The 56,318-nt window shown below is 72.9% G+C and carries 52 protein-coding genes; 31 read left to right on the forward strand and 21 right to left on the reverse strand.

Annotated features, from left to right (window positions below):
- From E1284_RS05610 to E1284_RS05620, 3 genes are all read right to left on the reverse strand, one after another.
- Nucleotides 1-737: CHAP domain-containing protein (locus E1284_RS05610; RefSeq protein WP_131937789.1), on the reverse strand; the 737-nt coding region annotated here is incomplete at its 3' end.
- A 155-nt stretch (nucleotides 738-892) separates the two neighbouring features.
- Nucleotides 893-1,696 (reverse strand): universal stress protein, encoded by an 804-nt coding sequence (locus E1284_RS05615; protein ID WP_131937791.1) that lies wholly within the window; start codon nucleotides 1,694-1,696, stop codon nucleotides 893-895.
- Between the two features lie 76 nt (nucleotides 1,697-1,772).
- Entirely contained in the window at nucleotides 1,773-2,534 is a 762-nt protein-coding gene (locus E1284_RS05620) for a maleylpyruvate isomerase family mycothiol-dependent enzyme (protein ID WP_207923583.1), read from the reverse strand.
- Between the two features lie 75 nt (nucleotides 2,535-2,609).
- Here E1284_RS05620 and E1284_RS05625 point away from each other — a divergent pair, with 75 nt between their 5' ends.
- The 7 genes from E1284_RS05625 to E1284_RS05655 all read left to right on the forward strand — a co-directional run bounded on the left by E1284_RS05625 (nucleotide 2,610) and on the right by E1284_RS05655 (nucleotide 9,492).
- Nucleotides 2,610-3,542 carry a MerR family transcriptional regulator gene (locus E1284_RS05625; RefSeq protein WP_131937793.1) on the forward strand — a complete coding sequence of 311 codons (933 nt, stop codon included), beginning with the start codon at nucleotides 2,610-2,612 and terminating at the stop codon, nucleotides 3,540-3,542.
- A 74-nt stretch (nucleotides 3,543-3,616) separates the two neighbouring features.
- Nucleotides 3,617-4,711 (forward strand): LLM class flavin-dependent oxidoreductase, encoded by a 1,095-nt coding sequence (locus E1284_RS05630; protein ID WP_131937795.1) that lies wholly within the window; start codon nucleotides 3,617-3,619, stop codon nucleotides 4,709-4,711.
- Nucleotides 4,708-5,301: an FMN reductase gene (locus tag E1284_RS05635; protein ID WP_131937797.1), complete on the forward strand. Its 594-nt coding sequence runs from the start codon at nucleotides 4,708-4,710 to the stop codon at nucleotides 5,299-5,301. The genes E1284_RS05630 and E1284_RS05635 overlap by 4 nt, the downstream gene beginning before the upstream one ends.
- 50 nt (nucleotides 5,302-5,351) lie before the next feature.
- A complete protein-coding gene (locus tag E1284_RS05640) occupies nucleotides 5,352-5,699 on the forward strand; it encodes an ArsR/SmtB family transcription factor (RefSeq protein ID WP_131937799.1) in 348 nt (115 codons plus the stop codon).
- Nucleotides 5,696-6,331, forward strand: coding sequence for an SRPBCC family protein (locus E1284_RS05645; RefSeq protein WP_131937801.1), 636 nt, complete (start codon nucleotides 5,696-5,698; stop codon nucleotides 6,329-6,331). The genes E1284_RS05640 and E1284_RS05645 overlap by 4 nt, the downstream gene beginning before the upstream one ends.
- A gap of 10 nt (nucleotides 6,332-6,341) precedes the next feature.
- Nucleotides 6,342-8,318: a HEAT repeat domain-containing protein gene (locus E1284_RS05650; RefSeq protein ID WP_131937803.1), complete on the forward strand. Its 1,977-nt coding sequence runs from the start codon at nucleotides 6,342-6,344 to the stop codon at nucleotides 8,316-8,318.
- 52 nt (nucleotides 8,319-8,370) lie between these two features.
- The gene (locus E1284_RS05655; RefSeq protein WP_131937805.1) at nucleotides 8,371-9,492 is read left to right on the forward strand and encodes a beta-propeller domain-containing protein; all 1,122 of its coding nucleotides are present in this window, start codon (nucleotides 8,371-8,373) and stop codon (nucleotides 9,490-9,492) included.
- 59 nt (nucleotides 9,493-9,551) lie between these two features.
- Here the strand turns inward: E1284_RS05655 and E1284_RS05660 are convergent, their stop codons facing one another.
- A complete protein-coding gene (locus E1284_RS05660; RefSeq protein ID WP_131937807.1) occupies nucleotides 9,552-9,953 on the reverse strand; it encodes a pyridoxamine 5'-phosphate oxidase family protein in 402 nt (133 codons plus the stop codon).
- Between the two features lie 176 nt (nucleotides 9,954-10,129).
- On the opposite strand from E1284_RS05660, the gene E1284_RS05665 reads away from it, so the two are divergent.
- The 7 genes from E1284_RS05665 (at nucleotide 10,130) to E1284_RS05695 (ending at nucleotide 18,005) form a co-directional block, all read left to right on the forward strand.
- Nucleotides 10,130-11,842: an MFS transporter gene (locus tag E1284_RS05665; protein ID WP_243714273.1), complete on the forward strand. Its 1,713-nt coding sequence runs from the start codon at nucleotides 10,130-10,132 to the stop codon at nucleotides 11,840-11,842.
- A gap of 116 nt (nucleotides 11,843-11,958) precedes the next feature.
- On the forward strand, nucleotides 11,959-12,963 hold the full coding sequence (locus tag E1284_RS05670) for a LacI family DNA-binding transcriptional regulator (protein ID WP_131937808.1): 1,005 nt from the start codon (nucleotides 11,959-11,961) through the stop codon (nucleotides 12,961-12,963).
- 50 nt (nucleotides 12,964-13,013) lie between these two features.
- Nucleotides 13,014-14,234 carry an extracellular solute-binding protein gene (locus E1284_RS05675; RefSeq protein WP_131937810.1) on the forward strand — a complete coding sequence of 407 codons (1,221 nt, stop codon included), beginning with the start codon at nucleotides 13,014-13,016 and terminating at the stop codon, nucleotides 14,232-14,234.
- Entirely contained in the window at nucleotides 14,231-15,379 is a 1,149-nt protein-coding gene (locus E1284_RS05680) for an ABC transporter ATP-binding protein (RefSeq protein WP_131937812.1), read from the forward strand. Before E1284_RS05675 ends, E1284_RS05680 begins: the two co-directional genes overlap by 4 nt.
- Nucleotides 15,369-16,295, forward strand: coding sequence for an ABC transporter permease (locus E1284_RS05685; RefSeq protein WP_131937814.1), 927 nt, complete (start codon nucleotides 15,369-15,371; stop codon nucleotides 16,293-16,295). The genes E1284_RS05680 and E1284_RS05685 overlap by 11 nt, the downstream gene beginning before the upstream one ends.
- Nucleotides 16,292-17,164, forward strand: coding sequence for an ABC transporter permease (locus tag E1284_RS05690; RefSeq protein ID WP_131937816.1), 873 nt, complete (start codon nucleotides 16,292-16,294; stop codon nucleotides 17,162-17,164). Before E1284_RS05685 ends, E1284_RS05690 begins: the two co-directional genes overlap by 4 nt.
- A gap of 85 nt (nucleotides 17,165-17,249) precedes the next feature.
- A complete protein-coding gene (locus E1284_RS05695; protein ID WP_131937818.1) occupies nucleotides 17,250-18,005 on the forward strand; it encodes an SDR family NAD(P)-dependent oxidoreductase in 756 nt (251 codons plus the stop codon).
- On the opposite strand, the gene E1284_RS05700 is transcribed toward E1284_RS05695, so the two are convergent.
- Nucleotides 18,002-18,997 carry a hypothetical protein gene (locus E1284_RS05700; protein WP_131937820.1) on the reverse strand — a complete coding sequence of 332 codons (996 nt, stop codon included), beginning with the start codon at nucleotides 18,995-18,997 and terminating at the stop codon, nucleotides 18,002-18,004. The genes E1284_RS05695 and E1284_RS05700 overlap by 4 nt on opposite strands.
- A 152-nt stretch (nucleotides 18,998-19,149) precedes the next feature.
- Nucleotides 19,150-20,271 carry a DUF2637 domain-containing protein gene (locus E1284_RS05705; RefSeq protein ID WP_165965134.1) on the reverse strand — a complete coding sequence of 374 codons (1,122 nt, stop codon included), beginning with the start codon at nucleotides 20,269-20,271 and terminating at the stop codon, nucleotides 19,150-19,152.
- A gap of 277 nt (nucleotides 20,272-20,548) precedes the next feature.
- Here E1284_RS05705 and E1284_RS05710 point away from each other — a divergent pair, with 277 nt between their 5' ends.
- The 5 genes from E1284_RS05710 (at nucleotide 20,549) to E1284_RS05730 (ending at nucleotide 24,365) form a co-directional block, all read left to right on the forward strand.
- On the forward strand, nucleotides 20,549-20,746 hold the full coding sequence (locus E1284_RS05710) for a hypothetical protein (protein ID WP_131937824.1): 198 nt from the start codon (nucleotides 20,549-20,551) through the stop codon (nucleotides 20,744-20,746).
- Nucleotides 20,743-22,071: an erythromycin esterase family protein gene (locus E1284_RS05715; protein ID WP_131937826.1), complete on the forward strand. Its 1,329-nt coding sequence runs from the start codon at nucleotides 20,743-20,745 to the stop codon at nucleotides 22,069-22,071. The genes E1284_RS05710 and E1284_RS05715 overlap by 4 nt, the downstream gene beginning before the upstream one ends.
- Nucleotides 22,072-22,109: 38 nt before the next feature.
- Nucleotides 22,110-22,898, forward strand: a complete 789-nt coding sequence (locus tag E1284_RS05720) for a DUF427 domain-containing protein (RefSeq protein ID WP_131937828.1) — start codon at nucleotides 22,110-22,112, stop codon at nucleotides 22,896-22,898.
- Nucleotides 22,899-23,062: 164 nt separating this feature from the next.
- Nucleotides 23,063-23,767, forward strand: coding sequence for a Crp/Fnr family transcriptional regulator (locus tag E1284_RS05725; protein WP_243714274.1), 705 nt, complete (start codon nucleotides 23,063-23,065; stop codon nucleotides 23,765-23,767).
- A 25-nt stretch (nucleotides 23,768-23,792) separates the two neighbouring features.
- Nucleotides 23,793-24,365, forward strand: coding sequence for a TetR/AcrR family transcriptional regulator (locus E1284_RS05730; protein WP_243714275.1), 573 nt, complete (start codon nucleotides 23,793-23,795; stop codon nucleotides 24,363-24,365).
- An 18-nt stretch (nucleotides 24,366-24,383) separates the two neighbouring features.
- On the opposite strand, the gene qcrB is transcribed toward E1284_RS05730, so the two are convergent.
- The 5 genes from qcrB to E1284_RS05755 form a co-directional block, all read right to left on the reverse strand.
- Nucleotides 24,384-26,066 (reverse strand): cytochrome bc1 complex cytochrome b subunit, encoded by a 1,683-nt coding sequence (gene qcrB / locus E1284_RS05735; protein WP_424923468.1) that lies wholly within the window; start codon nucleotides 26,064-26,066, stop codon nucleotides 24,384-24,386.
- Between the two features lie 111 nt (nucleotides 26,067-26,177).
- Complete coding sequence (locus E1284_RS05740; protein ID WP_131937832.1) at nucleotides 26,178-26,819, reverse strand: hypothetical protein; 642 nt, start codon at nucleotides 26,817-26,819, stop codon at nucleotides 26,178-26,180.
- A gap of 436 nt (nucleotides 26,820-27,255) precedes the next feature.
- The gene (locus tag E1284_RS05745; protein WP_131937834.1) at nucleotides 27,256-29,115 is read right to left on the reverse strand and encodes a carbohydrate-binding module family 20 domain-containing protein; all 1,860 of its coding nucleotides are present in this window, start codon (nucleotides 29,113-29,115) and stop codon (nucleotides 27,256-27,258) included.
- 150 nt (nucleotides 29,116-29,265) lie between these two features.
- Nucleotides 29,266-30,312 (reverse strand): NrfD/PsrC family molybdoenzyme membrane anchor subunit, encoded by a 1,047-nt coding sequence (gene nrfD / locus E1284_RS05750; protein ID WP_131937836.1) that lies wholly within the window; start codon nucleotides 30,310-30,312, stop codon nucleotides 29,266-29,268.
- Nucleotides 30,309-31,151 carry a 4Fe-4S dicluster domain-containing protein gene (locus E1284_RS05755; RefSeq protein ID WP_243714276.1) on the reverse strand — a complete coding sequence of 281 codons (843 nt, stop codon included), beginning with the start codon at nucleotides 31,149-31,151 and terminating at the stop codon, nucleotides 30,309-30,311. The genes nrfD and E1284_RS05755 overlap by 4 nt, the downstream gene beginning before the upstream one ends.
- Before the next feature lie 227 nt (nucleotides 31,152-31,378).
- Between E1284_RS05755 and E1284_RS05760 the strand changes: the two genes are divergently transcribed.
- Entirely contained in the window at nucleotides 31,379-31,777 is a 399-nt protein-coding gene (locus E1284_RS05760; RefSeq protein ID WP_131937840.1) for a PaaI family thioesterase, read from the forward strand.
- Here the strand turns inward: E1284_RS05760 and E1284_RS05765 are convergent.
- The gene (locus E1284_RS05765) at nucleotides 31,774-32,634 is read right to left on the reverse strand and encodes a PaaX family transcriptional regulator (RefSeq protein ID WP_131937842.1); all 861 of its coding nucleotides are present in this window, start codon (nucleotides 32,632-32,634) and stop codon (nucleotides 31,774-31,776) included. The two genes, E1284_RS05760 and E1284_RS05765, sit on opposite strands and share 4 nt — an antisense overlap.
- A gap of 204 nt (nucleotides 32,635-32,838) precedes the next feature.
- Between E1284_RS05765 and E1284_RS05770 the strand changes: the two genes are divergently transcribed.
- The 3 genes from E1284_RS05770 to boxB all read left to right on the forward strand — a co-directional run bounded on the left by E1284_RS05770 (nucleotide 32,839) and on the right by boxB (nucleotide 37,670).
- Nucleotides 32,839-34,482 (forward strand): benzoate-CoA ligase family protein, encoded by a 1,644-nt coding sequence (locus E1284_RS05770; RefSeq protein ID WP_131937844.1) that lies wholly within the window; start codon nucleotides 32,839-32,841, stop codon nucleotides 34,480-34,482.
- Between the two features lie 116 nt (nucleotides 34,483-34,598).
- Complete coding sequence (gene boxC / locus E1284_RS05775; RefSeq protein ID WP_131937846.1) at nucleotides 34,599-36,251, forward strand: 2,3-epoxybenzoyl-CoA dihydrolase; 1,653 nt, start codon at nucleotides 34,599-34,601, stop codon at nucleotides 36,249-36,251.
- 3 nt (nucleotides 36,252-36,254) lie between these two features.
- The gene (gene boxB, locus E1284_RS05780; protein WP_131937848.1) at nucleotides 36,255-37,670 is read left to right on the forward strand and encodes a benzoyl-CoA 2,3-epoxidase subunit BoxB; all 1,416 of its coding nucleotides are present in this window, start codon (nucleotides 36,255-36,257) and stop codon (nucleotides 37,668-37,670) included.
- 33 nt (nucleotides 37,671-37,703) lie between these two features.
- On the opposite strand, the gene E1284_RS05785 is transcribed toward boxB, so the two are convergent.
- Nucleotides 37,704-38,846 (reverse strand): acyl-CoA dehydrogenase family protein, encoded by a 1,143-nt coding sequence (locus E1284_RS05785; RefSeq protein ID WP_131937850.1) that lies wholly within the window; start codon nucleotides 38,844-38,846, stop codon nucleotides 37,704-37,706.
- A gap of 72 nt (nucleotides 38,847-38,918) precedes the next feature.
- Between E1284_RS05785 and E1284_RS05790 the strand changes: the two genes are divergently transcribed.
- Nucleotides 38,919-39,494, forward strand: coding sequence for a TetR/AcrR family transcriptional regulator (locus E1284_RS05790; protein WP_131937852.1), 576 nt, complete (start codon nucleotides 38,919-38,921; stop codon nucleotides 39,492-39,494).
- A 9-nt stretch (nucleotides 39,495-39,503) separates the two neighbouring features.
- Here the strand turns inward: E1284_RS05790 and E1284_RS05795 are convergent, their stop codons facing one another.
- From E1284_RS05795 to E1284_RS05810, 4 genes are read right to left on the reverse strand one after another with little or no spacing between them, the layout of a single operon-like run.
- On the reverse strand, nucleotides 39,504-40,079 hold the full coding sequence (locus E1284_RS05795) for a GTP-binding protein (protein WP_243714277.1): 576 nt from the start codon (nucleotides 40,077-40,079) through the stop codon (nucleotides 39,504-39,506).
- Between the two features lie 7 nt (nucleotides 40,080-40,086).
- Nucleotides 40,087-40,464, reverse strand: coding sequence for a DUF742 domain-containing protein (locus E1284_RS05800; RefSeq protein WP_131937856.1), 378 nt, complete (start codon nucleotides 40,462-40,464; stop codon nucleotides 40,087-40,089).
- A gap of 6 nt (nucleotides 40,465-40,470) precedes the next feature.
- Complete coding sequence (locus tag E1284_RS05805; protein ID WP_131937858.1) at nucleotides 40,471-40,911, reverse strand: roadblock/LC7 domain-containing protein; 441 nt, start codon at nucleotides 40,909-40,911, stop codon at nucleotides 40,471-40,473.
- A complete protein-coding gene (locus E1284_RS05810) occupies nucleotides 40,908-43,421 on the reverse strand; it encodes a sensor histidine kinase (RefSeq protein ID WP_131937860.1) in 2,514 nt (837 codons plus the stop codon). The genes E1284_RS05805 and E1284_RS05810 overlap by 4 nt, the downstream gene beginning before the upstream one ends.
- Before the next feature lie 432 nt (nucleotides 43,422-43,853).
- Between E1284_RS05810 and E1284_RS05815 the strand changes: the two genes are divergently transcribed.
- Nucleotides 43,854-45,371, forward strand: coding sequence for a M20/M25/M40 family metallo-hydrolase (locus E1284_RS05815; protein ID WP_131937862.1), 1,518 nt, complete (start codon nucleotides 43,854-43,856; stop codon nucleotides 45,369-45,371).
- 67 nt (nucleotides 45,372-45,438) lie between these two features.
- Here the strand turns inward: E1284_RS05815 and E1284_RS05820 are convergent, their stop codons facing one another.
- A complete protein-coding gene (locus E1284_RS05820; RefSeq protein ID WP_131937864.1) occupies nucleotides 45,439-46,266 on the reverse strand; it encodes an LLM class F420-dependent oxidoreductase in 828 nt (275 codons plus the stop codon).
- A 62-nt stretch (nucleotides 46,267-46,328) separates the two neighbouring features.
- Here E1284_RS05820 and polA point away from each other — a divergent pair, with 62 nt between their 5' ends.
- Nucleotides 46,329-48,962, forward strand: a complete 2,634-nt coding sequence (gene polA, locus E1284_RS05825; protein WP_207923584.1) for a DNA polymerase I — start codon at nucleotides 46,329-46,331, stop codon at nucleotides 48,960-48,962.
- On the opposite strand, the gene E1284_RS05830 is transcribed toward polA, so the two are convergent.
- Nucleotides 48,959-50,029 (reverse strand): maleylacetate reductase, encoded by a 1,071-nt coding sequence (locus tag E1284_RS05830; protein ID WP_131937868.1) that lies wholly within the window; start codon nucleotides 50,027-50,029, stop codon nucleotides 48,959-48,961. The two genes, polA and E1284_RS05830, sit on opposite strands and share 4 nt — an antisense overlap.
- 62 nt (nucleotides 50,030-50,091) lie before the next feature.
- On the opposite strand from E1284_RS05830, the gene E1284_RS05835 reads away from it, so the two are divergent.
- From E1284_RS05835 to E1284_RS05855, 5 genes are all read left to right on the forward strand, one after another.
- Complete coding sequence (locus E1284_RS05835) at nucleotides 50,092-50,589, forward strand: inorganic diphosphatase (RefSeq protein WP_131937870.1); 498 nt, start codon at nucleotides 50,092-50,094, stop codon at nucleotides 50,587-50,589.
- Nucleotides 50,590-50,704: 115 nt separating this feature from the next.
- Complete coding sequence (locus E1284_RS05840) at nucleotides 50,705-51,520, forward strand: SAM-dependent methyltransferase (protein WP_131937872.1); 816 nt, start codon at nucleotides 50,705-50,707, stop codon at nucleotides 51,518-51,520.
- 56 nt (nucleotides 51,521-51,576) lie between these two features.
- On the forward strand, nucleotides 51,577-52,125 hold the full coding sequence (locus tag E1284_RS05845; RefSeq protein ID WP_131937874.1) for a carboxymuconolactone decarboxylase family protein: 549 nt from the start codon (nucleotides 51,577-51,579) through the stop codon (nucleotides 52,123-52,125).
- Between the two features lie 42 nt (nucleotides 52,126-52,167).
- Nucleotides 52,168-52,680 (forward strand): hypothetical protein, encoded by a 513-nt coding sequence (locus E1284_RS05850; RefSeq protein WP_131937876.1) that lies wholly within the window; start codon nucleotides 52,168-52,170, stop codon nucleotides 52,678-52,680.
- 4 nt (nucleotides 52,681-52,684) lie between these two features.
- Nucleotides 52,685-53,218 (forward strand): hypothetical protein, encoded by a 534-nt coding sequence (locus E1284_RS05855; protein ID WP_131937878.1) that lies wholly within the window; start codon nucleotides 52,685-52,687, stop codon nucleotides 53,216-53,218.
- A gap of 4 nt (nucleotides 53,219-53,222) precedes the next feature.
- Here the strand turns inward: E1284_RS05855 and E1284_RS05860 are convergent, their stop codons facing one another.
- Both E1284_RS05860 and E1284_RS41215 read right to left on the reverse strand, forming a co-directional pair.
- Nucleotides 53,223-54,893, reverse strand: a complete 1,671-nt coding sequence (locus E1284_RS05860; RefSeq protein ID WP_131937880.1) for an ArnT family glycosyltransferase — start codon at nucleotides 54,891-54,893, stop codon at nucleotides 53,223-53,225.
- Nucleotides 54,893-56,318: alkaline phosphatase family protein (locus tag E1284_RS41215; RefSeq protein ID WP_165965135.1), on the reverse strand; the 1,426-nt coding region annotated here is incomplete at its 5' end. The genes E1284_RS41215 and E1284_RS05860, both read right to left, overlap by 1 nt.

Consider the following 56,318-nt stretch of genomic DNA (forward strand, 5'->3'; position numbering starts at 1 on the left):
GGGGTGGACGGGCGGTGGTGCTTGCCGCGCTTGCGGACGCGGATGGGCGGCGAGGTGGGGGCCTTCGCGGCGGCGGCGCGGCCGGCGGCGAGGGCGACGGTGCCGCAGAGGATGAAGGCGAGGATGCCGCCGAGGACGACGTCCTGGGCGGGGAGCTGCTCGGCGGCGCCGTTGTGCTCGGCCTCGTGGGTGTGCGTGGCCGTGGCGGGACCGCCGACCTTGTCGACGGTGGTGGCGGGGGCGGCGTGCTTGGGGGTGTACTTGGCCTCGACCTTGACCTTGGACGGGTACCCGTAGCCCACGACGGTGCCGGTGTCGCGGGTCTTGCGCATGAGCTTGTAGCCGTCGGCGTTGCCCTCAATGGTGTGGAGGGTGTGCCCGTCGACCTTCTCGACGATGCCGACGTGGTCGATCTGGTCCATGTCGCCGGACCCGTTCCAGTCGTAGAAGACGATGGCTCCGGGTTCGGGGTCGTGGCCCCAGGCGTCGTGCTTCTTGAACCACTTGGCGTGCTCGACGGTGGAGGCGAACTGCCCGGCCTGATCGGTCACGTCCGCCTTGTTGGCGGCCCACGCGAGGAACATGTCGCACCAGGGCGCGGTGGAGAAGTACTCGTCGTGGTCACCGTCGACGTTCTTGCGGTACCACTCGCCGAACTTGGTGTAGCCGTCGCCCTTCTCGGTGTAGCCGAGTTCCGTCTTGGCGATGTCGAGCAGCTTGCTGCCGATCGGGTCCATCTCGCTCCCTGCGCCTCGCTCGTCCGGGCAGGGGTGCGCCCGACCGGGGGAGGAACGTGCCCCGTTCCAATGGTCACGTTCCGATCTCGACGGAATGTAGTCCAGGTAAACCGCAGGCGGCAAGCGGTTCCGAGTAAACGGTCAAAACGGACTACTCAGTAGTAGCCACGCGGGAGGACGGTGACCGGACACGGCGCCGCCCGCAGCACCTTGAGGGCCACCTCGCCCAGGAACACGCGGTGGGCGGCGGCGTCCTCGCTGGACGCGCAGACGAGGAGCTCGCCCTCGGGCCAGTCCACGTCGTCCAGGGCGTCGGCGACGTCGTCGCCCTCGGCGAGCTCCGCGGAGACCTCCTCGGGGAGCAGGTCGGCGGAGTCCAGGGCGAGCCGGATGGCGAGCGCGAGGTCGTCGCGGAGGGGGTCGCCGGCCACGTCCCCGACGGCCAGCGTGACCAGCCGCAGCGGGACCTCCAGCCGCTCGGCGGCCTGGGCGGCGCGGATGACGGCCTCGTCGCACTGGGGCCGCCGGACGTACATGACCGTGATCCGGCCCAGCTCGTCCGGCGGGGCGTACTCGGACGGGGCGAGCATCACGGCCTCGGTCGCCGAGTGCAGCAGGTGGTCGGCGGCGGCGCCGACGCCGATGCGGCCGCGGGCGCCGCCCTCGGGGGAGCCGACGACGATCAGGTCGGCGCCGATCCGGCTGGCGAGCACGGTGAGCCCGCGTCCGACGCTGCGCCCCTCCTGGACGAGCAGGTCGGCGGGCTGCTCGTCCAGCAGGTCGGCGAGCTGGTCCAGCGCGGCGCGCGCCTCGCCGGCGGCGGCCGGCAGGTCCGGCGGGTGGACGGTCGCCACGCTCAGCCGCCCGCCGGTCAGCGCGACGATGGAGCGCGCGAGGTCGAGCGCCTCGCGGCCGCCGGCGTCGGGGACGTATCCGGCGAGGACGTGTTCACCGATCATGTCTCCGAGCATTCCCCCGCGGGGGCCCCTCAGACCAGATGGACTTCGAGGTGGTCTTCCCCGCGGCCGTGACCGGCTAGACCGCCGTGCGGGCGAGCCAGTGATCCAGCAGGGACGCGTCGCCCGTCACCTTCACGCCGGGCGCGTCGGCCGGGGCGAGCCGCCGGGCGAAGACCAGCAGCAGGTCCCGGACGGGCCCGTCGACGGTCATGTCCGCGTCCCGGACCCCGTGCTCCCAGACCGGCCCCTCGGGCGTGCGGGTGATCAGCCAGCCTTCCAGGGACGCCTCGGCCGGACGCAGGCACAGCGTCTCGCCGTTCCCGCGCAGTTCGGCCAGCTCGGGCTTGTACGCCGCCGCCGTCACCGCCGTGAGCAGGCCGAGGAACTCGGTGATCGCGTCACCGGCGAGGTCGGGCGCCACCGCGAACGGCGTCCCGGTGGCGAGCGCCGCGTCGGCGTGGTGGACGGCGGTCTCGTTCGCCATCCGGCGCACCCACATTGCGGTCGGCCACGTCCCGAGGAGCGGGTGCTCGACCGACCCGTCCGGGTTCGCCTCGAACGCCTCGATCAGCTCGTCCGCGCCGTCGAGCAGCCAGCCGGACCAGTCGGCGGGGGAGTCCGGCGGCGTGCGGGGCAGCTCGTCCAGCACGTCGGTGCCGCCCGTCCGCACCAGATGGGTCGCCCACCGGTGCGCCTGGCCGACGTGCCCGACCAGCTCCCGCAGCGTCCAGTCCGGGCACGTCGGCACCCGCGTCAGCGCGTCGGCCCCCGAGGCGGCGTCGGCGAGCCCGCGGGCGTGCTCGCGCAGGCCCTCCTGCGTCCGTCCGGCGTCCAGCACGATCGTCTCCTTCTTCTCGGTCCGCTGTCGTGCCCGTAAGGTAGGAGCTCCAGTCGGCTGGAGGTTCAACCGGGTGTGACGGACGACACTTCCCTTGTGGACACCTCGCTCGGGATCGGCGACCTGGCCGCGCTGACCGGCGTGTCCGTGCGCACGATCCGCTTCTACTGCGACGAGGGCGTCCTCGAGCCGGGGCGCAGTGCCGGCGGCCACCGGCGGTTCGACCGCTCGGCCGTTGACCGGCTCGTCCTCGTCCGGCGGCTGCGCGCCCTCGGGCTCGGCCTGCCCGCCATCGCGGCCGTCCTCACCGGGGAGCGCTCGCTGGCCGAGGCCGTCGCCGCCGAACGCCGTGCCGCCGACGCCGAGCTGGCCGCCCTCGCCTGGCGCCGCGCCTCGCTCCGCGCGGTCGAGGACGCGGACCCGGCCGACCGCGCCGCCCGCCTCGACCTGCTCGCCGCCGTGCAGGACGGCCCGGCCGCGCGGGACGTCATGCTGGAGTTCTGGCGCCGCCGCGTCCTCGTCCCGCTGCCGGACGGGGCGATGCGGGCGTTCCTGGAGATGAGCGTCCCCGAGCCGCCGGCCGATCCGACGCCGGAGCAGGTCGTCGCCTACGCCGGGATGGTCGCGGTGGCGGCCGACCGGCCGCTCCTGCGCGAGCTGCGCGCCCTCGGCCGGGTGAACGCCGACCGGGTGCGGGACGAGCCGACGCTGATCGCCGGGCTCGGCGAGGCCGGGGCGCTGGCCGCGCCGCTGGTGATCGCGGGCCGGGAGCCGGGCCCCGGACCGGCCCTCGACCGCTTCGTCGCGGCCCACGCGGAGGGCCGGGACGAACGCGACACCCCGCGCTTCCGGCGCGCCCTGCTGCCGGCGGTCGCCATGGAGCAGGACCCGCGCCTCCGCCGCTACTGGACGCTGTTCGGCCAGGTCACCGGTGAGCCCGCGCCCGCCGGGACGCTCAACACCTGGCTGGTCGACGCGCTCGAACGGGATGTCCGGGACGCCGCCTGACACGTCAGGAATACGCTCTCGCCCCCCGCGGTTCCCGTAAGATGATTGAACGTTCTACTATTTCGGAGGCCGCCATGCAGTTCGGGATCTTCTCGGTCGGCGACGTCACTCCCGACCCCACCGACGGCCGCGTCCCCACCGAGGCCGAGCGGATCAAGGCGATGGTGACGATCGCGCTCAAGGCCGAGGAGGCCGGGCTGGACGTCTTCGCCACCGGCGAGCACCACAACCCGCCGTTCGTGCCGTCCTCGCCGACCACGATGCTCGGCTACATCGCGGCCCGCACCGAGCGGCTCATCCTGTCCACCGCGACCACGCTGATCACCACCAACGACCCGGTGAAGATCGCCGAGGACTTCGCGATGCTCCAGCACCTGGCCGACGGCCGGGTGGACCTGATGATGGGGCGCGGCAACACCGGGCCCGTCTACCCGTGGTTCGGCAAGGACATCCGCGACGGCATCCCGCTCGCCATCGAGAACTACCACCTCCTGCACCGGCTCTGGCGCGAGGACGTCGTCGACTGGGAGGGCAGGTTCCGCACCCCGCTGCAGTCGTTCACCTCGACGCCGCGCCCGCTGGACGGCGTCCCGCCGTTCGTGTGGCACGGCTCGATCCGCAGCCCGGAGATCGCCGAGCAGGCCGCCTACTACGGCGACGGCTTCTTCGCCAACCACATCTTCTGGCCCAAGGAGCACTTCCAGCGCCTCATCGCCCTGTACCGGCAGCGTTTCGAGCACTACGGGCACGGCTCCGCCGACCAGGCGATCGTCGGGCTCGGCGGGCAGGTGTTCATGCGCAAGAACTCCCAGGACGCCGTCCGCGAGTTCCGCCCGTACTTCGACAACGCCCCCGTCTACGGGCACGGGCCGTCGCTGGAGGAGTTCACCGCCGAGACGCCGCTCACGGTCGGCAGCCCGCAGCAGGTCATCGAGAAGACCCTCTCGTTCCGCGACCACTTCGGCGACTACCAGCGCCAGCTGTTCCTGATGGACCACGCGGGGCTGCCGCTGAAGACCGTCCTGGAGCAGATCGACATGCTCGGCGAGGAGGTCGTCCCGGTGCTGCGCAAGGAGTTCGAGGCGCTGCGTCCGGCGCACGTCCCGGCGACCGCGCCGACCCACGCGTCCCGCATCGCGAGCCTTGCGAACACGGGGGAGGTCCGATGAGCACGCTCGCCGTCATCTCCGCCGGTCTCGGGCAGCCGTCGTCCACCCGGCTGCTCGCCGACCGGCTGGCCGCGGCCGCCTCGGAGGCCCTCCGCTCGGACGTCGCCGTCGAGACGATCGAACTGCGCGACCACGCGCACGCGATGGTCGACGCGACGCTGACCGGCTTCCCGTCCGGGCCGTTCCGCGCCGCCGTCGAGACCGTGACGAACGCCGACGGCCTCATCGCCGTGACGCCCATCTTCAACGCCTCCTACAACGGCCTGTTCAAGACGTTCTTCGACGTCCTCGACCGCGACTCGCTGGAGGGCAGGCCCGTCCTGCTCGGCGCGACCGGCGGCACCGCCCGCCACTCGCTGGCGATCGACTACGCGCTGCGCCCCCTGTTCGCCTACCTGCGCACGACGGTCGCCCCGACCGCCGTGTACGCCGCGTCCGAGGACTGGGGGAGCGGTGAGAGCGCCCTGCCCGACCGCATCGCCCGGGCGGGGGCCGAACTCGCCGCGCTCATGGAGGCCCGCCCCGCGACGGCGAAGGACGACCCGTACGAGGACCCCGTCCCCTTCGAGCAGCTCCTCGCCGGCCGCTGAAACGCTACTTAAGACTTGGCTTATATAAGTCGAGCCTGTAGCTTGGGGTCGTGCACGCGTTCGATGTTCTGGGCGACCCGGTGCGGCGCCGGATTCTGGAGCTGCTCGCCGAGGGCGAGCGGTCGTCCGGCGAGGTCACGGCGGTCGTCCGGGAGGAGTTCGGAATCTCCCAGCCCGCGGTATCACAGCATCTGAAGGTGCTGCGCGACAGCGGGTTCGCGGTGGTGCGGGCGGAGGGGACGCGGCGGCTCTACGCCGTCGACTCCACGCCCCTGCGAGAGGTCGACGCCTGGCTCGACCGCTTCCGCCGGTTCTGGACGCCGCATCTCGACGCCCTGGCGACCGAGATCGCCCGGGGCAAGCGGGCACGCCGCCACGACCCAGGGAGCGCGAAATGATCGAAGTCACGGGGCAGATCAACGCGGTACGCCGCAAGGTCGGCGAGCGGGTGCTGGAGGCCGGCACCGCGCGGACGTCGACGATCAGCCAGGTCTACGACACCGGCGTCGAGGACCTGTGGGACGCCGTCACCAACCCCGAGCGGGTTCCCCGCTGGTTCCTGCCGGTCTCCGGTGACCTCCGGCTCGGCGGCCGCTACCAGCTCGAGGGCAACGCCGGCGGGACGATCGAGACCTGCGACCCGCCCAAGGGCTACTCCGCGACCTGGGAGTACGGCGGGCAGACGTCCTGGATCGAGGTCCGGCTGACCCCCGAGCCGGACGGCCGGGCGCGCCTCGAACTGGAGCACATCGCCCACGTCGACGACGCCATGTGGGACCAGTTCGGCCCCGGCGCCGTCGGCATCGGCTGGGACATGGGCCTGCTCGGCCTCGCCCTGCACATTGCGACGGGCGAGAGCGCCCCGGAGCAGGTCGGCCCCGACTGGTCCACGACCGACGAGGGCAAGGAGTTCAGCCGGCAGAGCGGCGAGGCCTGGTTCGCCGCCCACGTCGCCGCCGGCGCCGACGAGGCCGCGGCCCGCGCCTCCGCGGACCGCACCATCGCCGCCTACACCGGAGAGATGGAATGATCTCCGAATTGTGACGCTGCTCGATGGCCTGGACGAGATCGACTGGACGGCGCTCGGGCACGCCTACGGCGAGGCGGGAGATGTACCCGGCCTCCTGCGCGGCATCGCTCAGGGCCTCGACCCGGAGAACGCGCTCGACGACCTGGAAGGCAAGATCTACCACCAGGGCGGGATGGTCTTCTCGGCCGCCCGCGCCGCACTTCCGTACCTGGTCGCGCTGGCGGGCGACCCCGCCGTGCCGGTACGTCCCGGCCTGCTGGAGCTGATCGGCCTGCTCGTCGGCGAGGCGAACACCGTGTCCCGGTCCTGGGTGGACGACGGCTGGCCGGACGCCTGGGCCGCGGCCCTGCCCCGGGTCCTGTCGCTGCTGGACGATCCGGACGTCGCGGTGCGGCGGGTGCTGGCGAGCACGCTGTCCGACGCACGCGCCGACGCCGACGCCGTCGTCCCCGCGCTGCGGTCGCGATGGGACGCCGAGGACGACGGCGCGGTACGGCTCGGGATCATCATCGCGACCGGTGAACTCGCCGGAGGCTGCACCGCCGGCGTCCTGCCCGAGGCGCTTGTCTGGCTGCGCGACCTCCGCCGCCACGATGACGCCCAGATCAGGATGGCCGCCGAGCTGGCGCTCGCGAAGGCCGTCCGCACGCAGCGCCCCGAACTCGGGACGCTCGTCGCGGCCGTGCGCGGCGACATCAGCGTCTGGCGGGACACGCCATGGGTCGGGGACATGCCCGCCGACCTGCGGGAGTTCTACGGCGGCCGGGCCGCTCGCCTGCTCGGCTGGCTCGGCCGCCGCCTGGAGGACGACACCGCCGCGCGCACCGAACTGGCCGCCGCGTTCCTCGGCAGCGGGGACGGCGACCGGCGGATCGGAGCCGTGCAGATCGCCGCGGACGTCCTGAGCGCGGCGCGCTCGCCCGTCGTGCGGCTCTTGCCGGGCCTCGTCCAGGGCTCGACCGACGGGTCGTCCGCCGTGCGCGCCTACGCGACCCACCTCCTCGCCGCGCTCGACGAGGGAGACGCCGACCTGCTCGCCGCCCGTCTGGACGACCATGCACCCCTGTCCCGGCACAGTGACGGCCGGATCGCCGACCTCGCCGCCTGGGGCCTGGCCCGCCGGAACGACCCCCGCTGCCTTCCGCGCCTTCTCGACCGCCTCGCCGGGGACCTGCGGTTCGGGGGTGACGGGTACGGGCCGTCCGGCCCTTTCACGACCATGCCGCCGACCATGCGCACCCTGCTGGGACCGCTGAGCGGGCACGCCGGTGCCCTGCTGCCCGCGATCCGCGCCCGCCTCGACGAACCGGACATCGCGCGCGGCCTGGTCGAGGCACTCGCGGAGTGGGGCCCGGCCGCATCAGCCGCCGTTCCGGAACTCGCCGCGCTCATCGGGACGGACGCGACGATCGAGGCCGCCCGCGCGCTCGCCGCCATCGGCCCCGCCGCAGCCGACGCGGCACCCGCCCTGGCCGGGGCGCCCGACTCGGGCAGCGCGTGGGTCGCGCGACAGGCGGACGTGGTCCTCCCGTGGGCGTTGTGGAAGGTGACCGGAGACCCGGCCCGTCTGCTGGCCGCCCTGGACGAGGCATTCGACGGGCGCTCCCGTGAGCCGTTGCGCCGTGCCGCCGATCTCGGACCGCTCGCCGCCGCCCACGCCGGCCGGCTGCGGGCGCTCCTCGACGTCCGGGACGACTGGACGAGGGTCGAGGCGGCGCATGCGTACCACCGCGTCACCGGGGACGCGGAGACCGCGTCGTCGGTCCTGGACCGGGAGTTGTACGCGGTGGCCGCGGGCGAGTACCTGCCGGTGCGGTGGACGGCCGTGCGCCACCTCGCGGAGATGAGGCCGGCCTTCCCGGGCGTGCGGCGGGCCGCGCAGGAGATCCTCTCGTCCGACCGGCGCCACCACTACGGCACCGGCTGGCGTGCTTTCACCGAGGACCGCGAACTGCGCGACCTGGCGTCCCAGATCTTGAGCGCATAGCGGATCCGGCGTCCGGCCACGCGGCGGCACCCGCGACCGGCATGATCGTCGAATGGCGGATGAACCGGACGAGTCACAAGACCGCGAACCCCTGTCCTGGCGGATGGGACGCTGGGCGGGCCCGGTCGCGATGGCCGTATCGGTCGCGGCGTCCATCACCGCGGTGCAGTTGCTGGTCGACGACCCCGTCCCGTCCGCGCCACACCATCAAGACGACCGGCCTCCACGTTTCGTCCTCACAGTGGGACGCATGGTGGGGCCGTCCGCGGACAATAGACCCGCGCCGTGGTTCGAGGTACGCGCTGTCGAACCCGAGGGACGGACACACCAGGTGGAGTCAGTCCCCCGGCCAACCCCGGACACCCCTGAGGCCCAGGCGATTCTGGCAGGCCCCGGTGGAACCTTCATCCTCACCGCCTCCCGGAAAAGCCCATGCGAGTCACGGTTCTACCGGTTCGGGCTCACCAGCGACGGCCACGTGGCGAACATGCGGCCGCTGCGATCGGGAACCGTTCCCGCCTTCGTCGCCGGTTTGGCCTTCAGCCCGGACGGCGATCGACTCGCCTACACAACGGCTCCCTGCCCAAGCGACGCCCGACCGACCGCGGTGCCGGGCGCCTCCGTGACCGTCCTGGACATCGACTCGGGCCACCGCCGCACCTGGACAACGGGTATCCCCTCCGTCATCGGCGAGATCGTCTGGGCCCAAGACAACCGCACGCTCGGCTATACCCTCAGCGAAATCTCCGACGTACCGCCAGGGCGAACGCATGTGCCCACCGGACGCGCGGTCCAGCAGGTCACCCTGCATGCGCTCGACACCGAAGCACGAGGCACCGGCCTCCGAGCGGGCCGCGTCCTGTTCCGCCGGCAAGCGGGCTCCGGAGACGTCACCAGCGCAGTGATGAACCCGGACGGCCGCACCGGCTACGGCATGATGAAGAAGAGAAACCCCCCGAGCACCGTCATCTTCTCCTTTACGGAGGGGGAACGGATGCGCGTCACCAACACCATCCCGCAAAAGCCGAACACCATTACGGCCATCGCCTTCACCCGTGGTGAGGACCCTCGATACGCCTGCCTGAACGGCCTCGACGCCTTCGGCAGAGTGATCGAAGGCGGATTCACAGAAGCCCCGCTCAGCCCCGGCTGCGAAATCGCCTACGCCTACTGACTTTCACCCGTCCGGCCGCCGATGGACGCATAAGAGCGCGGGGACGCCCGGCCTGGTGATCAGAGGGTGCCCATGGCGCGGGTGGCGGTGATCTCGATGACCACGCGGGCCGGGTTGGGGCGCGGGGGCTTGTAGCGGGCCGTGTAGCGGTGTTCGGCGTCGGCCACGGAGGCCGCGTCCGTCCTCAGGACGGCCCGGCCCTCGATGGTGGCCCAGCGGCGGCCGTCCACCTGGGTCACGGCGACCGGAAGGCCCGCCTCGCCGGCCTCGCGGACGTGGCGGGCCTTCGCCGAGCCGGACGAGGTGATCACGCGGACCGTGCCCGCGTCCAGGGTGGCCCCCACCGGGACGGCGTGCGGTGTGCCGTCCGGGCGGACGGTGACCAAGGTGCAGATGCGGCGTTCGCGGAAGAACGCGATGAGGCGCTCGTCGTCCAGGGCCAGCCGGTGTTTGCCGTTCACCGCTCGGATCCTAGACGGCCGCCGGTTCCGCGCCGGCGGCGGTGCCGGTCCGGCCGTGCGGGGGAGGGCGCACACGCCCGGAGGTGACGGATGCGAACCCTTTTTCGGGGTGGCGTCGAACGCCGGGTTTATGCTTAGTTAGCGTAGGAAACTATCCGACGGGGGGTGAGGTCGGCGTGCCGTCCAGGCATTATCCGTGGGTCGCGCTGAGCAACACGACGCTCGGCATGCTGCTGGCCACGGTCAACTCCTCGATCGTGATCATTTCGCTGCCGGCGATCTTCCGGGGCATCCAGCTGAATCCGCTGGAACCGGGCAATGTCAGCTACCTGCTGTGGATCCTGATGGGCTACATGCTCGTCTCCGCGGTGCTGGTGGTCACGCTCGGCCGGCTCGGGGACATGTTCGGGCGCGTCCGGATGTACAACGCCGGGTTCGCGGTGTTCACAGTCGGGACGCTCTTACTGGCGCTCGATCCGTTCCACGAGAGCGCCGGGGCGCTCTGGCTCATCGGCTGGCGGGTGTTCCAGGGGATCGGCGGCGCCATGCTGATGGCGAACTCCGCCGCGATCCTCACCGACGCGTTCCCGGCGCACCGGCGCGGCATGGCGATGGGCGTCAACCAGGTCGCGGGCATCGCCGGGACGTTCATCGGGCTCGTCGCGGGCGGGCTGCTCAGCGAGATCAACTGGCGGCTGGTGTTCTTCGCGTCCGCGCCGATCGGCATCGCCGGGACGGTCTGGGCCTACCGCAGCCTCATCGAGACCGCCAGGCGGGCGGTCGCCGCGAAGATCGACTGGCTGGGCAACGCGACGTTCGCGATCGGGCTGACCGCGCTGCTCGCCGCGATCACCTACGGCATCCAGCCCTACGGCGGGCACGACATGGGCTGGACGAACCCGTGGGTGCTCGGCGGCATCATCGGCGGCCTCGCGGTGCTCGTCCTGTTCTGCTGGATCGAGACCAGGGTGGAGCAGCCGATGTTCCACCTCTCGCTGTTCCGCATCCGGGCGTTCACCGCCGGGAACGCGGCCGGGCTGCTCGCCGCGATCTCCCGCGGCGGCATGCAGTTCATGCTGATCATCTGGCTGCAGGGCATCTGGCTGCCGCTGCACGGCTACGACTACGCGGACACGCCGCTGTGGGCCGGCATCTACCTGCTGCCGCTCACCGCCGGGTTCCTGGTCGCGGGGCCGCTGTCGGGGCACCTGTCCGACCGGCACGGCGCCCGCGCGTTCGCCTCCGGCGGACTGGTGCTGTCGGCGCTGGCGTTCGGCGGGCTGCTGGTGATCCCGACCGACTTCGGCTACCCGACGTTCGCGCTGCTGATCTTCCTGAACGGGGTCGGGTCCGGGCTGTTCGCCGCGCCCAACACCACCGCGATCATGAACTCGGTCCTGGCGGACAAGCGCGGCGTCGCGTCCGGCATGCGCGCCACGTTCGCCAACGCCGGGATGGTGCTGTCGATCGGCGTGTTCTTCTCGCTGATGATCGCGGGGCTGTCCAACACGCTGCCGAGGACGCTCACCCAGGGGTTGACGCAGCACGGCGTCCCGGCGGGGCCGGCCGCGCAGGTCGGCGAGCTGCCGCCGGTCGGCACGCTGTTCGCCGCGTTCCTCGGCTACAACCCGATCCAGAACCTGCTCGCACCGTTCCATGTGCTCGGGAGCCTCGCGCCGGACGACGTGACGACCCTCACCGGGCGCTCGTACTTCCCGCACCTGATCTCCGAGCCGTTCCACCACGGGCTCGTCATCGTGTTCAGCCTGGCCATCGCGATGTCGCTGGTCGCGGCGCTGGTCTCGCTGATGCGCGGACGCCGCTACGTGCACGACGACGACGTCCGCGGCGAGCCCGCGCTGCAGCGGGCCGGACGGGACGCCGCCTAGACCCCCGGGAGGGGAGCCCCCGGCCGCAACGCCCCAGATCACGGGGACGTTGCGGTCGGGGGCTTTTTCGCGCCCGCTGTTGACACTGTTCCGCAAACGTTTTCATAATCGTCGCCATGAGCGCAGACGGCACCCGGGCCTCGATCCGGGCGGTGGCGAGCCTGGCGGGGGTGTCCCCCTCGACGGTCTCGCGCGCGCTGAACTCCCCGGAGCTCGTGAACGCCGAGACCCGGCGGCGCGTGCTCGAATGCGCCGAGCGGCTCGGCTACCAGCCGAACCGCGCGGCGCAGTCGCTGGTCCTCGGGCGGACCCGCAACGTCGGGCTGATCGTCCCCGACATCGCCAACCCGTTCTTCGCCCCCTTCATCAAGGGCGTCGAGGCCTACTTCCGGGACACCGAGTTCGCGGTGTTCCTGGCCGACACCGACGAGGACACGGCGACGGAGGTCAGGCTGGCCGAGGCCATGGTCGAGCGGGTGGACGGGCTCATCCTGTGCGCCCCCCGCATGTCGGGGACGCGGCTGAGCGCCGTCGCCGCCAAGACCAGCGTGGTCCTCGCCTACCGGACCAGCCGGGCGGCCCCGTCGGTCCTGCTGGACTTCCAGCCCGGCCTGGACCAGGCGGTCGCGCACGTCCACGCGCTCGGCCACCGCAGGTGCGCGTACCTGTCCGGCCCGGCCAACTCGTGGTCGAACCGGCAGCGCCGCAAGTTCCTCGGCGCGGCCTGCGCCGAGCGCGGCATCGAACTGGTGGACCTCGGCCCGTACGAGCCGCGGTTCACCGGCGGGTACCGGGCCGCCGACGAGGTGGTCGCGGCGGGCGTCACCGCGGCGTTCGCCTACAACGACCTCGTCGGGCTCGGCGTGCTGTCGCGGCTCACCGAGCGCGGCGTGAACGTGCCCGGCGACCTCAGCATCGTCGGCTTCGACGACATCCCGATGGCGTCGATGACCAATCCGCCCCTGACCACGGTGGCGATGCCCGTGAACGCGCTGTCCCGGGCGGCCGCCGCCACCATGCACACGAGGCTCGACCCCGGGGTGCCCAAGGCGCCCCCTCTTCCCCCGGCCGCCGAGCTGGCGACCCGACTCCTCATCCGAGGCACCACCGGGCCCGTGTGAGCCCGGCCTTACCACGCGGGACCGCGCGTCCCGCCGGGAGGACCCACCCCATGAGAACTCCTCGATCAGCCCTCCTCACCCTCGCGACCGCCGCCGGACTGCTGCTGACCGCCTGCGGCGCGCCCAGCTCGGACGGCGGCGGCGCGTCCGAGCCGTCCGCCGCGGACGTCAAGCTGCCGTCCAAGCCGGTCACCCTCAACGTCATCGACGTCGCCGGGAACCTGCAGCTGACGCAGCAGATCTTCGAGAACTACAAGAAGGAGCACCCCAAGCTCGTCAGCAAGATCACCTACACGAAGGCCACCTCGCCCGAGCTGGCGGGCAAGGTCAAGGCCCAGCAGGACGCCGGGCAGCTCGACATCGACCTCGTGCTCACCGGCACCGACGGCCTGTCCGCCGGCCTGGAGCAGAACCTCTGGGTGGACCTCGTCGGCAAGTACTCCGACAAGCTGCCCGACCTGAAGACGCAGTACCTGGAGCCCGCGTCCAAGATGCAGGACCTCGCGCAGGGCAAGGGCGTCGTCGTGACGTACTACCCGTCCGGGCCGCTGCTGGAGTACAACCCGAAGAAGGTCTCGAACCCGCCGAAGACGGCCGAGGAGCTGCTCGCCTGGGCGAAGGCCCACCCGAACAAGCTGGAGTACGCGCGCCCGTCCAACTCCGGGCCCGGACGCACGTGGCTCATGGGCCTGCCCTACATCCTCAAGGACTCCGACCCCAAGGACCCGACGAACGGCTGGTCCAAGACCTGGCAGTACCTCAAGGACCTCGACAAGTACATCGAGTACTACCCGACCGGCACCACGCAGACGATGCAGGAGCTGGGTGAGGGCACGCGCGACATCATCCTCAGCACCACCGGCTGGGACATCAACCCCCGCGTCCTCGGCCAGGTGCCGAAGGACGTCAAGGTCCAGGCGCTCGAAGGCTTCACCTGGGTCACGGACGCGCACTACATGGTCGTCCCCAAGGGCGTCTCCGGTGAGAAGCTCGCCGTGCTGCTCGACATGATGAAGTACGCGCTCCAGCCCAAGCAGCAGGCCATCACCTACGACAAGGGCTACTTCTACCCCGGACCCGCCGTGAAGGGCGTGACCCTCGACATGGCGCCGGCCGAGAGCCGGCAGGCCATCAAGGAGTACGGCCGCGCCGAGTACGACAAGCTCATCGCCGACAACCCCAAGGCTCCGCCGCTGGACGCCAAGGCCCTCGTCACCGCGTTCGACCGCTGGGACCGCGAGATCGGCGGCCAGAAGGTCAAGAAGTCATGACCGTGGAGACCGCGGTGGAGAAGGAGGCGCGGGCCGGGTTCGCGGAGCTGCGGCTGGACGGCGTGACGCGGCGGTTCGGGAAGGCCACCGCGCTCAGCGGATTCGACCTGCGGATCCGGGGCGGCGAGTTCATCGCGCTGCTCGGGCCGTCCGGCTGCGGCAAGTCGACCGCGCTGAACTGCCTGGCAGGGCTGCTGCCGCTCTCGGACGGCGCCATCTGGCTGGACGAGGAGCGCATCGACACCCTGCCGCCGGAGAAGCGCGGGTTCGGGATGGTGTTCCAGAACTACGCGCTGTTCCCGCACCTGTCGGTCCGCAAGAACGTCGCGTTCGGGCTGTCGGTCCGCCGGACGGCCAAGAGCGAGATCGCCGCCCGGGTGGACGAGGCGCTGCGCACGGTCGAGCTGACCGAGCACGCCGGCAAGCTGCCCGGACAGCTGTCGGGCGGCCAGCAGCAGCGCGTCGCGATCGCCCGCGCGATCGTGCTGCGGCCGAAGCTCGTCCTGATGGACGAGCCGCTGTCGAACCTGGACGCCAAGCTGCGGGTGCAGATGCGCACGGAGATCCGCCGCATCCACCAGACGCTCGGCCTGACGACCGTGTACGTCACGCACGACCAGGAGGAGGCGCTCGCGCTCGCCGACCGCGTGGTGGTGCTGCGGTCCGGGCAGGTCGAGCAGATCGGGACGCCCGAGGAGGTCTACACCTACCCGGCCAGCACCTACATCGCCGGGTTCATGGGGTACCGCAACCTGCTGGAGCTGCCCGTCCTGTCGGTCGACGACGGCACGGTGACGCTCGGGGAGAAGGACGGCCTCACGCTCACCGGGGTCGGGCAGGACCCGATCGGCGGTGGCCGGGCGGTCGCCGCCGTCCGCCCCGAGGACTTCCGGGTCGCCGGGGACGCCGGCGCGCGGAACCGCGTGACCGTCCGCGTGGAGGTGTCGGAGTTCCACGGGCGGGAGGTCGCCGCCGAGGGGATCACCGACGACGGCCGCGTCGTCCACTTCAAGTCCCCGGAGCGGATCGCGCCGGGGGAGCGGGTGACGCTGACCGTCCAGCCCGAGCGCGTGCTCGTGTTCGGCGAGAGCGTGCGGGCCGCCGCCGAGGCGGCGGGCGAGACGGGGGCACCGGATGGCGGTTGAGGCTCCCCCGCGCCCGCAGGCCCCGGCGACCGCGCGCGGCGGCCTGCGGCACCGGCTCGCCGAACGCGGCGTCGACCGGGTGCTGCTCCTGCTGCTGCCGGCCGTGCTCATCATCGGGCTGCTGTTCCTCTACCCGATGATGTACGGGGTGGGCCTGTCGCTGCAGCCGAAGAACGGCGGCGGGCCGTTCGGCAACTACGCCGACTTCTTCAAGGACTCCTACCAGCGCAGCACCGTCTGGAAGACGCTGAAGCTCGCGCTGCCGGCGGCGCTGATCAACGTCGGGGCGTCGGTGCCGATCGCGTACAAGCTGCGCGGCCGGTTCCGGGGCCGGCGGGTGCTGACGGCGCTGCTGGTCCTGCCGGTGACGCTCGGCACGGTCCTGGTCGCCGACGGCCTGCTGCGCTACCTCGGCCCGAAGGGCTGGTTCAACCGGGTCCTGATCGACCTGAACCTGGTGGACGAGCCCGTCCGGCTGATCTACAACTACTGGGGCGTGCTGTTCTCGCTGCTCATCACCGGGTTCCCGTTCGCGTTCCTGCTGGTGCTGTCCTACATGTCGGGGATCGACCCGACGCTGGAGCGGGCCGCGGCCACGCTCGGCGCCGGACCCTGGCAGCGGATGCGGCGCATCGTGCTGCCGCTGCTGGCGCCCGGCCTCGCCACCACGTTCGTGCTCGCGTTCGTGCTGGCGTTCTCGGTGTTCCCGTCCGCGAACCTCGTCGGCGAACCGGCCGGGGAGACGCGGGTGATGGCGATCGCGGCGTACCAGGCGGCGTTCGAGAAGTACGACTACTCGATGGCCTCGACCATCGCCGTGCTGATGGGCGTGTTCGAACTGCTCGTCATCTCGGTGACGCTGCTGCTGCGCGGCCGCCTCTACACCGGGCCCGCGATGGGAGGTAAGGGATCATGACCACCGCCGTCTCGCGCCCGGCCGGGCTGCCGCGGCGCGGCCTGCCGAAGGGCCGGCCGAGCGCCTGGCTCGTCTGGGCCTGCGTCGCGTTCTTCCTGGTCAACCTGTTCGCGCTGATCCTGTCCGTGGTCGTCAACTCGTTCGGGACGAAATGGTTCGCGGGCTGGCTGCCGCAGGGCTTCACCACGACCTGGTACTCCGACGCCTGGTCGGAGTTCGCGCTCGGCGAGGTCCTCACGGTCACGCTGGAGATCACCCTCATCGTCGTCGCGATGGCCCTGCTGATCGGCGTCCCGGCCGGGTACGCGCTGGCGCGGCGCGACTTCCCCGGCAAGCGCGTCGTGATGTTCCTGCTGCTGCTCCCGGTGCTGCTGCCGCCGATCACCTACGGGATCCCGCTCGCGACCGTCCTGTACAAGGTGCACCTGGCGGGGACGATGACGGGCGTCGTCGCGGCGAACCTCGTCCCGGCGCTGCCGTTCGTCATCCTCGTGATGACGCCGTTCGTGGAGCAGATCGACGCCAACGTGGAGTCGGCGGCGCGGATGTGCGGCGCCCGCACCCGCCAGGTGTTCACGCGGGTGCTGGTGCCGCTGCTGCTGCCCGGCATCCTCGCCGCCGGAATCCTGGTGCTGGTCCGCACCGTCGCCATGTTCGAGCTGACGTTCCTGGTGGCGGACGCCGACAGCCAGACCCTGATCGTCGCGCTGTACAGCGCGGCGTTCACCCCGGGCATCCGCGCGGCCCAGGCCATCGACGCGATGGCCGTGATCTACATGGCGCTGTCGGCGGTGCTGCTGATCGTCGCGCTGATGTTCGTCAACCCGACACAGATCGTCGCCCAGGTGAGGGAGGCTCCCGCCGAATGAGACCAGTGAACGCAGGCCGAGTGTTCGTGAGCACGTCTTTCGTGTGCGCGTCTTACGCGGGCACGTCGTTCGTGAGCACGGTCAAATGAGCGCCGTCACGTTCGACTGCACGGGGGAGCGGGTGCTGGTGACCGGCGCCGCGGGGCTGATCGGCCGCGCGCTGGTGCACCGCTTCGCGGACGCGGGCGCCGACGTGCTCGCCGTGGACGTCGACGCCGACGGGCTCAAGGTCTTCGACGCCGCCCCGCGGGTCGCCACGATGGCCGGCGACCTGGCCCTGGAGGAGGTGGCCGACGCCGTCTTCGCCCGGATCGCGCAGGACGGCGGCCTCGACGTCCTCGTCAACAACGCCGCGATGACGGAGGTCCGCACCCCGCTCATCGACATCGGCGCCGGTCTCTGGGACGCGGTCATCGCCGCCAACCTGCGCTCGGCGTACCTGCTGTCGGTGCGCGCGGCCCGCCTGTGGCGGGACGCCGGCCGGGGCGGCGTGATCGTCAGCCTGTCGTCGCCGGGCGGCTCCCGCGCCCACGAGGACCAGAGCGCCTACGACGTCACCAAGGCGGGCATCGAGGCGCTCAGCCGGGCGATCGCCGTGGAGCTCGGCGGGCTCGGCATCCGCGCGAACTGCATCGCGCCGGCCAGCGTCGTCGGGGAGGTCCGGCCCGCCACCGACATCCCGGCGGGACGCACCACCGCGCCGGAGGAGGTCGCCGACGCGGCGCTGTACCTGGCGTCCCCGGCGGCGGCGCAGCTCAACGGGCATGTCCTGCACCTGGACGGCGGCCTGCACGCCCGCCTGCGCACCGACCCGGCGCAGGAGCAGCAGCGCGAGCCCTAGCCCGAGGACGGGACGGGGCACGGACTCGCCGACGCCGGCGGTCTCTCGGATACCGCCGGCGTCGGTGCGCGCCCCGGGCTCCGCGCGGGCAGCCCGGGGCCGGCGCGGCGCGTGTTGTGCGCCTTCATGACGGCCTGGAGGTCCGGGAGGCCGCTTCCGCCGTCGGCGTCGGACAGTGCCGGGCACGCCCACGCGTCCTGCCGGCCCCATGAGTAGCTGATGTCGAACGCGGGGCGCGGGACGAGCCGGTCCCACCGCCGCAGCATGGACCGGAGCTGCCCCTCGCCCGGCAGCCGCCAGTTGCGCTCCCCGTCGTTGCAGGACTGCCCGAACGTCTGGAACACCGGGACGATCATGCGGCGGGGGAACCCGGCGCGGGCGGCCTGCCCGACCATGGTGTCGATCGCGCCGAGGTCGCACGTCGTGTCGTCCGTCCGGCACGGGTACGGGTCGAGGCCGATGAGGTCCAGGTGCGTCTCGGACGGCTCGAGCGGCCGCATCGGCCAGTCGGTCAGCGACGCGAACGCCTTCTGGCCGGGCGCGTACCGGTGGACGACGTCGGCGCGCTGCCGGATCTTCCCGGCGATGTCGGGGCATTCGTCCGGGTTCGGCTCGTCCGACAGGTACCACCCGTAGACCCGGTCGTTCCCCGCGAACCGCTTCACCGTGGCGGTGAACGCGGACGTGCTCTCCTGCTGGAAGCCGCCGCAGGTGGTGTTGCCGACCCACAGCAGGGCCCGGCCGCCCGCGGGCAGCGACGCGATGTCGCCGGCGTCCGGGTCGACGTCGAACAGGTTGTAGCCGAGTGCGGCCGCCTTCGCCCGGTCGCCGGCCGGCATGTTCAGCGCGAGGTGGAGCGTTCCGCTCGCGAGGGTGGCCGCGGCGGGACGGGCGGAGGCGTCCCCCGGCGAGGGGGCGATCAGGTATCCGGTGACGGCTCCGCCGAGCGCGGCGGCCGCCGCCACGGCGGCGAGATGCGTCCTCGTCTTCATCGGCACTCCCGGCGTCGCTGGTGCGCCCAGCGTCGCACGGACGCAGCGTGATCACACCGATACGGCGCAGAACGGCACGGGATCGCCGGTGGACGACGCGGAACGGCCGCCCGCAATGGATGCGGGCGGCCGGTCCGGAAACGAGCGGGGGGTCAGACGCGCCAGGACTGGACGAGCGCGTCCAGCGTGGCCTGGTCGTAGGTGATCCCCTGCGCGGTCAGCTCCCGGGCGACCAGGTCGCCGTCGCCGTGGTGCTTGGCGAGCAGCCGGTACACCGCGTACGGGAACCAGTGGTTGTCGCTGATCCGCTGGATCTCGGCCTCGTCGCAGACGTAGCCTTCGGCCCTGACCTCGGCGAGTGTCCCGGCGACGTCGCCGTGCCGCCGTTCGAGGATGTCGATGACGAGGCTGCGCAGGTTCTCCGGGGACGGCGCGGTCACGGGCGCACCGGTCGTCGCGCCGTAGGTGCCGTGCCCGTTCATGCTCCCGGCCGCGGCGGCGGCGCTGACGACGGCCAGTTCCGGCTGGGGCTCGGGCGCCGGAGCCGGGGCCGGCGCCTCGGCGGTCGGCGCGGGCGCCGGGGCCGCGGCGGCCTCGACGGGCGCGCTCGGCGCGGTCTTGGGCGCGGTGTCGGTCTTGGTGCCGGCCTCGGCCGCCGGCTGCGCCGCGGACGTCCCGGACTCGAGCGCCTTGCCGGAGTGGCCGGGAACCTGGATCTGCGGGAACGGCCCGGTGTTCCGGAACGGCATCAGCGTGATCTGGTTCAGCGTGACCGGCCCGGCGATGGCGCGCGTCTGCGGCTCCGGCTGCTTCTCCTCCTCGTCCGTCTGCTGCGACACGTACCGGTGCAGGGTCCGCAGCAGGACGAACAGGCCGAGCATCGACACGATCGGCGGGACGGCGGCCGTCGCCTGGTAGGAGAACGTCTTGTTGCCGACGTGGCCGACGTTGAAGATGAGGCTGGCCGTCCAGCCGGCGAGGGCGATGGTGAGCGGCAGGCAGAAGTCGAGCCAGCTCATGATGGCGCGGCGCTTTATCACGAAGGCGTCGATGGCCAGCAGGAAGAGCCCCAGCTCCCCGACGATGATGAACAGGTCGACCAGCAGGGGGAACGATTCGGCCTTCCAGCCCCGCAGGCCGTGTTCCAGGGCCCAGTGGTAGAGACCGGCGTAGGATTGGGCGAAGCCGCCGGCGGTGGCGGTCAGGACCGCGGCCGCCATGAAGGCGATGGCCCCCCACCGTGTGATGACCTGTGCCCGGTTGGCAGCGCTCATGCGGCGTGTGCTCCCAGATTTCATTACTCGACCAAGAGTGATCGGTGGGAGACTATCCATTTCTTTGGCGTTTCGTGGCCGATTCGCGTTACGTCTCGGTCGCATTCCCGCAGGGTCTCGGGCGAACGCGACATACGGGCGACCCCGCCGGGAGTCGAGCAGCGCGCGGCGGAGGCGGCCGCCGCCGACGCGATCGCGCCGGGAAAGGCCGGATTCGTCTGCATCGATCCCCGGATCGGGGGAACGCGGGGAGGACGACGAGAAGGGGGACGTCGTCATGCCACGACCGGGAAGCCACAAGTACGACGCCGAGCGCCGCAGGCTCCGCAAGCAGCTGGAGGACCAGGGGGCCGCCAGCGACCAGGAGGCCGGCGAGCGCGCCAACGCGATGCTGCAGCTGGACGAGGACCACCGCCCCCGGCGCGCCACCGAGCGGGGCGCCGGGCCGAAGGGGGAGCGGAGGGGATCGCCATGAGCCCCGCGGTGAGCCATGAGGGGCCCGAATCCGATGACGTGCAGGGGGCGGCGCTGCCGCTGGAGTACGAGGAGGACCTCGATCCGCTCCTGGACCGGATCGGGGACGCCCGCTGCGTGCTGATCGGCGAGGCCACCCACGGGACGCACGAGTACTACGCCTGGCGGGCCGCGCTGACCCGGCGGCTGATCGCCGAGCGCGGCTTCGCGTTCGTCGCGGTCGAGGGCGACTACCCGGACTGCCGGCGGGTCGGCCGCTCGGTGACCCTCGCCCCGGGCGCGCCCGCGGACCCGCGGGACGTCCTGGACGCCTACGAGCGCTGGCCGACGTGGATGTGGGCCAACGAGGAGACCGTGAAGTTCTGCCGGTGGCTGCGCGGCCGCAACGCGGGCCTGCCGCCCGACGAGCGCGCCGGCTTCTACGGCCTGGACGTCTACAGCCTCTGGGAGTCGCTCCGCGCGGTCGTCGACCACTTGGCGGACCACCGTCCGGAGTACCTGGAGACGGCCCTGGAGGCGTACCGCTGCTTCGAGCCGCACGGCGAGGACCCGCAGGCCTACGGGTGGAACACCGCGCTGGTCCCGGACGGCTGCGCCGACGAGGTCCTCGCGCTGCTCACCCGGCTGCGCCGGACCGTCCCGGACGCCGGCACCGGCGACCCGGCGGACGTGTTCGACGCCCGGCAGAACGCCGAGGTGGCGGCGAACGCCGAGCGGTACTACCGCGCCATGATCGGCGGCGGGCCGGAGTCGTGGAACGTGCGGGACGTCCACATGGCCGACACCCTCGACCGGCTCACGGAGTTCCACGAGGCCGAGGGCGGCGAGGGCAAGTCCGTGGTCTGGGCGCACAACACCCACATCGGGGACGCGCGGGCGACCGACATGGCCGCCGCGGGCATGGTCAACCTCGGCCAGCTGGCCCGGGAGCGGCGGGGCCGCGACCAGGTCGTGGCGATCGGGTTCGCGGGCGGGCCCGGCGAGGTCGTGGTGGCGCCGCGCTGGGGCGGCCCGATGGAGGTCATGCAGGTCCCGCCGCCGGCCGCCGGGTCGCTGGAGGAGGTGCTGGCGGAGTCGGAGCTGCACCGCGGGATGTTCATCGTGCCGCCCGAGGCGGACAAGCCGTCCTTCCTCACCCGGACGCTCGGGCACCGCGCGATCGGCGTCGTGTACGACCCGGACCGCGACCGGCGCCAGTACGTGCCGACGCGGCTCGCCGAGCGCTACGACGCGCTCTGCTGGTTCCGGATCACGACGGCGCTCGAGCCGCTCCACCTGGAGGCGGCCCGCCGTGGTGAACTGGAGACGATGCCGTCCGGGGTGTGACGGCACGCGCGTGCCGCCCCGAATGTGAGGAGTCGTCCATGTCCCTGACCAAGCCGCCGGGGCCGCTCGCCGGCACGCCCGGCGACCAGGTCAACTTCACCATCGACGGGCCGAAGCACCGGCTCTTCATGCACCGGTTCCCCCGCCGGGTGCACGCCTGGTTCGCCGGGGAGATCGTCCTGGACACCGAGCGCGGGCAGTTCCTGCATGAGACGGGGCTGCTGCCCGTCCTGTACGTCCCGGAGGAGGACGTGCGGACCGACCTGCTGGAGCGCACCGACCACACGACGTACTGCCCGTTCAAGGGCGACGCCGCGTACTGGACGATCCGGGCCGGCGGCCGCAGCGCGGAGAACGCGGTGTGGGGGTACCCGGAGCCGAAGCCCGAGGCGGCCTGGCTGCGCGGCCTCATGGCGTTCTACTGGGCCCCGATGGACGCCTGGTACGACGAGGACGAGGAGGTCCACGGCCATCTGCGCGACCCCTTCCACCGCGTCGACGTGCGCCGCGCCCGCCGGCACGTGCGGGTGCTGCGGGACGGCGAGATCGTCGCGGAGACCGAGCACCCGATCGTGCTGTCGGAGACCGGCCTGCCGAACCGGTACTACATCCCGGCCGAGGACGTCCGCCGCGAACTGCTGACGCGGAGCCGCAAGCACACCGTCTGCCCGTACAAGGGCGAGGCGTCGTACTGGTCGCTGGAGGGCGCCGAGGACGCCGCCTGGTCCTACGAGGAGCCGCTGGAGGACGCCACCAGGATCGCCGGCCATCTGAGCTTCGACCACGAGGCTCTGACGATCGAGTCGCAGCCGCCGCCCGGCGCCTGATGGAGGCCGCGGTCGCCGGCCGGATCGCCCGCGCCCCGGTGGCCGTCGTGACGTGACCTCCGTGTTCTCGCGGTGCACAAGGGGGCGTCCTCCGGTTTACAGTTCGGATGACCGTGGGCAGTAACCGTGGGCGGGAACCATGGCGGGGCGAAGGAGACGGGCTGGTGGCAGCGTACGCGGCGTCCTCCCCGCGGCCGGGGTTCTGGGCCGCGCTCGACCCCGCGCAGCGGGCCGCGCTGCGCGACGCCGCGCGCCCCCGGCAGTTCCCGGTGAAGGCGCCCCTGGTCTACCAGGGCGACGAGTCCGACCACGTGATCATCATCGAGCGCGGCTGGGCGAAGGTCACCTCGTCCACCGCGGACGGCCACGACGTGGTGCTGGCCGTCCGCGGCCCCGGCGACCTGATCGCCGAGAGCGCGGCGCTCGGCGGGCGGCCGCGCGCCGCGACCGTCACCGCGCTGTCGCCGATCCGCGCGCTGGTGGTGCCCGCCGCCCGCTTCACCGGGTTCCTGGAGGGGCACCCGGACGTGTGGATGCTCGTCACCGGGACCTTCGTCGAGCGCATGGACGAATCCGGCCGCCGGCTCACCGCGCACGTCACCAGCCGGGGCCCGCAGCGCCTCGCCGGGCTGCTGGCGCAGCTCGCGGAGCTGTCGGCCCAGCACGCCCCGCCCGCGCCGGACGGCTCGATCGAGATCGGCCCGCCGCTGTCCCAGGAGGAGCTCGGCAGCTGGATGGACGCGTCCCGGGAGACCGTCGCGCGCGCCCTGAACGGCCTGCGCCGCGCGGGCCTGATCCGCACCGGCTGGCGCAAGATCATCGTCGTGGACCTGCCCCGCCTCCGCGAGTTCGCCAAGGAGAGCGGCTGACGGGACCGGGCCGTAGGATTCCCCGGTGAGCACTCCGGGGACGGGCCGGGACGGCTACCACCACGGCGACCTGCGGCGGGCGGTCATGCGGGCGGCCGTCGACGCGATCGCCGAGTCGGGCCCGGCCGGGTGGAGCCTGCGCGAGCTGGCGCGCTGCGCCGGGGTGTCGCACGCCGCGCCCGCCCACCACTTCGGCGACAAGACGGGCCTGCTGACGGCCGTCGCCGCGGAGGGGTACGCGCTGTTCGCGGACGCCCTCGAAGCCGCCGGCGACGACCTGCACGCGGTCGGCCTCGCCTACGTCCGCTTCGCCGTGGAGCACCGGGCGCACTTCGAGGTCATGTTCAGCCCCGGCCTCTACCGGGCCGACGACCCCGGCCTGGCCGCCGCCCGCGCCCGCGCGGGCGCCGTCCTCGCCGCGGGCGTCCGGCAGGCGTCGCCGGACGGCCCGGACGGCGACCGGACGGGCCGCCTCGCCGCCTGGTCGATCGTGCACGGCTTCGCCCACCTGTGGCTGAGCGGCGCGCTGCCGGCCGATCTGGGCGACGACCCGGTGGCCGCCGCCGCCCCTGTGATCGAGCACCTCTTCACGCGCTGACCGGCCGCGCGCCGCGTCTCAGGACGACGCCTTCTTGTCGAAAGCCTTCTCGTCGATGGCGGGCCGGTCGCCGCCGGCGTCCAGCGGGGGACGCTCCGGGACGGTGGCCAGGTCGGCGCGGAACCGGCGGTTGAGCGCGGCGCGGAGCCGCCCGGCGGCCGTCCGGCCGCGCGGGCTGACGACGCCGCCGGCGGGCGGCGGGACATCGAGGTCGACGGCGGGCGCCGGGCGCGGGTCGGTGATCGCCGCGATCGCCTCGTCGGGCAGGTGCCGCTCGACCTCGCTGAACCCGCCGTCCGGGGACTGCCGGATGATGCCGGTCTCCAGCCCGTGCGCGACCAGGCCGCGGTCGCGGTGCTGGAGGCCGACGCAGATCCGGTAGGCGACGATGTAGCCGAGCACCGGCCCGAGGATGATCAGGAAGCGGAAGAACCAGGTCGTCCAGAACAGCGGGATGTGGAACTTGTCGGCGAGGACGTCGTTGCCGCCCGCGAGCCACAGCGTCCCGTAGAAGACCACGCCGGCGATGCCGATGCCGGTGCGCGCGGGGACGTCGCGGGGCCGGTCCAGCAGGTGGTGGATGCGGTCGTCGCCGGTCACCCAGCGTTCCAGGAACGGGTAGGCGGCGAGGCCGGTGAACAGGACCCCCGGCACCACCAGCGCGGGGACGAGCACGTTCAGCGGGACGGTGTGGCCCCACGCGGTGATCTCCCAGGCCGGCATGATCCGCAGGGCGCCCTCAAGCCAGCCCATGTACCAGTCGGGCTGCGAGCCGGAGCTGATCGCGCCCGGGTCGTACGGTCCGTACAGCCAGATCGGGTTGATCTGGACGAACGCCGCCAGCAGCGTGGTGATGCCGAGGACCCACAGGAAGAACGCCGTGGTCTTGCCGATGAACACCGGGAAGAACGGGTAGCCGCGGACGGTCGTGTTCGTGCTGCCCTTGCCGGGGAACTGGGTGTGGGTCTGCCGCCAGGTCAGCACGATGGCGTGCAGCGGGATCAGCGCCGCGAGGAGGCCCGGGATCAGCAGCACGTGGATGATGTAGAGCCGCGGGATGATGTCGGTCCCCGGGAACTCCCCGCCGAACAGGAACATCACCGCGTACGAGCCGACCAGCGGGATCCCCGCGGTGACGCCCTCCAGGATGCGCAGGCCGGTGCCGGACAGCAGGTCGTCCGGCAGCGAGTACCCGAACAGCCCGTTGAACATGACCAGGACGAGCATGGCGACGCCGATCAGCCAGTTCAGCTCGCGCGGCTTGCGGAACGCCCCCGTGAAGAAGTTCCGCAGCATGTGGACGAGGATCGCCGCCATGAAGACGAGCGTCGACCAGTGGTGGAGCTGCCGGACGAGCAGCCCGCCCCGCACATCGAAGCTGATCTTCAGGGTGGAGGCGTACGCCTCGCTCATCTCGACGCCCTGCAGCCGCGTGTAGGAGCCGTCGTAGACGACCTCGTGCATGCTCGGCTTGAAGAACAGCGTCAGGTACACCCCGGTCAGCAGGATGACCACGAACGAGTACATCGCGATCTCGCCGAGCAGGAAGCTCCAGTGGTCCGGAAAGGCCTTGCGCAGCGCCCTGCGCGCGAAGCCGGTGGTGCCGAACCGCTCGTCCAGGGCCCGCGCCCCGCTCAGAAGAGGGGCGTCCACCGCCGCTCTGCCCCGCGCCTGGGGCGTCGTCCCCGCCATCGTCAGCATCCCTCCGTCGTGCTTTCTGCGCATAAGACGGAACGAGGGCGGACGTTTGTGACACCCCGGGCGATGTGCGCCTGGTCACAGGCGGCGCGAGGTGCTGGAAGTGCGAGGTTTTCAGCAGGCGGGCATGGCCGGGTGGCCGCGGCGCCGGTGGCGGGGGCGCCAGGTGACCTTGTAGAAGAGCCGGATCGGCGGCGGCAGCAGCCGCAGCACCGCGCCGCGGGTGGACTCCGAGGCGTCGTCGAGCAGCCACGGCAGGAACGTCCCGAGCCCCCGCAGCCCCAGCTCGCGGCGGAACTCGACGTCGAACGTCCCCCATTCATAGGGTGTCAGGGTCTCCTGGATCAGCGGCAGGACGTTCGCCTCCTTGAAGTCCAGGAGGACGTCCAGGGACGTGCGCAGCTCGCGCGCGTACCGGGTGAACGTGGGGCGGTCGCGGTGCTCCAGGGCGGCGTCCACGGCGTCGATCAGCGGGACGACCCGCAGCGTCCGCAGCGCGAGGGAGTCGAGGACGACGGCGACGCGCCCGCGCCCGTGCGCGCGCTCGTCGGCGTCCTTGGCGTACATGACCGTCCACAGGGCGCGCTTCTCGGCGTTGTCCTGGATCCGCCAGTGGTGGGTGAACAGTGGCCAGGCGGTGGCGACGTCCGGATCGGCGGGCCCGGCCGCGGACTCCAGCCGGGCCGCGTCGCGGCGGAACGCCTCGTACGCGGCGTAGAGCATCGTCAGGTTGTACTTTCTGGCCACGCTATCCATGCCGCCTCCTCGACCTCCGCGCCGGCAGCGCCCCAGAGGTAGACGCTCCGGACACCCCTGGGCGTGACGCGATCTGGAGCCTGACCTCTGTGACCTGCCCCACGTCCGACGATCTATGCGGTGGGCCGGCCGGACGGCGGGGCGCCGCCGTCCGGCCGGGGGCCGGGTCCTCAGGTCACCACCTTGTACGTTGGCGGGACGTCGGTGCGGAAGGGGCCGTGAATGGCCGTTGAGGCGGTGGGCGCCGATGGCCGGATGGGAGGGCCTCGCCATCACGGCGCTGGCCGGCGGCATCGGCGCCGCGCTCCTGCTCGCGGTCTTCTGGCGCCCGTCCGGGCCGGCCGCCGGCGACTGATCGACGGCGGCGCGCCGGTGCCCGATGAGCAGGGCCGGCCTCCGCACACGACGAGGCCGGCCCTGGTTCATCCGGGAGCGGTCATCTCCAGGTGTCGTTCGCGGTGTGCGCGGACGTCCCGGTGGTGTAGACGCGGTTCGCGCCGTTCTCCCACGTGACGGCGCCCGCGTCGGTCTTCTTGATGTACTTGTACTCGATCCTGGTGTTGGCGGGCAGGGTCACCGTGCCGCTCCACGTCGGGTAGCGGTCGGGGGAGAGCTTGACGGCCTTGGACGTGTCCCAGGAGCCGAGCGCCGGGATGTCGCCGACGATGTAGACGCTCGTCCCCCAGGTGGTCGTGGCGTAGACGTTGAACGCGTCCGAGACGGTTGTGGGCGCGGCGGTCGGCGTCGAGGTGGGCGTCGCGGTCGGTGTCGCGCCCGTCCTCGCGTTCACGTGGATCGCGACCGCGCCGTGCGCGGGGATGGTCACGGTCGCGGTGCCGCCGGACACCGCGACGGACGTGCCCGCGCACCCGTCCTCCCCGAGGCCGCCGGTGATGACGTCGCAGTAGACGCCGTCCGCGAGGCCGGTCCGGTAGGCGGCCGTGGACGCGCTGGACGAGTCGTTGAGCCCGATCCAGCCCTTCGAGCCCCGGCTGAACCCGATGACGTCGCTCGCGGTCGCGGTGAAGTCGGACACCGTCGTGGCGGACGCGGTCGCGTTGTGCCAGCCGACCATGCCCTTCATCCCGGTCGACTGCGTGAGGCACTGCCAGCCGCTGGAGCAGTCGGCGTCGGTGACGTAGCCGCCCGAGTTCGCGGGCGGCGACTGCCCGGCGGACGACCAGGCGAACCCGTCGAACACCGACGGCCTCCCGTAGGGGTAGGCCAGCAGGAAGTAGTTGGCCAGCACGTAGTCCGAGCCGTTCTTGTAGCTGAGCGTCGACCCGTTCCGCTCGGTGTCGTGGTTGGTGACCATGGTGAACGTCTGGGCGCCGGCGGCGTCCAGTGACCACGACGGGATGCCCGACAGGTTCGACAGCGTGCCGTTCTGGAACTGGGTCTTCAGCCCCTGCGCGTAGGAGAAGCCGAGCACGTCACCGTTCCCGGTGAACGCGGACGGCTTCAGGGCGGCGGTGCTCGCCCCCGGGACGACCTCCTGCGCGATGTAGGGCGCCTTGCCCTCGGCGGTGGTGGTGTGGAGCGCGCCCTTGATGGCGGCGAAGTCGCTCTGCGCGATGTGCTTGGCGGCGTCGATCCGGAAGCCGTCCACGCCGAGGCCGATGAGGTCGTTCAGGTACCCGGTGATCTTGCCTCGGACGTAGTCCGACTGGGTCTTGAGGTCCGACAGCGACACCAGTTCGCAGTTCTGCACCTCAGACGTGTTGTTCCAGTCGTCGATGCCGCCGTCCTCGTCGTCGCAGTACCCGTCGCCCGGGTGGTGGAAGTCGCCGTGGCCGTACGGGACGGCCGGGTAGGAGAACCCGGCGGGATCGAACACCGACCCGCCGTAGGTGGTGCCGACGGTGTTGTTGTGCCCCGCCATGTGGTTGACGACCGCGTCCACGTAGACGCGGACGCCCGCGTTGTGGCAGGCCGTGACCATCGCGGCGAACTGGGCGCGGGTCCCGAGCCGGCTGGTGAGGCCGTAGGAGACGGGCTGGTACACCTCCCACCAGGGGTGCGCGCCGTCGCCGCTGCTCGCGAGGCTGACCGACTCGGCGGGCGGGGCGACCTGGACGGCCCCGTACCCGGCCGGGCCGAGGTGGTCGGTGCAGGCCGCCGCGACCGACGGCCAGTTCCACTCCCAGAGGTTGGCGGTGACGTCGCCGCCGTTGAGCGGGACGGCGGCGCGGGCGGGGGAGCCGGGGAGCAGGGCGGCGGCGGGCGCGAGCCCGCCGAGGACGAGCGCACCGGCGGCGAGCAGGGACCGGCTGCGGGGGATTCTTGCGCGATGCATTGCGGCGAACTCCTGACAGCGAGGCGCCTGGCGGGCGCCTGGAGGGGGTGGGGGACGGCCGTCCGCGAGCACCGTGAGAATGCTCTCTTCTTGCAGTCCCGTCAAGAGCTTGCGCAAGATTTCAATGGACTTGCAGAAACCCGACAGGTACTAGGCGGTGGCCTCCGTGCCGCGCTCGTTCACGCGTTCCCGCTGGGGAACGACGGTGTACTTGGGGTCCTCGGCCGACTGGATCCCGGCGTAGAAGATGCCGAAACGCGTGCAGGCGGACCCGGCCAGGAGCGCCGCCCCGCTGAGCGCCGCGCCCGCGCGGCTCCGCCCCGCGAGCAGCACGCCGCCGGCGGTGCCCGCGCCCGACAGGATCTCTCCCGCGCGCATGAACCGGCCGGCCCTGCCCTTCTTGTACGGCTCGGCGGCCAGCCCGGCCCGCCGCTCCAGCAGCTTGGCCGCGGCCAGCTCCACGGCGGCGCCGGACACGGCGGCGGTCCGCATCGGCCCGGTCTCGCGGACGGGCGCGGCGACCAGCGCCATCCCGGCCGCGGCGGTCGTGGCCGAGCCGGCGAAGACGAACGGCAGTTCGCGCCTCCCCTCGTGCCAGGCGGGCACCGCGGTGTCGGCGATCAGCACGGCGGTGTAGACCGTGACGGCCGGGCCGAGCGCGGCGGCCGCGGCGGTGGCGGCCCTGCCGAGATGCGGGAAGCGCCCCGCCACGTCCAGGACGGCGGCGCCGCCCGCGGCCGGCCCGTAGGCGGCGAGGATCCAGGAGCCCATGCTCATCGGCGAGGTCGGCTTCATGACCCGCAGCATGTTGGCGAACCGCGCCGGCCGGCCGAGGTCGTGGATCAGCGCGGCCGTGGACCCGGCGATCGCGGCCAGCGAGGAGATCTTCAGCGCCCGCGCGGCGGCGGGCCGCCCGGTGAGCTGCGCGCCCGCGGCCAGCATCGAGCCGGCGCCGGCCAGGCCGCCGAGGAAGAGGTAGGCGGCGACGTCGGCCGCCTTCCAGACCGGCGGGTTCAGGATCGGCAGGCCGTAGTAGGAGGTGAACTCGGCGTCCGGCACCATCGCCTTCTCGCCGCGCCCGCCGCGCCGCCTGCCGCGCCGCCCGCCGTCCCGCGGCCGCAGGCCCCGGCCGACCAGCGCCTCGCGGTCGGGCCGCGCCCCGGCGATGCCCTCCCTGCGCACCTCCGACTCGCTCATCGCGCTCCTCCCCGGCCGCCGCGGACGCCGGCGTGGGCGGCGAAGACGGTGGCGAGCCCGCCGACCAGCGCGGCGGCGGCGAGACCCGCGTGCCGCCACATGGACGGCAGGTCGCGCGTGGTGACGACCGGGTCCGGCGGCAGCCCGTAGACCTCCGGTTCGTCCAGGAGCAGGAAGAACGCGCCGTCGCCGCCGACGCCGTCGTCCGGGTCGTGGCCGTAGAGGCGGGCGTCCTCGACGCCGATCTCGTGGAGCTGCTCGACCCGCATCGCCGCGCGCTCGCGCAACTCGTCCAGCGGCCCGAACTGGATGGAGTCGGTGGGGCACGCCTTGGCGCAGGCCGGTTCCTGGCCCGCCCCCAGCCGGTCGTAGCACAGCGTGCACTTCCAGACCCGGCCGTCCTCCTTGCGCTGGTCGATGACCCCGTACGGGCAGGCCGGGACGCAGTAGCCGCAGCCGTTGCAGATGTCCTCCTGGACGACGACCGTGCCGAACTCGGTGCGGAACAGCGAACCGGTCGGGCAGACGTCCAGGCAGGCGGCGTGCGTGCAGTGCTTGCAGACGTCCGACGCCATCAGCCAGCGGAGGTCGGTGCCGCCTCCGCCCGGGGCCGCGCCGGGGGAGTCGCCGTGGTCGACGCCGGGCTCGGCGTTCCCCATGGGCTTGTTCTGCTCGATGAACGCGACGTGCCGCCAGGTGTCGGCGCCGAGGCCCTGCGTGTTGTCGTAGGACATGCCGGTGAACTCCAGGCCGTCCTCCGGGATGGCGTTCCACTCCTTGCACGCCACCTCGCACGCCTTGCAGCCGATGCACACCGACGTGTCGGTGAAGAAGCCCATCCGGGGCGGGTGATCGGTGTAGCCGGAGTTGGCGGCGACGTCCGCTTCGGCTCCGGCGAGCAGGTTCCGTCCGACCAAGCTGCCCATCCCAGGACCTCCCAACACGCGGCACCGACCCTTCTCCGACTTCCCGGCAGCGCGCTCTCTACACGCGGCGCTCCGCCGCCGGCCCCCGCACGTGTGACGCGCCGTTGACGGGGGATCCGGCGGCTGTATAGCTTCCGGGGATGACGGTTGAGTTCTCCGGTTACGCGGGCCCCCTGGACGAGACGCTCGGGCTGGTCGTGACCGAGGCGTCCGACCAGGAGGTCGTGGCCGAACTGGAGGTCACCGGCAAGCTCATGCAGGCGTACGGGATCGTCCACGGCGGCGTGTACTGCGCCATCACCGAGACCGTGTGCAGCATGGGCGCGGCCCTCACCGTGGGGCTCGGTGAGCAGGTCGTCGGGATCAGCAACCACACCCGGTTCATCCGCGCCGTGCGCGCCGGCCGGCTGGTGGCCCGCGCCCGCCCGGTCGACCGGGTGGACGACCACGTGACCTGGCAGTCGACGATCACCGACGAGAAGGACCGCGTGGTCGCCGAGGGCACCGTCAACCTGCTGCGGCTGACCCCGCCCGGCTAGTCGCCGCTCATCGCCTTCCACTGGCGGTCGGCGACGGGACGCCAGGTGTCGTGGCGCTCGTGGAACAGCGTGAACGCCTGGGAGCCGCTCCAGTCGTCCGGCAGGAGCTCGGCGGGCAGGGCCGGGTCGAGGAACGGGAACCGGCGCCATGCCTGGACGAGCCGCGTGTGCGCGGCGAACGTGCCCGGATCGTCGCGGGGGCGCAGCGCGTTGACGGCCTCCAGGAAGTCCTCGTAGGAGAGTTCGATCTCGTCGAGGTCCCACGCCTGCCGGGCCACCCGGCGCGCCTCGGCGAGGTCGCCGAGCCGCCCGGTGAACAGGGTGGAGGTGTCGGCGACGCCGATCTCGGCGAGGACGCCCCGCACCTCCCGCTCGCGTACGGGGTGCGGGGTCGCCCACACGCCGGGGGACAGGTTGCCGAGCCCGTTCCAGGCGAGCCGCGTCCGCAGCAGGTGGCGGAGCCTGCGGTTGGTCTCCGGGACGGTCGCGAGGACCAGCAGCCACCGCCCGTCCCAGTCGCCGACCGGGCCGCCGAAGCCGTAGATGCGGTCGGTGCCGTCGGTGAGCAGCCGCTCGCCGGCCGGGGTGAGCCGCCAGGCGGTGCGGCGGCCGTGCCGCTCCCCGGCGAGCCAGCCCTCGGCGGCGCTGCGCGCGAGCGCCTGCCGGACGGCCTTCTCCTCCACGCCGAGCAGCCCGAGCGCCCGCAGGAACGTCGCCGTCCAGACCGGCTCGCCGCCGGGCAGGACGAACTCGCCGAGCACGGTCAGCAGCAGCGACCGGGCGCTTGCCGCGCCCAGCTCGCGCCGGCGCCGGAACTCCGGCCGGGGGTGCGCCGCGTCCTCGCCGGATCGGGCCATGTGCTTCTCCTCCTGAGCCCTTCTGGGGCGCGGCCGTCCATGGAACGCTGTCCAGTATTGCGCGAGTATGCAGCGGTACCGCGTGCGTACCGCGCGGTACCCGCGAGCGTTCCTCCCGACCGGCCATCATTCGACAAGTCTATTGACTAACGTTTTGTCTATGTAGAGCATTGGTGCCACGGTTCCCGGCGACTGGAGACCCCCATGACCGCTGAAACGGCGACTGCCGACACGGCGACCGCACCGGCCGCGCCCGACACGTTCAACGCCTCCGAATACCTGCTCCAGCCGGCCTTCCGACCGGATACCGCCGGCCGGACGGCGCTCAGCGGGCCCGGCGGGGACCTCGGCTACGGCGAACTGGCCGACCTCGCCGGGCACATCGCCGCCGGGCTGGAGTCCTGGGGGACGCGGGCCGAGGAGCGCGTGGTCCTGTTCATGGCCGATGGCCCGCTGATGGCCGCGGCGATCCTCGGCGCCATGCGGCTCGGCGCCGTCCCGGTCCCGGTGTCCACGATGCTGACCGGAGCGGAACTGGCCGCGCTGCTGAACGACGCGCGGGCCAGGGTGCTGCTGGTCAGCGGCCGTTTCGCGGTGGCCGCCGAGGCGGCGCTGGCGCAGGCGCCGGGCGTCCGCAACGTCGCGGTGGAAGCGGTGGAAGGGGGCGCCGCCGAGGGGAGCGCGGGGCTCCAGGTGCCGCCCGGCGTGCGGGTGAGTCCCTTCGACGACCTCGTCCGGGCCGGGCGCGAGCGGGGCGGGAAGCTGACCGAGCCCTACCTGACCTCGGACGACTCCAGCGCGCTGTGGCTCTACACGTCCGGGACGACCGGCAAGCCGAAAGGCGCGATGCACCGGCACGCCAACATCCGGCACGTCGTGGAGACCTACGGCCGCCAGGTCCTCGGCATCACCCCGGAGGACCGCTGCTACTCGGTCGCCAAGCTGTTCTTCGCCTACGGCATCGGCAACTCGCTGTTCTTCCCGCTCTCCGCCGGCGCGACCGCGATCCTGGACCCGGACCGGCCGACGCCCGCCTCGGTGGCCGAGCGGCTGGTCGAGTACCGCCCGACGCTGTTCTTCGCCGTGCCCACGTTCTTCGCCGCGATCCTGAACGCGGACGTGCCGGCGGAGGCGTTCGCGTCCGTCCGGCTGGCGGTGTCGGCGGGCGAGCCGCTGCCCGCCGAGCTGTGCCGCCGCTTCACCGCCAGGTACGGCGTGGAGATCATCGACGGGATCGGCTCGACGGAGTGCCTGCACATCTTCCTGTCCAACCGTCCGGGCGAGGTCCGCCCGGGGACGACCGGCACCGCCGTCCCCGGCTACGAGTTGCGGATCGTCGACGCGGACGGCGCCGACGTCCCGCCGGGCACGCCGGGCTCCCTGCTGGTGAAGGGCGAGTCGATCGCGACGGGCTACTGGTGCCGCACCGGCACGACCCGGAAGGTGTTCCAGGGGGAGTGGCTGCGCACCGGCGACACCTACGTGAGGGACGAGGACGGCTACTACACCTGCCTCGGCCGGACCGGCGACATGCTCAAGGCGGGCGGGATCTGGGTGTCGCCGGCCGAGGTCGAGGGCCGGCTGCTGGAGCATCCGGCGGTGGCGATGGCCGCGGTCGTCGGGCTGCCGGACGCCGACGGCCTGGACAAGCCGGTCGCCGCCGTCGTCCTCAAGGAGGGCGCGGCCGCCGAGCCGGCGGAGCTGATCGGCTTCTGCCGGGCGGGGCTCGCGTCGTTCAAGCGCCCCCGCGAGGTGCTGATCGTGGACGGGCTCCCGACGACCCCCACCGGCAAGCTGCGCCGCTTCGCCGTCCGCGAACTGGCCGCGACCCTGCTGAACACGCCCTGAGCGGGCGCCGGCCGCCCCGGCCCGGGACGGCCCACGGACCGATGTACTACAAACTCTTGACGTACTGAGCGAATTTTGTGGAGCATGATGGGACGACACCGGCGGAAGGACACCCCATGACCACCCCGCACGTGGAGTTCCGCGTGGACCCGTCCCGGTACCGGCACTGGAGGCTGGACGTCGACGGACCCGTCGCCACCCTCACGATGGCGGTGGACGAGCAGGGCGGCCTGGTCCCCGGCTACGAGCTGAAGCTCAACTCCTACGACCTCGGCGTCGACATCGAGCTGTACGACGCCGTCCAGCGGCTCCGGTTCGAGCACCCGGAGGTCCGCACGGTGGTGGTCACCAGCGGCAAGGAGAAGATCTTCTGCGCGGGCGCCAACATCCGGATGCTGGCCGCGTCCCCGCACAGCTGGAAGGTGAACTTCTGCAAGTTCACCAACGAGACCCGCAACGGCATCGAGGACGCGACCGCGAACTCCGGGCAGACCTACCTGGCGGCGGTCAACGGCACCGCGTCCGGCGGCGGCTACGAGCTGGCCCTCGCCTGCGAGCACATCATGCTGGTGGACGACCGGTCCTCGGCGGTGTCGCTGCCGGAGCTGCCGCTGCTCGGCGTCCTGCCGGGCACCGGCGGCCTCACCCGCGTGTCGGACAAGCGGCACGTCCGCCGCGACCGCGCCGACTACTTCTCCACCAGGGCCGAGGGGCTCGGCGGCAAGAAGGCCGTCGCGTGGCGGCTGGTGGACGAGGCGGTGCCCCGCACGGCCTGGGACGCGACCGTCGCGGAACGCGCCCGGGAGCTGGCGGCCCGCTCGTCCCGCCCGGAAGGCGCCGAGGGCGTGGCGCTTACCCCGCTCGCCAAGGAGCGCACGGACACCTCCATCGCCTACCGGCACGTGACGGCGAAGCTGGACCGCGCCGCCGGCGCCGCCGAGATCACGATCGCCGGCCCCGACGCGGCGCCCCCGGTGGACTTCCACCACGAGTCCTTCTGGACGCTCGCCATGACCCGCGAGCTGGACGACCTCATCCTCGACCTGCGCACCAACGAGCTGGAACTCGGCACCTGGGTCTTCCGCACGGCCGGGGCCGCCGAGCACGTCCTCGCCCACGACCGGCTGCTGCTCGACAACGCCGGCGACTGGCTCGCCAACGAGATCGTCCACTACCTGAAGCGGACGCTGAAGCGCCTCGACGTCACCAGCCGCAGCCTCATCGCGCTGATCGAGCCGGGCTCCTGCTTCGCCGGCTCGCTCCTGGAGGTCGCGCTCGCCGCCGACCGCGCCTACCAGCTCGACGGCGTCTTCGAGGAGGTCGACCCGGACGCCGACCCCGCCGCGGTCACCGTGGACGCGATGAACCTCGGCCCGCTCCCGATGGGCAACGCCCTCACCCGGCTGGAGACCCGCTTCCTCGGCGACGCCGGCGCGCTCGCCGCCGTCCGCGACGCGGCCGGCAAGCCCCTCGACGCGGGCGACGCCGAACGCCTCGGCCTGGTCACCTTCGCGCCCGACGACATCGACTGGGACGAGGAGGTCCGCATCGCGATCGAGGAGCGCGGCAGCTTCAGCCCGGACGCGCTGACCGGGCTGGAGGCCAACTACCGCTTCCCCGGCCCGGAGACCCTGGAGACCAAGATCTTCGGACGGCTCACCGCCTGGCAGAACTGGATCTTCACCCGCCCGAACGCGTCCGGCCCGGACGGCGCGCTGCGCCGCTACGGCACCGGCCGGCGCGCCGACTTCGACCGAAAGCGAGCCTGACCCATGCCCGCCGGCGCGGACTACACCGAGAAGATCCCGAACAACGTCGACCTGCACGAGGACCGGCGGCTCCAGCGGGCGCTGGAGTCGTGGCAGCCGAACTTCCTCAACTGGTGGGAGTCGATGGGCCCGTCCCTGCCGACGCAGGACGTCTACCTGCGCACGGCGGTGAACGTCGGCCGCGAGGGCTGGGCGCATTTCGGGCACGTCGCCATGAAGGACTACCGGTGGGGCATCTTCCTCGCCGAACGCGACGGCGACCGGCGCATCGGGTTCGGCGCGCACAAGGGCGAGCCCGCCTGGCAGAAGGTCCCGGGGGAGTACCGCGCCGACCTGCAGCGCCTCATCGTCATCCAGGGCGACACCGAGCCGGCGTCCGTCGAGCAGCAGCGCAACCTCGGCGCGACCGCGCCCAGCCTCTACGACCTGCGCAACCTGTTCCAGGTGAACGTCGAGGAGGGCCGCCACCTGTGGGCGATGGTCTACCTCCTGCACGCCTACTTCGGACGCGAGGGCCGCGAGGAGGCCGAGGAGCTCCTGCACCGCAACTCCGGCAGCGAGGAGTCGCCCCGCATCCTCGGCGCGTTCAACGAGGAGACGCCCGACTGGCTGTCGTTCTTCATGTTCACCTACTTCACCGACCGGGACGGCAAGTACCAGCTCGGCACGCTGAAGGAGTCCGGCTTCGACCCGCTGTCGCGGACCTGCGAGTTCATGCTCAAGGAGGAGGCCCACCACATGATGGTCGGCACCACGGGCATCGACCGCGTCGTGGAGCGGACCGTCCAGCTCATGAAGGAGCACGACACCGACGACGTCACCGCGCACGGCGCGATCTCGCTCGACGTCGTCCAGAAGTACCTGAACTTCCACTACTCGGTGTCGCTCGACCTGTTCGGCTCCGAGACGTCCAGCAACGTCGCCAACTACTACACCGCCGGGCTCAAGGGACGCTGGATGGAGGGCCGCCGCAAGGACGACCACCTACTCACCGACGACGCCGTCATGGTGGACGCCCTCGTCGACGGCGCCATCGGGCAGACCGAGGTCGCCGCGCTCACCGGCCTCAACACCGACCTGCGCCGCGAGTACATCTCCGACTGCCAGAGCGGCGTCAACCGGTGGAACCGCATCCTCGCCGACGCGGGCCTCCCGCAGCGCCTCTACCTGCCGGGCGTCGCCTTCAACCGGAAGGTCGGCGCGTTCGCCGGCATCGAGACCACCCCGCAGGGCGAGATCCTCTCCGCCGACGAGTGGGAGCGGCGCAAGGGCGCCTGGCTGCCGACCGAGGTCGACAAGACGCACGTCCGGTCGCTGATGCGGCCCGTCCACGAACGCGGCAGGATCGCCGCCTGGATCGCCCCGCCCCGCAACGGCATCAACGGCCGGCCCTTCGACTACGAGTACGTCCGGCTCTAGGAGCCGCGCGGCGGACGGCCCGGCGACCGCGGTTCAGCGGGCGAGGTGGCGGGAGATGACCAGGCGCTGGATCTGGTTGGTGCCCTCGAAGATCTGCATGACCTTCGCCTCCCGCATGAAGCGCTCCACCGGGAAGTCGCGGGTGTAGCCGGCGCCGCCGAGGACCTGGACGGCGTCGGTGGTGACCTTCATGGCGTTGTCGGTGGCGACCAGCTTGGCGATGGACGCCTCGCGGCCGTAGGGGCGGCCCGCGTCCTTCAGGCGGGCGGCCGACAGGTAGGTGGCGCGGGCCGACTCGACCGCGGCGGCCATGTCGGCGAGGACGAATGCCAGGCCCTGGTGGTCGATGATCGCCTTGCCGAACGCCTCGCGGTGCTTGGCGTAGGCGACGGCGTGGTCGAGGGCGCCCTGGGCGAGGCCGGTGGCGACGGCGGCGATGCCGAGGCGGCCCGAGTCCAGGCCGGCGAGGGCGATGGACAGGCCCTGGCCCTCCGCGCCGATCAGGTTCCCGGCGGGGACGCGGGCGTCCTCCAGGCGGACCGTCGCCGTGGTCGAGCCCATCAGGCCCATCTTGTCCTCGGGCTCGTCGAACTCCAGGCCCGGCGTGCCGGCGGGGACGTGGAAGCAGGAGATGCCGCGGGCGCCGTCGTCGGAGGTGCGGGCCATGACGGTGTAGAAGTCGGCCTTGCCGCCGTGCGTCGTCCACGCCTTGGCGCCGTTGAGGACGTAGGAGTCGCCGTCCCGGACAGCCTTGGCGCGCATCGCGGCGGGGTCGGAGCCGGCGTGCGCCTCGGACAGGCAGTACGCGCCCAGCCGCTCGCCGGACAGCATGCCGGGCAGCCACGCCGCGCGCTGCTCGTCGGTGCCGTAGGAGAACAGCGGGAAGCAGGACAGGGCGTGCACGCTGACGCCCACGCCGACGCTCGCCCACACCGCGCCGATCTCCTCCAGCACCTGGAGGTAGATCTCGTACGGCTGGCCGCCGCCGCCGAACTCCTCCGGGTAGGGAAGGGTCAGCAGGCCGGCCCGGCCGAGCGTCGTGAACACCTCGCGCGGGAACGTGCCGGTGCGCTCGTCGCCGGCGACGCGGGGCGCCAGCTCCTTGTACGCGATGTCGCGGGTGAGCGCGAGCAGGTCCTCCGACTCCGGGGTCGGCAGATGGCGGGTGGCGGGCATGGGCGGGCTCCTTTCGGCCACCTCACGGTACCAAAACGAGTACTGGCGAACCGCTTGCGGTACTGTCGCGGCATGGACCGGGCGGACGAGCGCGTCACGCGGGCGGCGCGGCGGCGGGAGGCGCTGATCGGGCGGCTCATGGACGTCTTCCTCGACCGCGGGTTCGCCGAGCTGAGCGTCGCCGACCTCGCCGCCCTGCTGCGCTGCTCCAAGAGCACGCTGTACTCGGTCGCCGCGAGCCGCGAGCAGATCATCGCGGCGGTGGTGCGCGCGTTCTTCCGCCGCGCGACCGGGCGCGTGGAGGCCGCGCTCGACGCGGGCGCCGATCCGCGCGAGCGGGTCGGGCTCTACCTGCGCGCGATCTCCGAGGAACTGGCGCCGGCGTCGCCCGCCTTCTTCGCCGACCTGGACGCGTTCGCCCCGGCCCGCGAGATCTACAAGCAGAACACGGCGTTCGCCGTGCGGCGCGTGCAGGGGCTCGTCCGGGAGGCGTCCGGGGACGCGGACGCGGCGTTCGTCGGCGCCGTCGCGGGCCAGGTGATGGAGTCCATCCACCGCGGCGAGATCGAGGCGCAGACCGGCATGGACGACTCCGCCGCCTACGCCGCCCTCGCGTCCCTCATCGTCGCCCGGATGGCGGCCGGCTAGGCCGCCCGGTCAGTTCCGCGCCGCGTGGAGGGCGTGCTCGACCAGCGCGACCAGCACGCCCCGGGCCACCTCGCGGCTCCGCACGTCGCACATCAGGACGGGGACGTCCGGATCGACGTCGAGGGCGTCGCGGATCTCCTCGACGCTGTAGCGGCGGGCGCCGTCGAACTGGTTCGCGGCCACGACGAACGGGATCTCCCGCTGCTCGAAGAAGTCGATGGACGCGAAGCTCGTGCTGAGCCGCCGCGTGTCGACCAGCACGATCGCGCCGACCGCGCCGTAGGCGATCTGGTCCCACATGAACCAGAACCGCTCCTGGCCGGGCGTCCCGAACAGGTAGAGCCGGACGCCGCCGGAGAAGGTCAGCCGGCCGAAGTCCATCGCGACGGTCGTGGTGGACTTGCCCTCGACGCCGCCGAGGTCGTCCACCCCGATCGAGGCGTCGGTGAGGGTCTCCTCGGTCCGCAGCGGGCGGATCTCGCTGACCGCGCCGACCATGGTCGTCTTGCCCACGCCGAAGCCGCCGGCCACCAGCACCTTCAGCGTGTGCAGGGGGACGTCGTCGTCCGGCGCGTACGGCGTCATGGACGGGTTAGAGGCGGCGAAGTTCATCGAGCACTCTCATCAGGATGCGGGGGTCGGGGCGGTCGGACGGCTCCGCCGTCTGCCGGACCTCTTCGATCAGGCCGTACTGGTGCAGGTCCTCCAGGAGGATCTGCACCACCCGGAACGGCAGGTCGGTCTCCGAGGCCAGGTCGGCCGGGGTCGACGGCTGCCGGCACAGCTCCAGCAGCCGCCGCTGCTCGCGGGACAGCCACACCCGGTCGCCCGGGATGCGGCCGGTCGCGACCAGGATCGTCACCAGGTCGACGACGAGCCCGCGGGGGCGGGTGCGCCCCCGGGTCATCGCGTACGGCCGCACGACCGGGCCGGCGTCCCGCCCGATCCAGCGCTCTCTCGGAGTCTCCACGGTCGCTCAGCCCGACGCACCCGGCTGCAGCGAGGTGTCCTGCGACTCGGCGGCGCGCGGCGACGCCGACAGCGCCCGCCGCACCCGCTTGATCAGCATGGTGGTCTCGTAGGCGACGAGCCCCGCGTTGCCGCCGGCGTCGCTGAGCACCGCCAGGCAGCTCCCGTTGCCGGCCGGCATGACGAAGAACAGCTTGTCGTCCAGCTCCACCACGGTCTGCCGCACCTGCTTGGCCTGGAAGTGCTCGCGGGCGCCGTTGGCGAGGCTGTGGAAGCCCGACGACAGCGCCGCGAGGAACTCGGCGTCCTTGCGGGTGACGTCCCCCGAGGCGCCCATGACCAGCCCGTCGCGGGACAGCAGGACGGCCTGGCGGACCTCGCCGACCCGTTGCACCAGATCGTCGAGCAGCCAGTCGAGCTCGCCGGTGGCGTGGCCCTGCCGCGTCATGATTCCCCCCATTCATCGCGTGGATCGAGATCGCCCGGTTCGTCGTCGGCGACCCTGCCGCGCAGCCAACCAGACTGTAGCGAGGCCATCAGGTCGCGGCTCAGCTCCGGACTCGGCTCCTCGAAGTCGTCGTCCGGCGGACCGGCCGGTTCCGGAGCCGGGGCCGAGAGGCGTTTGCGCAGTTGAGGGGCGAGGTTGCGCTGCCGCACCCGGCGCGGAAGCCGGCCGGTGACCTCGCTGTCCTCCACCGCGGCGGGTTCCGTATCCCCGGCCGGCGGCCGGGTCCGGCCATTGGTGCGCCCCGGAGGGGCGAAGGAGACCGGCGGATCGAAGGAGACCTTCGGTTCCGCGACGCCCGGGGGGTCGTAGGAGACCTGCGCGTCGTAGGCCACCTCGGCGTCGTAGGCGGCCCGGGCGTCGTAGGACTCCGGCGGGTTGAACGCCACCGGCGGCGGCGCGTCCGGCGGGCCGCCGCGCGGCGGGCTCGCGGCCGGGCCGGGCAGCGCGGGCCGGATCGGGCGGCCGAGCCGCGGCGCGCCGGCCCCGGACGCGACGGACTGCGTCACCGCCGTGCCCTCGCCGGTCGCCTGCCACTGCTCGTCCATGACGACCAGGGCGTGCGGGACCAGCACGATCGCGGTGGTGCCCCCGTAGGCCGAGGGCTGCAGGGAGACCTTGATGTCGTGCCGGGCGGCGAGCCGCGCGACGACGAACAGGCCGAGCCGCTCGGTGTCGACGAGGTCGAACTCGACGGCGTTCGCGAGGCGCCGGTTGAGCGCGTCCAGCTCCTCGGGCGCGAGCCCGATGCCGCGGTCGACGACCTCCACCGCGAGCCCGTTGGCGACGGTCTCGACCTTGACGGTGACCTCCGTCGTCGGCGGGGAGTAGGCGGTGGCGTTCTCGATCAGCTCGGCGAGCAGGTGGATGACGTCGGCGACCACGTCGCCGGTCACCGCGACCGCGGACGCGCCGGTCACCTCGATGCGGGTGTAGTCCTCGACCTCGGCGATCGCCGCGCGCACCACGTCCTCGGCGGCGACCGGGTGGTCCCACGCGCGGACGGTCGGCGAGCCGGACAGGATGACCAGGCCCTCGGCGTGCCGCCGCATGCGGGTCGTCAGGTGGTCCAGGCGGAACAGGTCGTCCAGCTCCTCGGCGCTGGAGGCGCGCCGCTCCATCTGGTCCAGCAGCCGCAGCTGCCGGTGCAGCAGCGACTGGCTGCGCCACGACAGGTTCACGAACACCCGGTTGATGCTGGCGCGCAGCTCCGCCTCGCCGATCGCGGTGCTGATCGCCTGCCGCTGGACGGTCTCGAACGCCTCGCTGACCAGCGCGACCTCGCGGGTCCGGCCGGCCGCGGGCCGGGGCGTCTCGGTCTCCAGGTCGACCCGCTCGCCGCGCCGCAGCCGCGCCACGACCCGGGGCAGCCGCTCGTTCGCCAGCTCCTGCGCCGACCGCTGCAGCCTGCGCAGCTCGTCGGCGTGCCGACGGGCGAACAGCAGCGACAGCACGATGGAGGCGACGACGGCGAGCAGCCCGACGCCGCCCGCCAGGTACACCCGCAGCATGATCGCCTGGCCGGCGGGCGCGACCTCGTCGTGCTGGAGCTGCTCGCCGGCCTTGGCGGTGGTGCCGAGCCACACCTGCCCGGCCGCGCCGGTCACGGCCCGCCACTGCCGCGGATCGGGGGTCCTGCCCTGCTCGACGACGGAGGTCTCCAACGCGACGAAGTCGGCGTAGGCGGGCGAGTTCACCAGCCCGCTCATGGTCTCGGCCATGTCGCCGCTGAGGCCGATCAGGCCGAGGTCGACCAGCTCGGCGCGGGTGCCGGCCCACTGCGCGAACGCGGCGCGGGTGCCGGCCTTCAGACGGCCGCCGCCGAGCGCGGTCAGCAGCGTGTCCTCGCGCAGCATGAAGTCGCGCGCCCAGTACATGTACAGCAGGCCGTTGGTCTGCTGGAACACGCTGACGTCGTCGAGGGTCACCAGCGTGGTGAGCAGCCGGACCGTGTTGTCGAAGGCGGTGCTGTAGGCGTTGATGGCGTCCAGCGCCGAGACGTTCCGCGCGGTGATCTGCGACCGGATGCTGGCCAGCTGGTCGAGCTGGTTGCCGACGTTGCGGGTGCGCTGGACCTCGGCGTCGGTGAGGTGCTCGACGGACTCCGGCGCGAGCGCCGTCTTGCGGAAGGCGGCCACCGCGCCCTCGGTCCTGCCGGTCGCCTCCCGGAACTTCTGGTCGGCCGCGGCCGACGGCGACGTCAGCGCGGCGACCGCGGCGGCGCGCTCCTCCTGCACCGCCTGCATGGCGCGGGTGGCCGGATCGCCGGCCCGCTCGCGGTTCCCCGAGTACTGGTTGCGCTGGATCGCCTCGTCCAGTGCGGGAACGGCCGAGAAGGTCCACAGGGCCACGAGCGACACGAGCGGGATCGCCAGGAGCAGGACGATCCGCCGGCCGATCGGACGCGTGTGCGGACGCCCGTGGGATCTGCGCACCTGTTCGGGACTCGACAACGGCCCACTCCTGATCGTCGGCGGCCACCTTCAAGGGTGACGAAGCATACTCACGCCGATTTGTCCGGTGCCAGCGGCCTCACCTGCTGGAACGCGTATCCGGGGAAGTACGGGGCGGGCCGCCGGGCGGCTCCGGCGGGGGCCGCGGGGCTTCCGCGCGTACGGCGGCGTTTGCGCAGGTCAATGCGGTCTTATCGAGGGCCATTCCGGGCTGACCTTGGAGAACGCGTTCCCGCGGCCCCGCCGATGATCGACACGAGCGGTGCGGTGCGCCGGGACGGACGGTGACCGGCCGACAATTGTCGATCTTGTGAGCAGAGGTGAAATAGAGGCCAATATTGGCCGTTTTGATGCTAAGTCGTGTCTTGTTGTGGGAATTGACTCATGTCAGGCTTCGGGTTGCTTCGTCCCCCCACAAACGGAGACCTAGTCATGCGCAGAGCCGCGCTCGCAACCCTCACCGGGCTGTCGCTCGCAGCCGCCACCGTGGCCGCGATGCCGGCCCAGGCGGCGGCACCGTCCCAGTCCAAGCTGGCCAGGCTGGTCACGCTGAAGAACGTCCGCCACCACCAGCTGAACCTGCAGAAGATCGCGGACGCCAACGGCGGCAACCGGGCCGCCGGGCTGCCCGGCAACAAGATCACCATCAAGTACATCGCCGACCAGCTCAAGCGGGCCGGCTACACCCCCACGGTCCAGAACTTCGCGTTCGACTTCTGGCAGGAGAACTCCGCGGCGGTGTTCGCCGAGACCGCGCCGGAGCAGAAGACGTTCGCGCCGGACACCGACTTCGCGACCATGCAGTACTCCGGGTCGGGCGACGTCACCGCCGCCGCGACGCCCGTCGACCCCGGCGCCACCGGGCTCGGCAGCGGCTGCGAGGCCGACGACTTCGCCGGCTTCCCGGCGGGCCACATCGCGCTGATCCAGCGCGGCGGCTGCTTCTTCTCCCTCAAGACCGACAACGCGATCGCCGCCGGCGCCTCCGCCGTCGTCATCTACCAGCTCCCCGACCAGCCCGGCCCCGTGGCGGGCACGCTGACCACGCCGTACGACATCCCGGTGATCGGCCCGACCAACGCGGTCGGCAGGGCCCTCGTCGACCAGGCGAACAACGGCGGCGTGACGCTGCGCGTGAAGACCGACACGCTCAACCAGAAGCGCGAGGCCGCCAACGTCCTCGCCGACACCGGGCGCGGCCGCGCCGACAACGTCGTGGTCGTCGGCGCCCACAACGACAGCGTCACCGCGGGCCCCGGCATCAACGACGACGGCTCCGGCACCGCGACGCTGCTGGAGATGGCGAAGCAGATCGGAAAGCTCGGCCCGAAGGTCCGCAACCAGGTGCGGTTCGCGTTCTGGGGCGCCGAGGAGGAGGGCCTGCTCGGCTCCCAGTACTACGTCGACAACCTGCCGCAGGCCGAGCGCGACAAGGTCGCGCTGATGCTCGACTTCGACATGCTCGCCTCGCCGAACTACGTCAACTTCGTCTACGACGGGGACGACAGCGAGGGCCGGAACAACGTCGAGCCGCCGGCCGGGTCGGGTGCGATCGAGAAGGCGTTCAACGACTACTTCGCCTCCCGGAACCTGCACACCGACGCGACGGCCTTCGACGGCCGGTCCGACTACAACGCCTTCATCACCGCGGGCATCCCCGCCGGCGGCATCTTCACCGGCGCCGAGGGCATCAAGACGCCCGAGCAGGCGGCGATCTACGGCGGCACCGCCGGGGTGGCCTACGACCCCTGCTACCACTCGGCGTGCGACCGCTACGACAACGTCGACCTCACCGGCTTCGACCACATGATCGACGCCACCGCCGCCGTCACCCAGCTGTTCGCGCACAGCACGCTGACGGTCAACGGCAACGAGTTCGCCCGGCGCGCCCCGGCTCAGGCCGCGAAGCGCACCGTGCCGGACGAGATCGGCAACTACAAGACCCGGTGACATCCGGCTCCTGAGGGACGCGCCCGGCTCCGGGCGCGTCCCTCACACGTTCACGCGGGACCGCGCGTCAGGCGAGCGCTTCGGCGATGGCGCGCAGCGCGGGACGGGGGTCGTCCTCGCCGAGCACCTGGACGGCCACCTGGTCGGCGCCCGCGTCCAGGTGCCCCTTCACCCGCGCGGCCAGCGCCGCCGCGCCGCCCTGCGCGATCAGCGCGTCCAGCAGCGCGTCGCTGCCGCTGCCCGCCACGTCCTCGTCGGTGAAGCCCAGCCGCTTGAAGTTGTTCACGTAGTTGCGCAGCCGCAGGTAGTACCCGGCCGACTCCCGGGCCAGCGCGCGGGCGCGCCCGGTGTCGGTGTCGAACACGACCTTCTGCTCGGGGACGAGGAGCGGCCCCGCGCCCAGCGTCTCGCGCGCCGCGCGGGTGTGCTCGGGCGTGGTGAAGTACGGGTGCGCGCCCGCCGTGCGCTCCGCCGCCAGCCGCAGCACCTTCGGCCCGAGCGCCGCCAGCGCCCGCCGCTCTACCGGGACGTCCGCGGCGTCCAGGTCGTCGAGGTACCGGACGATCGTCTCGTACGGGCTCCGGTACTCCTGCGTCGCCTCCGGGTGGCCGATGCCGACGCCGAGCAGGAACCGGTCGCCGTAGGCGTCGTGCAGCCGGTGGTAGGACGCGGCGACCTCGCCGGCCGGCGTCGCCCACATGTTCACGATGCCGGTCGCGACCACGAGCCGGTCGGTGGCCGCCAGCAGCCGCTCGGCGATCTTCAGGTCGCCGCGCGGCGACCCGCCGATCCATATCGCGCCGTAGCCGAGGTCTTCGAGGTCCTTGGCCAGGTCGCCGTCCAGCATGCTCCACGGGCGCCAGATCCCCAGCCGGCCCGGTTCGATCTTGTCCATGTCGCTCCCAACACCTCGCGCCGCCGTTTCATGCCACCTTCCCCGGTGCCAGGATGCAAGACATGACCGACCGGCCCCGCCTGCTGCTCCTGGACGGCCACTCGCTGGCCTACCGGGCCTTCTACGCGCTGCCGGTGGAGAACTTCAGCACCACCTCCGGGCAGCCGACGAACGTCGTGTACGGGTTCGCGAACATGCTCGCCAACGTCCTGCGGGACGAGCGCCCGACGCACGCCGCCGTCGCGTTCGACGTGTCGCGCCGGACGTTCCGCACCGAGGCGTTCCCCGAGTACAAGGCGACCCGGGCCCGGTCGCCGGAGGAGTTCGGCAGCCAGCTCGGCGTCCTGGACCGCCTGCTCGCGGCGATGAGCCTGCCCGTGCTGCGCGCGCCCGGCTACGAGGCCGACGACGTGATCGCGACGCTCGCGACGGCGGCGGAGGCCGACGGCATGGCCGTGCTGGTCGTCACCGGCGACCGGGACGTCCTCCAGCTGGTCAGCGACGACGTCACCGTCCTGTACTTCTACCGGACGGCCGCGGAGATGATCCGCTACACGCCCGAGGCGGTGCGGGAGAAGTACGGGCTGACCCCGGCGCAGTACCCCGACTTCGCCGCGCTGCGCGGCGACCCGTCCGACAACCTGCCGGGCATCCCGGGTATCGGGGAGAAGACGGCCGCGAAATGGGTCCGCGAGTACGGGTCGCTCGGCGCTCTGCTGGAGCGCGCCGGCGAGGTGAAGGGCAAGGCGGGGGAGAAGCTGCGCGCCGCGCAGGACTCGGTACGGCTCAACCGGCGGCTGACCGAGCTCGTCCGCGACGTGGACCTGCCGGTCGCGCCCGCCGACCTGCGCCGCCGCCCCTACGACCTGCCGTCGTTCACCGCGCTGCTGGACGAGCTGGAGTTCCGCAACGCCAGCCTCCGTCAGCGCCTGTTCGCCGCCGACCCGGGCGGGGGCCGTCCCGCCGAGGCGGCGCGGCCCGAACCGGTGCGGGGCCGCGAGCTGGGCCCGGACGAGCTGGCCGGCTGGCTCGGCGCCCACGGCACCGGCCTGATCGGGCTGGCCGCCGACTGGACGTGGGCGCGCGGCACCGGCGACATCGCGCGGATCGCGCTGGCGACCGGCGACGGCCGCGCGGCCTCGTTCGAGCCGTCCGCCCTCACCGAGGCCGACGAGCGCGCCTTCGCGGAATGGCTCGCCGATCCGTCCCGCCCCAAGGCCGTGCACGACGTGAAGGCGCTCGTGCGCGTGTTCGGCGACCGCGACCGGCGCCTCGGCGGCGTCGCCACCGACACTGCGATGGCCGCCTACCTGCTGCTCCCGGGCCTGGCCGCCTACGGCATCGCCGACCTCGCCGGCCGCCACCTCGGGCGGCGCCCGCCCGCCGACGGGGCCGCCGGGCTGATGCTCAGCGCCCGCGCCGTCCTCGACCTGGCCGGGACGTTCGCCGCCGACCTGGCGGCCACCGGCATGGACGCGGTCCTCCGCGACGTCGAGCTGCCGCTGTCGGACCTGCTCGCCCGCGCCGAGCGCGCCGGGATCCACGTGGACGCGGCCCTCCTGGACGAGCTGGAGCGGCACTTCGCCGACGCGATGGAGCGCGCCGCCGACGAGGCCGCCGAGATCGCCGGCCGCCGCTTCAACCTCGGATCGACGAAGCAACTGCAGGAGGTGCTGTTCGGCGAGCTGAACCTGCCGCGGACCAAGAAGACCAAGTCCGGCCACTCCACCGACGTGGACGCCCTGACCTGGCTCGCCACCCAGACCGACAACGGGCTGCCGGAGGTGCTGCTGCGGCACCGCGACCAGGCGCGGCTGCGCACCACCGTCGCCGGGCTGATCCGCGAGATCGGCGCGGACGGCCGGATCCACACCACCTTCCAGCAGACCGTCGCCGCGACCGGCCGGCTCACCTCCACCGAGCCGAACCTGCAGGTCATCCCCGTCCGCACCGAGGAGGGGCGGCGCATCCGCCGCGCGTTCCGGCCGGGCGCCGGATTCGAGTCGCTGATGACCGCCGACTACGGGCAGCTCGAACTGCGGGTCATGGCCCACCTGTCGCAGGACCCGACGCTGCTCGCCGCGTTCGCGTCCGGCGAGGACCTGCACGCCACGATGGCCGCGCAGGTCTTCCACGTCGCCCCGGACGCCGTCACCCCGGACATGCGCCGCAAGATCAAGGCGATGTCGTACGGGCTGGCGTACGGGCTGTCGGCGTTCGGGCTGGCCCGGCAGCTCGGCATCCCGATGGGCGAGGCGCGCCCGCTGATGGACGCCTACTTCGCCCGGTTCGGCGGCGTCCGCGACTACCTCGACGAGGTCGTCGCCGAGGCCCGCGTCACCGGTTACACCCGGACGGTCCTCGGCCGCCGCCGCTACCTGCCGCAGCTGACCAGCGACGATCGGCGGCGCCGCGAGACCGCCGAGCGGATGGCGCTGAACGCGCCGGTCCAGGGCTCCGCCGCCGACATCGTCAAGATCGCGATGCTGCGGGTGGACGGGGCGCTCACCGAGGCCGGGCTGCGCAGCCGGCTGCTGCTCCAGGTGCACGACGAGATCGTCCTGGAGGTGGCGCCGGGGGAGCGGGACGCCGTGGAGAAGATCGTCCACGACCGGATGACGACCGCCTACCCGCTCCGCGTCGGCCTGGAGGTCGCCATCGGCACCGGCGCCGACTGGAACGCCGCCGCCCACTAGGAGGCGGCCGGGGGACGCCCCTCCCAGGCGTCGCGGAGCAGGACCCGGAGACCCGCCTCCTCCGGCGGACGCGGGTTGGCGAACCCGCCGGCGGCGGCCCGCGCGACGACATCGTCCAGGTGAGCGGGGTCGGCGCCCAAATCCTTGAGTGAACGCGGCAGGCCCAGCGAACCGGACAGGTCCCAGAGCGCGCGGGCCGGGTCGTCGCGTCCGAGCGCCCGCCGGAGCGCCGCCACGGCGTCCGGTGCGGCGGGGGCGTTGTAGGCGAGGGCGTGCGGCAGCAGGACCGCATGCGTCTCGGCGTGCGGCAGGTTCAGCGAGCCGCCGAGGATGTGGCACAGCTTGTGGTGCAGGCCCATCGTGGTGGCGCCCAGGCACGTCCCGCACAGCCACGCCCCGTACAGGGCCCGGGTTCGCGCGGGCAGGCCGCCGGGGTTCCGGACGACCTCCGGCAGCGCCCCGGCCAGCGCGCGGACCGCCTCCTCGGCCATCAGCGAGACGATCGGCGACGCGTCCGGAGCGTAGAGCGCCTCGACGGCGTGCGCCGTCGCGTTCATCGCCGACGCCGCCGACACGGCCGCCGGCAGCCCCAGCGTCAGGGACGGGTCGTAGAGCACCGTCCGGGCTAGCACGCGCTCGTCGCGCCCGGTGCGCTTGACGCCGTCCTCCGTCATGCCCCACGTCGGCGTCATCTCCGACCCGGAGTACGTCGTCGGGACGGCCACGATCGGCAGCCCCGTCTCCCTGGCGACCGCCTTGGCCAGGCCGACCGCCGACCCGCCGCCGAACGCGAGCAGGCCGTCCGCGCCGAGCGTCCCGGCGACCCGGCACGCCTCCGCCGCCGCCTCCGCCGGGACGTGCATCACGGCCCCGGCGTGGACGCCCGCGACCCGCGCGCCCAGCGGGGACGCGGCGCGTCCGGCGTCCGCCCGCCGGCCGGGCGTCGACAGGACGAGCACCCGGGACAGGCCGAGCGCGTCCACCTCGGCGGGCAGTCCGGCGAGCACGCCGTCGCCGAAGACGACCCGTACGGGGAGCGGCCGGTAGGCGAATCGCAGCGCGTCCATGCCCCGACCCTACGATCAGCGCCTCTCCCGGCGGGTAGGGTCCGCGGAAGGGGGAGGTACTCATGGAGATCGAGATGGTCGTCGAGATCCCCGGCGGATCCCGCAACAAGTACGAGATGGACCACCGGCTCGGCCGCATCAGGCTCGACCGGATGCTGTTCACGGCGACCCGGTACCCGCACGACTACGGCTACATCCCGGACACCTGCGCCGAGGACGGCGACCCGCTGGACGCGATGGTGCTGCTGGAGGAGCCCACGTTCCCCGGCTGCCAGATCACCGTCCGCAGCGTCGGCGTGTTCTGGATGCACGACGAGAAGGGCCCGGACGCCAAGGTGCTCACGGTGCCGTCCCGCGACGTCCGGTACGCCGGCGTCCAGGACCTGCGGGACGTGCACGAGCACGTCCTCGACGAGATCGCGCACTTCTTCGACATCTACAAGAGCCTGGAACCGGGCAAGGCCGCCGACGTGCGCGGGTGGCAGGACCGGCAGGTCGCCGACCGCACGATCACCGAGGCGGCCGAACGCGCGCGGGCGACCCACAGCACGACCGGCTGATCCGGGCCGGCGCGCGGCCCCGCGTGACCGACCTCACCCGCAGGGCCGCGGCCGGGCGTGTAGCGTCGGCATCCCCCGGGGGCGGGCGCGTCCCCGGATCCGGAGGTGAGGCCGCATGAGCGCGGGTGGAAGGGGCGGCGCGGACGACGGGATCCGCTCGGACCGCCCGGTGTCGGCGCGGGTCTGGGACTATTGGCTCGGCGGCAAGGACCACTACGAGGTGGACCGGATCGCGGGCGAGCAGGTCGCGCGGCGGGTCCCCGGGATCGTCGCAGCCGCCCGCACCGACCGGCTCTTCCTCGGCCGCTGCGTCCGCCACCTGGCCGGGGAGGAGGGCGTGCGGCAGTTCCTCGACATCGGCACCGGGCTGCCGACCGCCGACAACACCCACGAGATCGCCCAGCGGGTGGCGCCGGAGTCGCGCATCGTCTACGTCGACAACGACCCGCTGGTGCTCGCCCACGCGCGTGCGCTCCTCACGAGCTCGCCGGAGGGCGCCACCAGCTACATCGACGCCGACGTCCGCGACCCCGAGCGGATCCTCGACGAGGCCTCCGCGACGATCGACCTCGGCAAGCCCGTCGCCCTGATGATGCTCGCCCTGCTGCACCTCATCACCGACGACGGCGAGGCGCGCGGCATCCTGGACCGGCTCGCCAGCGCGCTCGCCCCCGGCAGTTTCGTAGCGCTGTCGCACGCCTGCCTGGACGTGGACGTCACGCACGCCGCCGTCGAGGCGTGGAACGAGAGCGGCACCCCGCACCCGCTCAGGGCCCGGACCGCCGCGGAGATCGAGGCGCTGTTCGACGGCCTGGAATTGGTCGATCCCGGAGTGGTGTCGTGCTCCCGGTGGCGTCCCGAACCCAATCCGTGGGGCGAGCCGCAGGAGACCATGACCTTTTGTGGAGTGGCGAGAAAACTATCGGCCTGAGGGTGTTCGTACGAGGATAAGAGGAATTCCCTACATCGTTCCTCTGGAGGCGGTCCTTGGCGCATATCGAATTGGACGAGAATGTCCCCGGGCTGCCGTCCCTGCTCCGGTTCCGGCCGGAGACGGCCGGCCCGCTCAGCGCGCTCGCCGACGCACTGCTGCGCGGCCCCGGCCCGCTCGACCGCGGTGAGCGGGAGCTGATCGCCGCCTACGTGTCCGAGCTGAACGGCTGCCGGTTCTGCGCCTCCTCGCACGGCGCGTGCGCCGCCGCGCAGCTGCCCGGCGGCATGACGCTCGTCCGGCAGATCCACGCCGATCCCGAGGCCGCGCCCGTATCCGCCAAGCTCAAGGCGCTCCTGGCCATCGCCGCCGCCGTGCAGCGCGGCGGCCGGGAGGTCGGCGACGCGCACATCGCGGCCGCGCGCGAGGCCGGCGCCACGGACGTCGAGATCCACGACGCGGTCCTCATCGCCGCCGCGTTCTGCATGTACAACCGGTACGTGGACGGGCTGGCGACCAGCGCCCCGGAGGACCCGGCCGCGTACGCGCGGATGGCCGAGCGGCTCGTCGCCCACGGGTACGGGAGCGCCGCGGCCCCGCGCTGAAACCGGTTGGCCGCAGGGGCCCCGGCGGGCAGGACGGGCCGGGTGAAGATCAGGCCCGCCGGCGGTGTGGTGGCGTCGGGGCGGCATGCCTGGACCGCCCGGCCGTCCGGCCCGGCGCGGCTGCTCGACCAGGCCGGCGCGGCGGGCGGTGTCGTCGCGGCGGGCGCGGGCGTCGACCTCGGCGCCGGTTTCCGCTCGGCGCGGCTGGACGGCGCGCACGGCGACCAGCGCGACGCCGTCCTCGCCGCGCTGCGGGTCGTGGGCGTCGACGGCGCGCACCGGCTCGGGCAGCGGGCCGGCTTCCTGGTGGCGCTGTTCGGCCCTTCGGTGACGCGGCGGGTCGGCGCCGCCGCCGCGCGGGCCGTGGAAGAGGAGCGGTGGGCGGCCCTGCACCTGGCGTCGGCCGCCAGCGACGTCCTCGGGCCCGAGCAACTCGAGCGGGTGCTGGAACGCCGGCACGCGCTCGGCGGACGCGAGCGGCGGCTGGCGACGCAGAGCCGCCGCGACCGCCTCGACGACCTGCGCCGGCGCCGCCGCCACGACGACGACCACTGACGAGGTGTGCGGCGTCCGCGAACCGGCCGCGGTGCCGGACGCCGTGCTGCGCGAGTGGGCGGACGCCGGCCTGGCGAGCTGGCGCGAGGGGGCCGGATACGGCGCGGCCCGCCCGCCCGCCGAAGATCCGGCCGTCGCCGGCGCCTACGCCGCCGACCTCGTGGCGCGCCGCGTCCGCCGCGCGATCGGGGCCCTCGCCGTCCGCGACGACCCCGTCATCGCGCACGCCCTCGCGAAGCCGTCGGCCGAGCCGCTCCTCTGCGCGCTCGCGATCGCCGTCACGTGCAGCGCCCCCGGCACCGGTCTCGCCCTCGTGGCGCCGCCGCGCACCGTCACCGTCCCCGGCTACCCGGCCACGACGCTCGCCGACGAGGACGGCCCCTGGCACCGCGCCCTGCCCGCCGCCCGCGACCTCGGCGCCGACACCTCCGTGTTCTGGGACGAGATCGCCGAGCACGGCCTGCGCGTCCCCGCGTCCTGGCTCGCGCACGGCGGCTGGCCCGCGCTGTGGTCGCGCGCCCACGCCCGCCGCCGCTGACGGCTCACGGCCGCCGGAAGATCGTGATGGAGTGGCCGACCTCGCCGACCGGCGTGCTGGAGGCGATCAGCGGGGTGAGCCGCGGGTCGTCCTTGGCGATCCAGCTGTCGGACACCGCGAGCAGGCCGTGCACCCGGTCCGGGGGCACGGTGAGCGGGTCGGCCGCGCGGATGCCGTAGTAGGACGGGACGCCGCTGCCCTTGTAGGCGAGCCAGACCCGCTCACCGGGGTAGCGGCCGCGCAGCCGGTCGGCGAGCCGCCCCAGATCCTGACCCCAGTCCACGTTGGAGTCGTGCAGGTACAGGTGCGTCTTGGACGGCCCGCCGAACGCCTCGTTCGAGTACGGCAGGTAGTACGGGAAGGCCCGCAGCGAGCTGACCGCGACGAACAGCACCAGCACGCCCACCGCGATCCTCGTCGCCCGGCGGCCGACGAGCACCGCCCCGGCCGCCGCCACCGCCAGGAACATCGGGAGGAAGATCGCATACCGGACGCCGAGGTCGCGGGCCCCGGTCATCGCCACCGCCAGCAGCACGGCCGCCGGCGCGAGGACGTACGGCGCGGCCGGGCGCAGGCGGGTCAGCAGCGCCATCGCGGCGACGCCCGCCGCCCACAGAGCGAGCATCCCCAGCGGCGTCTTCACCAGCAGCGCTGCGGGCAGGTAGTACCAGCGCGACCCCCGGTAGGTGTCGCCGAACAGGAAGCCCGTCCACGTCAGGTCCTCGAAGCCGAACTGGACGCGCATCCCGTCCCGGAACGGCCTCGGGAACGGCAGCACGTCGACGAGGAGGCCGCGGAGCCCGCCGATCGCCGGGACGCCGGCGGGCGCCGTCCACCGCAGCCGCGGATCGACGGCCAGGTACGCCGCCCACACCACCCCGGCGGCCAGCACGCCGGTGCCCGCGGCCGACAGCAGGGCGGCGGCGATGGGCCGCCGGGCACCGCGCGACCGGCACGACGTCCAGATCGACACCGCCACCAGCGCCAGCAGCACCGGGACGGCCGGAAGCGCGCTCATCTTCGTCGCCATCGCCGCGCCGAGCGCCAGCCCCGTGAGCGGGACGTAGAGCCGCGGTCGCCGCCGCGCCCGCCACGCGAGCCACACCGATGTCAGCAGGAACCCGGCCGTGGGCACGTCGAGCGTCGCCAGCGAGCCGTGCGCGATGACGTCCGGGGAGAACGCGTAGAGGGCGAGCGCCGCCGCACCGCCGGCCGGGCCGGCGAGGTCGCGCGCGAACGCGAAGACGACCAGCCCGAACAGCAGCGTCAGGACGATGACCGGCAGCCGCGCGGCCAGCAGGACGCGCTGCGCGTCGTTGCCCGACGCGTACAGGAGGTGGGGCCCGACCTCCAGGTCGCTCCCGGTGAAGGAGGCGTCCAGGCGGGCGCCGCCGAGCACCGCCCCGGCACCGATGAGGATCTTGCCGAGCGGCGGATGCTCGGGGTTGTGCCGAAGGTCGTGGTCGCGCAGGTAGGTGACGCCCGTGCCGATGTACACGGGCTCGTCGATGGTCGGGGACTGGGCGACGGCCGTGGCGAGCATCGCGAACGCCATCTGCGCCAGCAGCGCCGCCGCGACCGCGGCCAGCGGCCATCGCCGGTTCCGGCGCAGCGCCCGGAACCGGCCGGCCGGTGCTGCACCGGGCGGCGCCGCCGGCTCCCCGACCGCGGTCATCAGCCGAAGGCGGTGAGGAAGCGGTCGCGGAACGCGCTCATCGGCCACACCGGGGAGTCCTTGCCGGGCCGCAGGCCGTCCTGCCAGTTCCAGCCCGAGATCTTGTCGATGACGGCCTTGTCCTTGGCGACGACCGTGATGGGCACGTCCCGGCTCGCGCCCGCACCGGTGATGAGCGGCGCGGGCTGGTGGTCGCCGAGGAAGATGAGCACCGTCCTGTCATTCCCGTACGTCTCCAGGTACGACACCAGGGTGTTCAGCGTGTACTCGATCGACTTGCGGTACTCGGTGCGGATCTGGCCGCCGGCCGGCCAGGGCGCGTCGTAGCCCTTGCCCATCCCGTTGAAGACCGAGCCGTCCCCGACCTCGTCCCACGGGACGAGCCGCGGAATGGACGCCCACGGCGCGTGGCTCGACACCAGCGCCGTCTCCGCCATCACCGGCGGCCGGTCCTTCTTCGCCAGTTCGGTGCGCTGCAGCGTCGACAGCGTGTACTGGTCCGGCATGGTCGCGAAGCTGAACCGGGGGCCGCGGTACCCGAGGTTCCGGTCGTCGTACACCTTGTCGTACCCGTAGAACCTCCCCTCGGGCCAGGCCCGCGTGATCGCCGGCATCAGCGCCACCGTCCGCGCGTCCGCCTTGCGGAACGCGCCGTTCAGCGTCAGCCGGTCGCTGTTGACGAGCGTCCGGTACCGCTGCTGGTTGTTGATCCACAGCCCGGACAGCAGCGTCGCGTGCGCGAGCCAGCTGCCGCCGCCCGCCGTGGACGAGGTGAGCCATCCGCTGCGCGCGGCGAACCCGGCCTCGCGGAGCCGCTGCGACCCCTGGTCCAGGACGGCGTCGACCCGCGGCGCGTACTGCGGGCTCTCCACCGCCGAACGCCCGTAGCTCTCCACGAACGCCAGGAGGACGTCCTTGCCGCGCAGCCCGGCCAGCAGTTCGTCGCCCGGCGTGTCCCTGAACCTGTCGACGGCGGCGGCCTTCGCGAACTCCTCTCGGTCGTTCAGGCTCGCCCGCACCGCCCGCGCGTGGTCGTAGGCGAGCACCGCCGCGCTCCGGGACGCGACCGGCACGCCGTGGACGAGCTGCGCGCCGAGTACGGCGCACACGACCCAGGCCGTCCCCAGCACCGCCGCCGCCCGCGCCGCCGCCCGGTCGTGCCGGACGACCACCCGGCCGAGGCGCAGCGCCGACAGCGACATCAGCGCGATCACCCCGGCCGCCAGCACCACGGTGAGGACCACGGCGGCGATCGCCCCGGCCCGCCCGGCGGACTCGTCCACGAATTCCACGGCCGGCCCCAGCAGCGGCCAGTCGAGCACCAGGTCGAACGGCCGGACGAGCACGGCGTCGAACCCGATGTCCAGCACCTTCAGCACGAACAGCAGGCCGAGGACGGCCCCGGCCGTCCCCGCCGCGTAGCGC

This window comes from Actinomadura bangladeshensis (assembly GCF_004348335.1).
Classification (GTDB): domain Bacteria; phylum Actinomycetota; class Actinomycetes; order Streptosporangiales; family Streptosporangiaceae; genus Spirillospora; species Spirillospora bangladeshensis.

Bases quoted from the DNA above. Each gene is read 5' to 3' on its own strand.
- E1284_RS05715 (WP_131937826.1), top strand. From the start codon at position 20,743: ATGAGCCCCGCGGTGAGCCATGAGGGGCCCGAATCCGATGACGTGCAG.
- boxC (WP_131937846.1), top strand. From the start codon at position 34,599: ATGACCACCCCGCACGTGGAGTTCCGCGTGGACCCGTCCCGGTACCGG.
- E1284_RS05835 (WP_131937870.1), top strand. From the start codon at position 50,092: ATGGAGATCGAGATGGTCGTCGAGATCCCCGGCGGATCCCGCAACAAG.
- E1284_RS05615 (WP_131937791.1), bottom strand. From the start codon at position 1,696: ATGATCGGTGAACACGTCCTCGCCGGATACGTCCCCGACGCCGGCGGC.
- E1284_RS05820 (WP_131937864.1), bottom strand. From the start codon at position 46,266: ATGGACAAGATCGAACCGGGCCGGCTGGGGATCTGGCGCCCGTGGAGC.
- E1284_RS05630 (WP_131937795.1), top strand. From the start codon at position 3,617: ATGCAGTTCGGGATCTTCTCGGTCGGCGACGTCACTCCCGACCCCACC.
- qcrB (WP_424923468.1), bottom strand. From the start codon at position 26,066: ATGCTGACGATGGCGGGGACGACGCCCCAGGCGCGGGGCAGAGCGGCG.
- E1284_RS05655 (WP_131937805.1), top strand. From the start codon at position 8,371: ATGGCGGATGAACCGGACGAGTCACAAGACCGCGAACCCCTGTCCTGG.
- E1284_RS05710 (WP_131937824.1), top strand. From the start codon at position 20,549: ATGCCACGACCGGGAAGCCACAAGTACGACGCCGAGCGCCGCAGGCTC.
- boxB (WP_131937848.1), top strand. From the start codon at position 36,255: ATGCCCGCCGGCGCGGACTACACCGAGAAGATCCCGAACAACGTCGAC.
- E1284_RS05670 (WP_131937808.1), top strand. From the start codon at position 11,959: ATGAGCGCAGACGGCACCCGGGCCTCGATCCGGGCGGTGGCGAGCCTG.
- E1284_RS05685 (WP_131937814.1), top strand. From the start codon at position 15,369: ATGGCGGTTGAGGCTCCCCCGCGCCCGCAGGCCCCGGCGACCGCGCGC.
- E1284_RS05700 (WP_131937820.1), bottom strand. From the start codon at position 18,997: ATGAAGACGAGGACGCATCTCGCCGCCGTGGCGGCGGCCGCCGCGCTC.
- E1284_RS05860 (WP_131937880.1), bottom strand. From the start codon at position 54,893: ATGACCGCGGTCGGGGAGCCGGCGGCGCCGCCCGGTGCAGCACCGGCC.
- E1284_RS05745 (WP_131937834.1), bottom strand. From the start codon at position 29,115: ATGCATCGCGCAAGAATCCCCCGCAGCCGGTCCCTGCTCGCCGCCGGT.
- E1284_RS05840 (WP_131937872.1), top strand. From the start codon at position 50,705: ATGAGCGCGGGTGGAAGGGGCGGCGCGGACGACGGGATCCGCTCGGAC.
- nrfD (WP_131937836.1), bottom strand. From the start codon at position 30,312: ATGAGCGAGTCGGAGGTGCGCAGGGAGGGCATCGCCGGGGCGCGGCCC.
- E1284_RS05795 (WP_243714277.1), bottom strand. From the start codon at position 40,079: ATGACGCCGTACGCGCCGGACGACGACGTCCCCCTGCACACGCTGAAG.
- E1284_RS05830 (WP_131937868.1), bottom strand. From the start codon at position 50,029: ATGGACGCGCTGCGATTCGCCTACCGGCCGCTCCCCGTACGGGTCGTC.
- E1284_RS05790 (WP_131937852.1), top strand. From the start codon at position 38,919: ATGGACCGGGCGGACGAGCGCGTCACGCGGGCGGCGCGGCGGCGGGAG.
- E1284_RS05695 (WP_131937818.1), top strand. From the start codon at position 17,250: ATGAGCGCCGTCACGTTCGACTGCACGGGGGAGCGGGTGCTGGTGACC.
- E1284_RS05785 (WP_131937850.1), bottom strand. From the start codon at position 38,846: ATGCCCGCCACCCGCCATCTGCCGACCCCGGAGTCGGAGGACCTGCTC.
- E1284_RS05635 (WP_131937797.1), top strand. From the start codon at position 4,708: ATGAGCACGCTCGCCGTCATCTCCGCCGGTCTCGGGCAGCCGTCGTCC.
- E1284_RS05675 (WP_131937810.1), top strand. From the start codon at position 13,014: ATGAGAACTCCTCGATCAGCCCTCCTCACCCTCGCGACCGCCGCCGGA.
- E1284_RS05705 (WP_165965134.1), bottom strand. From the start codon at position 20,271: ATGAGCGCTGCCAACCGGGCACAGGTCATCACACGGTGGGGGGCCATC.
- E1284_RS05690 (WP_131937816.1), top strand. From the start codon at position 16,292: ATGACCACCGCCGTCTCGCGCCCGGCCGGGCTGCCGCGGCGCGGCCTG.
- E1284_RS05815 (WP_131937862.1), top strand. From the start codon at position 43,854: ATGCGCAGAGCCGCGCTCGCAACCCTCACCGGGCTGTCGCTCGCAGCC.
- E1284_RS05770 (WP_131937844.1), top strand. From the start codon at position 32,839: ATGACCGCTGAAACGGCGACTGCCGACACGGCGACCGCACCGGCCGCG.
- E1284_RS05765 (WP_131937842.1), bottom strand. From the start codon at position 32,634: ATGGCCCGATCCGGCGAGGACGCGGCGCACCCCCGGCCGGAGTTCCGG.
- E1284_RS05645 (WP_131937801.1), top strand. From the start codon at position 5,696: ATGATCGAAGTCACGGGGCAGATCAACGCGGTACGCCGCAAGGTCGGC.
- E1284_RS05805 (WP_131937858.1), bottom strand. From the start codon at position 40,911: ATGACGCGGCAGGGCCACGCCACCGGCGAGCTCGACTGGCTGCTCGAC.
- E1284_RS05740 (WP_131937832.1), bottom strand. From the start codon at position 26,819: ATGGATAGCGTGGCCAGAAAGTACAACCTGACGATGCTCTACGCCGCG.
- E1284_RS05720 (WP_131937828.1), top strand. From the start codon at position 22,110: ATGTCCCTGACCAAGCCGCCGGGGCCGCTCGCCGGCACGCCCGGCGAC.
- polA (WP_207923584.1), top strand. From the start codon at position 46,329: ATGACCGACCGGCCCCGCCTGCTGCTCCTGGACGGCCACTCGCTGGCC.
- E1284_RS05680 (WP_131937812.1), top strand. From the start codon at position 14,231: ATGACCGTGGAGACCGCGGTGGAGAAGGAGGCGCGGGCCGGGTTCGCG.
- E1284_RS05755 (WP_243714276.1), bottom strand. From the start codon at position 31,151: ATGGGCTTCTTCACCGACACGTCGGTGTGCATCGGCTGCAAGGCGTGC.
- E1284_RS05760 (WP_131937840.1), top strand. From the start codon at position 31,379: ATGACGGTTGAGTTCTCCGGTTACGCGGGCCCCCTGGACGAGACGCTC.